Source organism: Shewanella sp. 1CM18E, from assembly GCF_023161665.1.
In the GTDB taxonomy this organism is placed as follows: Bacteria; Pseudomonadota; Gammaproteobacteria; order Enterobacterales; family Shewanellaceae; genus Shewanella.
The window spans coordinates 87,182-144,852 of sequence record NZ_JALNTW010000004.1 but is presented as its reverse complement, the minus strand read 5'-3'; the positions used below and the strand labels follow the sequence as shown (position 1 = coordinate 144,852).

The window sequence follows — 57,671 nt, the reverse complement described above, 5'->3', positions numbered from 1 at the left end:
ATGGTTCTGTAATGCGTTGCAAGGTGGCTCTGTCCATCCCTGCGCCTTGGTCGGTAACAATCAAGCAAATATGCTTGCCTTCGACTGTGGTAGTAATATTGATGTGCTCATTGCACTCATAACAATCGGCATCTTGTCTGATGGCGTGGCAGGCGTTTTGAATCAGATTAATCAACACTTGGTGCAACTGCTGCGCATCGCCCATTACTATTGGTGCAGGTGACATTAACTCAGTAGTGACGTTAAAAATCTTGGTTTGGTTGGCTGTTAAACGCAGTGACACTTCAACCACATCATTAAGACAGGTGGGTTGATAATCATTAGTCAGCGTTGGCCGCGCGTAGTGTTTTAAGTCATTCACAATACGGCTAATGCGCTCTGCGCCCTCATTAATAGACTGGCTGCTTAAGTCCAGTTCATCCATGGCTGAATCAGGCGCCATACCGGCAATGGTCCAAAATGGATTTTGCTTTTGATACTGACTACTGGCCTCTGACAGATCCCGCAGTGCATCGCTAATAAAGGCGATGGAATGGATAATAATGCCAGTTGGGTTATTGATCTCATGGGCAACACCTGCCGATAGCTCCCCCAGCGAGGCTAGGCGGCTAGCTTCATCGTTAGCTTGGCGCAGTCTGTGCTGCTCGGTGGTTTGTTCCAGCAAAATAACCACTTGTTTATCAATAATCGGGTGTAGCTGCATTTGCCAATATTGATTATCGATCTGCATATCTGTGGTTTGTGATTTTTGCGCACTCAATGCATCGCTCAATGCTTGTTTTAGCTCAAAAGCTTGGCCGTCGATGTAGTGAAAATCAGGGTTAGTTAGCAGATCATTATTATTGTCATTACTCCACAGGCATTCTCCGTCTTGATTGAATAAGGTTACGCCATGGGGAATACCATCAAGTACCGACTGAAACTGCTTTGATAGCTTAGAGATCGCCTGCTCAGCCCTTTTGCGCTGTGCCAGTTCAATCTTTAATGATTTAGAGCGTTTACGCAGACTTAAGCTAATATAACCAGTTAATAGCATGCCGATGGCTGAGAATAAGCTGACAAAAATCGCCAGAGATAACATGCGTTTTTGAGCTGAGTTAAGGTCGACCTTTTCGCGGCCTGTACCAAACCACTTATTGACTAAACGGTCATATTCGCCAGAAAGTTTTAGCTGGCGTAGGGCATCGTTTATCTGCGCCATTAAAGGCGCATTGTTATAGTTGCTAACAAAGTTAAATGCGCCGTAAATTAACGGATCACTCGAACTTCTAATTGATGGGTACAATGGCATTAAACGCCGAGCAACAAAGTTTTCGGCAATAACAACATCCACTTCGCCTTTAATAAGCAACTGAAAGCCGGTTTCGTACAGATCCACATCGACTCGGGTAAAGTCTTGCTGTTTGCCTGAGATATACACATCAACAAACGCGCCTTTTTTAATGGCGACACGTTTACCCACCAAATCGGCCCAGCCATTGATAAATGACTTACCTTGCAAAGTATAGGCTTTGGCGTGGGTGGCATAGATAGGATCAGACTGGCTCAAAGCGCGGTCAATGGTGATCGGGCTAACCACGGCAATGACATCGATAGGCGAGTATGGGTCGTGTACATCGGTTAGCAGCTGCTGAAAGCTTTTACGGCGGATAACGATGCGCTTATTAGTAAGCTGACCGATACGGTCCATCAACTCCAGGTTAAAGCCTTGGTCAACACCATTATTACGCCACTCTAAAGGCGCGGTTTTGGAATGAACACCAAACACAATACTGTGCTGTTGCAGCGGTGTTTCAGCCTGAGCAAAAAATGCCAAGCAACACAGGTAAAGGCTGCAAACTAAGTTAACAAATATTTTCATAAAAGAATCTTAGCATGAGCTTATACAAGATAACTGTGCGGGATTTCTCGCTTTTTAAGGCTTATTTGGGGCTTTTAATGTCACTGTAATTATTGGTTTTTCTCGTTTTTAGAATTGCTAAATGCCGTTCTGGGCGTATTTGTGATCAAGCTAACTTTAGATTATGCATTTTTGCATAACGGCTTATCAGGTTATGCATGTTTGCATGAGCGGTTTTGCAAGCTGTGATCGAGTGTTCAGTTTCAATGGTGATTCAACCGATGTAGTTGCTGGTATTGAGCAATAGGCAGAAAATTACCTCGAATTGAGTAGTTAAGACAACGCTAACGATTGTCGAATATAACGTGATAGCTTTTTTCAGCTGCTGCAGGGCGGTGATAAAAGGCGAGGAAATGAGATGAAAAACTTTAAAAAAGCAGTGTGTATTGCAACGCTTCTAGGCTCAGCAGGCTTAATGTCTAACGCTATGGCGGCTGATAACTTGGCAGATTTTCATGGTGAAAACCAAGAGTGTGATAGTTGCCACATGCCAGACGGTGAGCTATCAAACGACAGCTTAACTTACGAGAACGCACAATGTGTATCTTGTCATGGCACACTAGCTGAAGTTGCTGAAGAAACTAAGCATGAGCATTACAATGCCCATGAATCTCATTTCCCTGGCGATGTGGCTTGTACTTCTTGTCACAGCGCTCACGAAAAATCGATGGTTTACTGTGACTCTTGCCACAGCTTCGACTTTGACATGCCATACACTAAAAAGTGGGAACGTCATGAGCCAAGCATCGATGAACTATTAAAAGACCAATCAGATCGTCAAGCTGCTCTAGCAGCTGAGCCACGTGACACAGTTGACGTAGTGGTTGTTGGTTCTGGTGGTGCAGGTTTCTCTGCAGCAGTATCTGCGCACGACCATGGCGCTAAAGTTATTCTTATTGAAAAAGAGCCAGTAATTGGTGGTAACGCTAAGCTAGCAGCTGGCGGCATGAACGCTGCTTGGACTGATCAGCAAAAAGCAAAAGACATTAAAGACAGCGTTGAGTCTATGTACAAAGACACCATGAAAGGTGGTCGTGACTTGAACGAGCCAGAACTAGTTGAAGTATTAACTTCACACTCTAAAGGTTCTGTAGATTGGTTAACTGCAATGGGCGCAGACCTTAACGACGTAGGTCGTATGGGTGGTGCTTCTGCTAACCGTTCACACCGTCCAACAGGTGGTGCTGGTGTTGGTGCTCACGTAATTCAAGTGCTTTACGATAACGCTGTTAAGCGCGATATCGATATGCGTATGAACACGCGTGGTATCGAAATCATCAAAGATGACAAAGGTAACGTTAAAGGCCTACTAGTTAAAGGCATGTACAAAGGTTACTACTGGATCAAAGCTGACGCAGTTATCCTAGCAACAGGTGGTTTTGCTAAGAACAACGAGCGTGTATCAAAACTTGATCCTAAGCTAAAAGGCTTTATCTCTACTAACCAACCAGGTGCAACAGGTGACGGTCTAGACGTAGCAGCAAATGCTGGCGCGGCGATGAAGGATCTAGAATACATCCAAGCTCACCCAACGCTGTCTGTTAAAGGTGGTGTGATGGTCACTGAAGCGGTACGTGGTAACGGTGCAATCTTGATTAACCGTGAAGGTAAGCGTTTCGTAAACGAAATCACGACTCGTGACAAAGCATCTGCGGCTATCTTGAACCAAACTGGTAAGTCAGCGTTCCTAGTATTTGATGACTCAGTACGTAAGTCGCTAAGCAAGATTGATAAGTACATCGGTCTAGGTGTAGTACCAAGTGCAGACTCGCTAGTTAAACTAGGTGAAATGACTGGTATTGATGGTAAGAACTTAACTGAAGCTGTTGCGCGCTACAACAGCCTAGTGAAGAGCGGTAAGGATGCAGACTTTGGTCGTCCAAACCTACCTCGTGCCCTTAACGAAGGTAACTACTACGCAATCGAAGTGACTCCTGGTGTACACCACACTATGGGCGGCGTGAAGATTGACTCTAAAGCTGAAATCATGAACGCTAAGAAGCAAGTTATCCCTGGCCTATACGGTGCTGGTGAAGTAACTGGTGGTGTTCACGGTGCTAACCGCCTAGGTGGTAACGCTATCTCTGATATCGTCACCTTCGGTAGAATGGCTGGTGAGAACGCAGCTGAGTACTCGAAAAAGAATTAGTCTAAGAAAAATTAATCTTAGATTGTTAGTCGGGGTTGGGATTTTAGTTAAGTTTCAGCCTTCGATTGAGCCTTAGCCTAAAAGCAAAAGCCTTCATCTTATAGATGGAGGCTTTTTTGTATTTGTAGCTTAAGAGGCAATTGCAGTGGTGCTGAACAGCGAGTATGTTTGCGCTATTGGTTAAACAAAAATACTGGTGTATAGATTGGAGTTTGAATATACAAGAGATGGTCTCAGACAGGTGTTAGATCAACATCAGTATCTAGTCATTATTGATGTAGAACATACGTGTACTGAAGATGGTTCTATTCCCGTAAATGAAAGAGAGATAATAGAAATTGGTGCCGTGTTACTTACAACTAATTCTCTATCGGTCGTTAATGACTTCAGCGGACTCGTGCGTCCGGTAAGGCATCCGCAGTTGAGTTCATTTTGTGCAAACCTCACTGGAATCTCACAATCGTTATTAGCAAAACAAGATGTTTTTAGCCATGTTTTTAAGCAATTTCAAGCTTGGCTACCGGCAGATAATGACTATATTTTTTGTTCTTGGGGATCCTATGATTTGATTCAGATAAACATAGATTGTGATTTTCACCAACTTCAAGGGTATAAGCCTGCTACTGTAGTTAACTTAAAGAAAGCTTTTTCTAAAACTCAAAGGGTTAAGCCACAGGTTGGGCTTAAGAAAGCCTTAGAACTATCTGGCAATAGTATGGAAGGAGCTCATCATCGAGGATTAATTGATGCGCAAAATACAATAAAGCTTCTGCCATTTATTTTTGGTGAACATAGCTTAGTTGAACATGGCTTAGATAAGCATAACTTAGTTGAGTTGTAAGTTCTGCTTAGTCTTATTACTCGTAAATTCACTACCTTAACGGCCACTATGGTTTAACCCCCGCCCAGTAATCATTAGTTGATATTAAAATACTGATTATCAATATTTTGCAGAATTAGTTTAGCCAACTCTTAAATTGTTTTAGTTAATGCTCTGGCCTATCTTTTATGTGCTTGGTGACCAATCAACGGCACTACTTTTAATTGAAAGGATATGGTTATGAATTACGAGGGCTACACAACATTTACGGCAAAAAAAGACGACGCTATTTTGTATGTGACTTTTGATTTTGGCACAGTGAATGTGCAAGGGCAGGAGATGCTGGCAGATCTTAACGGTTTGGCGCTACGTCTAGAGCGTGATAGCAGCGTTAAAGTAGTCGTATTCCAGTCTGCAAATCCTGAAATTTGGGTATGTCACTACGACACAAATCTTTTAAAAGACATGTCTACCGAAGCTGTGTCTCGTGACGAGGCTAAGCTGCTTGATCTACAAAGTGTGTTAGAGCGCATTAGCAAGTTACCTCAAGCTACAATTGCTAAGCTCGAAGGTTTTGCCCGCGGCGGTGGTCATGAATTTGCCCTAGCTTGTGATATGCGTTTTGCGGCTCGCGGTAAGTTTAAGTTTATGCAAATGGAAGTAGGTATGGGGATACTACCTTGTGGCGGCGGTGCATCGCGCATGGCGCGTCAAGTTGGCTTAGGTCGTGCGCTAGAGATTATTTTAAGTGCTCGCGATTTTACTGCTGATGAGGCTGAAGCGTACGGCACGATTAACAAAGCGCTAGAACCAGATGAAATAGGCCCTTATGTTGATGCGTTAGCGCAGCGCATTGCTAAGTTTCCAGCTGAGTCGATAAATGCTTGTAAGCAAATGGTTTACGAGTCAATTGATAAGCCTATTGATGAAGCGCTAAAAGCAGAAGCATATTGGTTATATCAAGCAACCAGTAAAACTCCAGCGGTTAAGCGTTTTCAAATTGCCGATGAACAAGGTTTGCAACTCGATATTGAAAATCAGCGTAACTGGGAGCAACTGGTTATGAACGTGCAAGATATTAAATAATAAGCTGTTAAGCCCTATTTAATTAGGTTTTACTGCACGACTATAGAGCGTAACGTCCTTTCGGATGTTGCGCTTTTTTATTGCCAGTATTACTTGAAGATAGTCTTATTTTTACTTGGTATTTTGTCTGAGTGAAAATATAGAGAGGCTGATTTTTATGTTCATTAATGAGCCCACTTTCATGGCTGTTCTCATTAATTTCATTATCATTATTCTCATTCTTGTTATCGCGATTATTCTAGCTATTACCCTAACGATTAGTGTGACTCATACTGGTTAATTAAGTCGCTACAAAGTTATGGCTTAATCTTGTTTGTGGTTTTGAAAATACTGATGCAGCTCAAACAAACGAAAAATTACTAAAAATATTTTTATTTTTTTTGCGTTGTTTAGCGGTTGTTTTTTAAGTAAAAAAATTACTGTTTTTCAAGAAGGAAAGCTAAAAGTAGTTGTTTTTACTTTAAGTTTAGTAATTTTTGTTCATTCATGAAATTGTTCGTCTTTAAAAATATTAATGTTGTTACCCCTTTGTTTTTGTATTTTGCAATCTTTTTATCCCTATGTATTTTAAGGCTAAAAGTCATGCCTTACCTCTGTTTACTTGTTCTGTTTTAAGGATAATCCACTTTAAATTGCTTCGGTAATAACCAAAGCTAATTTTATTCAATTTAAAGCGTGATTTTGCGCAGATTAAGGCGTTTTTTTGTATTAAAAGTACAACTGGTTGCTTGGCAGTTTTGGCTGATTTGTGAGTATTAGGAGCACTAGTAATCTTATTCCTAGCTGCTGTAAGCTCCGGATTCTTGATCTTAAATGATGGTTTTAAGCATGGGGTTTTTACTGCTTAGAGTCGTCAATAATACCAAAAATAATACTTATACCTTATAAGGACGAGAATGATGAAAATCCTGAGCGCAACTGCAGCTGCAGTCACTCTAGCAATGTGTTCGTTTGCTGCAACAGCTGCAGACTTCAAGCCTGCTGTTGCTTTTGATACCACGGGTAAGTTCGATAAGTCTTTCAACCAAGCTGTTTACCAAAATGGTGTATTGAAGTTTAACGAAAGCGCAGGTGTTGAGGTGCGTGAATTCGTACCTTCAAATGACGCACAGCGTGAACAGGGTCTTGAGCGTTTAGCTCGTCGCGGCTTTAGCCCTATCGTTGTTGTTGGCTTTATGTATGGCTCAGCGCTTGAAAAAGTAGCTAAGAAATACCCTGAAACTGAATTCGTTATTATCGACTCAGTAGTTGATTTGCCAAACGTTAAGTCACTCGTGTTCAAAGAGCACGAAGGTTCATTCCTTGTGGGTGCACTTGCTGCAATGAAGTCTGAAACCAACAAGATTGGTTTTGTTGGCGGTATGGATATTCCGCTAATTCGTAAGTTTGCTTGTGGTTACGAGCAAGGTGCGAAGTTCATGAGCAAAGATGCTGAAGTATTCCAAAACATGACTGGTTCTACTATCGCAGCATGGAACGATCCTGCACGTGGTGCTGAGCTGTCTAAAAGCCAGTTCACTAAAGGCGCTGACGTAGTATTCGCAGCAGCGGGTGGCACTGGTGTGGGTGTTTATCAAGCGGCTAAAGACGAAGGTAAGTACGCGATTGGTGTTGACTCAAACCAAAACTACCTCCACCCAGGCGTCATGCTAACTTCTATGGTTAAGCTAGTGGGCGTGGCTACTTTTGAAGTATTCAAAGATGCACAGAAAGGTGAATTTACTGCTGGTATCGATAGCCGCGGTCTAAAAGAAAACGGTGTTAACTGGGCATTAGACGAGCATAACCGTGCACTAGTGACTCCAGAAATGGAAGCAAAGCTTGCTGATATCACTAAGAAAATCATTGCAGGCGAAATTGTTGTTCATGACTACATGAAAGACAACACTTGTAAATACTAAGCGGTATTAACATAGATAAAGCTCTCTGGTTTTTGACTGGGGAGCTTTGTTGTAAGTGGTAATTTTTAAGAGTTAATTTTCTATTAATTCAATATTTGATCAATGTTTAGTCATCAATGCCTGCTTAGGCATTTGAGATAATTATGACCATGTCTACACACGCAAAAGAAAAATCAAATGAGCGTCCCGTAGCCTTAGAGCTTCGTGGTATCGACAAGAGATTTGGCGCTGTTCACGCCAACAAAGATATCTGCTTAAAAATTCCTGCTGGCACCATTCACGGCATTATCGGTGAGAACGGTGCAGGTAAATCTACCTTGATGAACATCATTTATGGCTTCTACACCGCTGATAAAGGTGAGATTCTAATTGATGGTATCGAGCGTAAGCTAGCTAACTCAAAAGAAGCCATCAGTTATGGCATCGGCATGGTGCATCAGCACTTTATGTTGGTTGATAACTTTACCGTACTTGAGAACGTTATTTTAGGTGCTGAAGAGGGCGGTTTACTTAAACCTAGCCTGAGAAAAGCACGTAAAGAGCTTGAGCGTTTAGCTAAAGAGTACCAACTCGATGTACCACTCGATAGCCTTATTGAAGAACTTTCGGTTGGCCTACAGCAGCGGGTTGAAATCTTAAAAGCGCTATATCGCGGTGCAAAAATCCTGATTCTAGATGAGCCTACTGGCGTGCTGACGCCACAAGAAACTGAGCATCTATTCCATATTTTTGATGCCTTGCGCGCGCAGGGTGTGACGATTTTACTTATCACCCATAAGCTTAAAGAGATCCTGTCGGCGACTGACAATGTGTCGGTAATGCGCCAAGGTGAAATGGTGGCTCACAGAGAAACCGCGCACACCAATAAAGAAGAACTCGCTGAATTAATGGTTGGCCGCAAGGTGCGCCTTAAAGCTGAAAAAAGCGATGCCAATCCAACTGATGTATTGCTTTCAACTCATAACCTTACCTATACCGACTCAATGGGCGTAGACCGTCTTAAAGATGTGTCGATTGAAATTAAGGCCGGTGAAGTCGTTGGTGTTGCTGGTGTCTCTGGTAATGGTCAATCAGAGCTATTAAGCGCACTTGCAGGGCTTATTACGCCAACCCGCGGTTCAATTAAAGTTGGCGATAAGGTGATTGACGCCAATAACCCAACTTGCGCCGATGGTATGCGTAAATTAAAGCTGGGCCATATACCAGAAGATAGATTGGTGATGGGCTTAATCAAGACTTTCAGTGCGGAAGAATCTGCCATTCTTGGTCACCATAACCAGTCACAGTACAACGGTCCTTTATTTAACAAGCCAAAATTCATTACCTCTGAGTGTAAGCGCTTAATGGATGAGTGGGATGTTAGACCGCGTGATCCTAAGCTGAAAAGCTCACTATTCTCTGGTGGTAACCAGCAAAAACTCATTATTGCCCGCGAAGTGGATCAAGACCCAGATATCTTACTGATTGGTCAGCCGACCCGTGGCGTCGATATTGGTGCGATTGAGTTTATTCATAAACGCATTATTGAGCTACGTGAGCAAGGCAAGGGTATTTTGCTGGTGTCTGTTGAGCTAGATGAAGTGATGTCACTTGCTGACAGAATTATAGTGATGTTTGACGGCCATGTGGTTGGTGAGATTGATGCCAGCAAGGCTGATGAGAAAACTTTAGGAATGATGATGGCAAACATACTGCCTGATGAGCTGGCTGCGGATAATGGAGCTCAAATATGAACGACTCTAAAATCCCATCTTGGGTAAACATTTTTGTTTTACCTCTGATTAATATCATGTTTGCTTTTGCGTTTGCCGCTGGCATTTTTATTGCGGTTGACGTTAACCCGATAGAAGCTGCAGGTGTGATGGTACGTGGCGCGCTCGGTTATCAAGAAGGTATTGGTTACACGCTTTACTATGCAACCAACTTTATCTTTACTGGGTTAGCAGTGGCAATGGCATTCTCTGCCGGCCTATTTAATATTGGTGGTGAAGGCCAAGCTTATATGGGCGGCTTAGGTGTCGGACTAGCTTGTTTGGCGCTTGATAGTACCTTGCCTTTCTGGGCATTGCTGCCGATCACCATGCTTGCCAGTATGCTGTTTGGTGCGTTGTTTGCGCTTATTCCTGCGTACTTACAGGCGTACCGTGGTAGCCACATCGTTATTACCACCATCATGTTTAACTTTATCGCGTCAGCGCTAATGGTTTACCTGCTAGTAAACGTGCTTAAGCTTGAAGGCCAAATGGCGCCTGTATCGCGGGTATTTGAAGATAGCGCTGGCTTACCTATGTTCCATGAAATGGCTGCATGGTTTGGCTTCTCTTTCTCACAATCTCCAATGAACCTAAGTTTCTTTATTGCGCTTATCTGCTGTGTACTTGTGTGGGCATTGCTGTGGCGTACGCGTTGGGGTTATGCCATCCGCGCAATGGGTGCGAGCCCAAGTGCGGCTGAATACGGCGGCATTAACTACAAGAAGCTGATCATTGTGGTGATGCTTATCTCTGGTGCGCTATCGGGCATGATGGGCTTGAATGAAGTGCAAGGGTATAGCCAGCAGCTAAAACTCGACTTTGTAGCCGGTTATGGCTTTACCGGTATTGCCGTGTGTTTGATTGGTCGTAGTCATCCTATTGGTATTATTTTGGCGAGTATTCTATTTGGCGTGCTGTATCAAGGCGGCGCTGAGCTGTCGTTTGACTACCCGAATATCGACCGTGAAATGATCCAAGTAGTGCAAGCATTAGTGGTGCTATTTAGTGGTGCATTAGCATTGATGCTAGTTAAACCGACTGAGAAGCTATTTGTGTTTCTTAATCAGAAGAAAGCAGCCATCGGCAACGTTAAGGCGGAGGCATAAATTATGTTTGAGAATATCATTCTAATCTTAGATGCAACCCTACGTGTATCGGCGCCGCTTATCTTAGCTGCATTGGCAGGCTTGTTCTCAGAACGCTCAGGTATCGTTAACATCGCCCTAGAAGGCAAGATGCTTTCTGCCGCCTTTGCAGCAGCGGCAACCGCTACAGTCACAGGCTCTGTGTGGCTTGGTCTGCTGGCGGGTATTGCTGTTTCAGTGATGCTGTCATTGGTGCATGGTTTTGCAACCATTACTCACCGCGGCGACCAAATCGTATCAGGCGTAGCAATCAACATGCTAGCAGTGGGCTTAACCGTTACCCTAGGTCGTTTCTGGTTCGGCTTAGGTGGCCAAACACCAGCGCTAACTGATGACTCACGCTTTACCGCTATCACGCTGCCATTTGCCGATGCATTAGCCGATGTACCGGTTATTGGCATGGTTTATAGTCAGCTAATATCAGGGCACAACTTCTTAGTGTATCTGTCGCTATTTGCAGTACCAGCGGTTTACTGGATTGTTTATAAAACCCGTTTTGGTTTGCGATTACGTGCAGCCGGTGAAAACCCACATGCGGTAGATACCGCGGGTATTTCAGTTGCTTGGATCCGTTACCGCGCACTGATTATTGCTGGTGTGTTAGCGGGTATGGCAGGTGCTTACTTATCGACTGCCCACAGCGCCGGCTTTGTGCCAAACATGAGTGCAGGTAAAGGCTTTATCGCGTTAGCGGCGTTGATTTTCGGTAAGTGGAAGCCTGTACCAGTACTGTTTGGTTGTTTGCTGTTTGGTTTCTTAGACGCGATTGCGATTCGTCTACAAGGTGTAGAGTTACCGTTAGTTGGCGAAATCCCAGTACAAGCGATTGAGGTATTACCTTATATCCTGACGGTATTGCTACTAGCAGGCTTTATTGGCCGCGCAGTAGGACCAAAGGCGATTGGTAAACCTTACGTTAAATCACGCTAGCGATAGCGTGGTTTATCGTTGATTATGCCAATCAAACTTCGCTTGATAAAAGTGATTCAGTTAGACTTCGTCTAACAACTAAAGTCGTGGCGTTGCCACATTGGTAATGCATCAGGCTGCGCCTGACCAAAGTCGTGAGCTTCCAGCTCACACTCGGGCAAGAGGGGGACAACAGCTTCCCCCTCTTGCATCTCCCGAGCCGCCCCTACGAAGTTGTGATTCCTCAGTTATTTTCGACAATCGCTATCGCCTCATATTCGCCATCCATGGCTCACCTAAGGCTATCTCGGCATCCATGCCTCGCTCACGCGATTGACTTCAATAACATCGGCAACTCCGATGGGGAACTGGTGTTTTCTGTTGGCAATGATATGTGTTTTACATCACATAGTATTGTTTTATATTGATTTTTGTTTTGGTGAATTCTTACCAGAGATTAATGTGTAAGCTTCATATTCAGGAGCGAAAATAAATGCAGTACGAACCTATTTTAGTCGTCCTATTATTTGGACTATTAGTTAGTGTATTTTTTGGCATAAAAACATATAGGAAAGCTAAGGAATACGAAAATAAGTATTCGAAAATTATTGATATAGATAAGGAAATTGAAACTAGGTTAAGTACTGCAAATGAAAAAGAGCAGGAAGCTATATCTACTGAAAGTAAAATTTTAAAACAAATAGAAGAGCTTAAGGTTAGCTACAGTGAAAAAAGAAAGATATATGATCAGCTGAAGTTTGAAGCTGCCGTTTATGATGAGGATATAGAATTAGCACAGTTAGGTTTTTATAAGCCTCATTTTGATTATGACACATCAGAGAATTTCAAAGATAAATTATCTGAAATCAAAGCTCTACAGAAACAGATGATTACTGATAAAAATGCTATTACATGCTCTACAGATTGGTCAGTGGATGGAAGTAAGGTTAAAGGTCGAACCATGACAAACCGGAATATTAGGATGACTGCTCGAGCATTCAATAATGAGTGTGACGCGGCTATTAGTAAGGTTTCATGGAGTAACGCAGATAGAATGGAGTTAAGAATCGAAAAAGCTTTTGACGCCATCAATAAGTTGAATGAGTCAAATTCAATTCATATCAACCGTATATATTTGAATCTAAAGCTTGATGAGCTTCGACTAACTCATGAATATCAAGAAAAGAAGCAGAGAGAAAAAGAAGAACAAGCTGAAATTCGCCAACAGATGCGAGAAGAAGCAAAGCTTGAAAAAGAGTTTATGCAAGCGCAAAAAGAAGAAGATAAATACCAAAGTTTGTTAGAGAAGGCAAAACTCGAAGCTGAAAAAGCGACAGGATCTAAACTCGATAAGCTCAATGAGAAAATTGAGGAACTTAATACTCAGTTGCTCAAAGCTCATTTGCAAAGTGAAAGAGCTAAATCGATGGCTGAACAGACTAAAATGGGGCACGTATATGTTATTTCTAATACTGGTTCGTTTGGTGAAAATGTTTATAAAATAGGTATGACTAGACGTTTAGATCCGTTGGATCGCGTTAGAGAGCTAGGCGATGCAAGTGTGCCTTTTTTGTTTGACGTCCATGCAATGATTCACTCAAATGATGCTCCAAGACTAGAAAAAGAGCTACATAAACTGTTTGATGAGCAGCGTTTGAATCTTGTTAATCAAAGGAAAGAGTTTTTTAATGTTTCATTATCTGAGATAGAAAAGGCAGCTCTCTCCATTAGTCCTGATGCAGAGTTTATTGAAACTGCCGAAGCTCGAGAATATCGAGAAACTCTTGCTATTAGAGCTCAAAGAGAAAAGAAATCGTTAAATAATGACGAGTGTTTACCTGAAACCATCTAAAACGATGCTTCTAATTGCTTTCAGGATGACGGCTCAAGTTTGTAACGCTTGTTGTTAGAATAAGTAGCCAAATCCTACATAAAACACCAATTCCCCATCGGAGTTGCCGAGGTCATTGAAGATAAATGTCGTGATTGAGGCATGGATGCCGAGATAGCCTTAGGTGAGCCATGGATGGCGAATATGAGGCGATAGATATTTTCGAAAATGAGTGAGGATCAACAACTTCGTCGGGGGCGTCATGGTGGATGCAAGGAGGATAAGGACGAGCAGTCCTCCTTGCCCGGGTGTGGGATGGAATCCCACGACGTTTATCAAGCGCAGCTTGATTAAGTTGTTAGACGCAGTCTAACTGAAAGACTTGAGTCAGGCGCAGTCTGATAACAACAAGCTCCCTGCGCCAAAAAGTTCGGCGCAAAAAAAAGCACAACCCTAACTAACATAGGATTGTGCTTTTTCTTTAAAACAAGATCAGCAGCTTAGCGACTGAAGCTTACAAAACTGGTTCTTCAGAATAATCCACCTGATGATACTCAAGACAAATATCTACTTCATTGGCAGAGCCTAAAATCACCGCTACACGTTGGTGAATTTCAGTTGGCTGAATATCCATAATGGTTTCATAACCAGTAGACGCTTTACCGCCCGCTTGCTCAACCAAGAATGCCATTGGGTTAGCTTCGTACATTAAACGTAGCTTGTATGGCTTTTCAGGGTTCTTGTTGTCTGTTGGGTAAGTGAAGATACCGCCGCGACAAAGTACGCGGTGTACATCGCCAACCATAGCGGCAATCCAACGCATGTTGAATGACTTTTCACGTGGGCCAATCTTACCTAGCAATAAATCGCTGATGTAAGTCTGCATTGGCGCTTCCCAGAAGCGTTGGTTTGACATGTTAATGGCAAACTCACCGGTGTCTTTGCTAATCGCCATTGCGCCATCTGTTAGCAAGAACTCGTTAGTTTCTGGGTTCAGGGTAAATAGCTGTACGCCTTGACCAGTTGTTAATGCCAACATAGTTGATGGGCCGTATAGCACATAACCCGCTGCGACTTGGTTGCGACCTGCTTGTAAGAAACTATTTTCTGTTAGCTCGCCTGCTGGCGCTGGTAATACTGAGAAGATAGTACCCACTAGTGAGTTAATGTCGATGTTTGAAGAGCCATCTAGCGGGTCAAAACACACTAGGAACTCGCCGTTGGCATCGGCTTCAACCACATAGTCTTCCTCTTCAGAGGCGATGCCGCGCACTGTGCCGTCAGCCTTTAGGGCATCTTTAAGCATATCATTGGTGATGATATCGAGTTTCTTCTGCGTCTCGCCTTGAACGTTTTCTTGTTCTGTTGCGCCTAACACGCCGGCTAGTGCGCCGTGACGAACCGCGTGGCTAATCTCTTTAGAAGTATTAGCTAATGTCAGAATAAGTTTTTCAAGAGTAGGGGAAATTGCTTGTGATGTCAGGTTTTCAGCCAGAGTTTGCATCTTGTTTCCTATACAATTTTACGTGAGTAAATTGAGTTTGAGGTCAGGACAAAAGTGTATTCTTTATTATTGACGCGATGATACCTGAGAACGCTAGTTTTTTCAGCTGTAAAGATTGGCTTTCAACTGCTAAGAGTGATGTCATTTGAGCATAGTTTTTGTTTTGCTAATGATTAAGGCACAATGTAGGCGAATTTTCAGCCGAACTGTCAGTTAACTGATTCAAATTTAACTAAAGACGAGTTCGGGTTTAATCCAGGGAATAATAATGAAAAAAAATTGGATGAGTTTACTGTTAGCCTCTTTGCCTTTAGTGCTTAGCTCTACAGCAGCTCAAGCATCATCACTCCCCGGTGGCACTGAGCCACTCACTATTGAGCGTATGTACGCTTCCCCTGCACTTGCTGGTAGCAGCCCTCGAGGGCTCAAGCTGTCTCCGGATGGCAAGCGTGTTACCTATCTTGCTGGACGTAAAGATAATCAACATTTGTATGACTTATGGCAGATGGATGTGGCAACTGGTGAGCAAAGCCTGCTAATTGATGCCGATAAGCTTGAGACCGGTGAACTGTCGGATGAAGAAAAGGCGCGCCGCGAGCGTCAGCGTATTTATGGTCAAGGGATCATGGAGTACTTTTGGTCTAAAGATGGTGAGGCGATTCTAATCCCTGCTGCGGGCCAGCTGTATTACTACTCGGTTGCAGATAATAAGGTCAAGTTGCTGGCAACCGGAGAAGGCTTTGCTACCGATGCGAGATTGTCACCAAAAGGGCACTTCGTGTCGTTTGTGCGTGAGCAAAACTTGTATGTGTTGGACTTAAAAACACAAAAAGTGATTGCACTGACATCCGATGGCGGCGGCGCGATTAAAAACGCTATGGCTGAGTTTGTTGCCCAAGAAGAGATGGGCAGAATGACTGGCTACTGGTGGGCGCCGGATGAGTCGGCGATTGCCTATACTCGCATCGATGAATCGGGCGTGGAATTAGTTACCCGTAACGAAATTTATGCCGACGGAATTAAGCTGACCGAGCAGCGTTATCCCTATGCTGGCGAGGATAACGTCAAAGTTGAGCTTGGTGTCGTGACGCTGAAAGATAAAAAAGTCGCTTGGGTGGATTTAGGTAAAGATAGCGATATCTACTTGCCACGGGTTAAGTGGCTACCTGACAGCAAACATTTGTCGTATCAATGGCAGAGCCGCGATCAACAAGCGCTTGATCTACGTGTTGTGGCAATTGCTGATGTTAAAAATGATAAAGACTTAGTTAAAGAGCGCAGTGAAGCTTGGGTCAACCTTAATGATGATCTGCACTTTTTAAAGCAGCAAAAGGCCTTTATCTGGGCGTCCGAGCGTGATGGTTTTAATCATCTGTACTTGATTGGTTTAGACGGCAAAGTGATCCGTCAACTCACCTCCGGTGATTGGGCGGTTGATGCGGTTGAGTATATTGATGAAAAAGCCGGTGAAGTTTACTTTACTGGTCGTAAAACCAAAGTCACTGAGAAGCTGCTTTACCGCGTCGCTCTTGAAGGTGGCAAGGTTGAAACCATTAGTCAGCGCAGCGGCATGCATTCAACGGTATTTGCCGATAATAAACCTGTATACCTAGATTACTTTAGTAGTTTATCGCAGCCACCTCAGGTGAGTTTGCATGATCAAAGTGGCAAGCGTCTCGCTTGGGTTGAGCAAAATGAGGTTAAAAAAGGCCATCCGCTTTATGACTACTTTGGCTTGTGGCAAGTCCCTGAGTTTGGTGAGTTAAAAGCCGAAGACGGCCAAATGCTGCAGTATCGACTATTCAAACCTACTAACTTTGATGCTTCTAAAAAGTATCCGGTTGTGGTGCGCGTTTATGGCGGCCCTCATGCACAGCTGGTGGTAAATAGCTGGAGCCATCAAGATTACTTCACTCAGCATCTTTTGCAGCAAGGTTATATTGTTTATCAGCTCGATAACCGTGGCTCAGCCCATCGTGGTACTAAGTTTGAGTATGTGATTTACAAGCAGCTTGGCGAAGTTGAAGTGAATGATCAAAAAGTCGGTGTGGATCACTTGCGCACTCTGCCTTATGTCGATAGCGACAATATTGCTATTTATGGTCATAGCTATGGTGGCTATATGGCATTGATGAGCATCTTTAAAGCACCTGACTACTTTAAAGCGGCGATCTCGGGTGCACCAGTGTCAGACTGGTCTTTGTATGACACTCATTACACAGAGCGTTATATGGGTAACCCAAAAACCAATGCTAAAGGCTATGAGGCCAGCAGTGTGTTGCCGTACGTTGGCGGCTATGAGTCAGGATTGTTGATGTACCACGGTATGGCTGACGATAACGTATTATTTGAAAACAGTACTCGGGTTTACAAGGCGCTGCAGGATGAGGGCAAGCTGTTCCAGATGATCGATTATCCAGGTTCTAAGCACTCTATGCGCGGCGAGAAGGTACGAGTACATTTGTATCGCTCATTGGCAGACTTCTTAGAGCGAGAGCTTAAAGGCAATTAATTGTCTTAGCAGCATTATTAGTTAGCTTGAGATAAAGCTTACTATCAATTTAAAGGCACTTATTCATTAGCTAAGGTTAATGGTAAGTGCTTTTTTATTGCAGCAATCAACAGTAAATATATTGAGACTTGAGTGTTTATATTGCTGATATAGCTAAAGAAAAATTAGATTTAATTGGTTATTATCTTGTTTGGCAATATTTATATTAAATTATTTTAATGGCTTCAATTAACGGCAAATAAGTCCAAAATACCACTTAGTGGGTAGACCGCTATATTTGGATATAGCCATAATTGAGCGCGCTATAATCTGTATTTATTCGGTTAAGGAATACTTTGATTGCAATGAGTGTTATTGCTTTAGTTGTTGGTGAACTGCGTCAATATAGGCAATGTATAGAGCGAAATTGAATTGTGAATAGGATTTTACCGTATGTATTTCGGTAAATTTAATTCAGCCTAACAGGGGCATAATAAGTGGCTTGAGATAAGCGGATATAAAAAAAGCCAGTCATATGACTGGCTTTTTCAGTTGTGTAATATCGGTAATACTACCGATATAGAAGCTTGGAATTAATCTTCCAAGCTACCACAGAAACGGTAACCTTCGCCGTGGATAGTTGCGATGATTTCTGGCGTATCTGGTAAGCTTTCGAAGTGCTTACGGATGCGACGGATAGTTACGTCAACTGTACGGTCATGTGGCTTAAGCTCACGGCCTGTCATCTTCATTAGAAGGTCTGCACGGCTTAAGATCTTGCCTGGGTTCTCAACAAAGTGAAGCATCGCGCGGAATTCACTGCGTGGTAGCTTGTAAGACTCACCTTGTGGGCTAACTAGAGAACGGCTGTTGATTTCAAGGCTCCAACCGTTGAAACGGTAGAACTCAACTGCGCTTTTCTCTTCTGAATCAGTACCAGTGCTATTAACGCGAGTTAATAGGTTACGAGCACGGATAGTTAATTCACGTGGGTTGAATGGCTTAGTGATATAATCATCAGCGCCAATTTCAAGACCTAGGATCTTATCAACTTCGTTATCACGGCCTGTTAGGAAGATTAGACCGATATTATTAATTTCACGAAGTTCACGCGCTAATAAAAGACCGTTTTTACCTGGTAGGTTAATATCCATAACGACCAAGTTAACTTTGTTGTCTTGCATAGCCTTATGCATTTCAGCGCCGTCATTGGCTTCAGTTACCACATATCCTTCTGCTTCAAAAATACTTCTAAGTGTGTTTCTAGTTACTGCTTCATCTTCAACAATCAGAATGTGCGGGTTTTGCATATTAATTACCTAATTTCTGTCAATTATAACCAGGAGCATAAAACTTTTTATACTCCATTTAGCCATGCTGATAATTCACTGATACACGTAGGTGTTTTCAAATCTGGTTCGAAACAGCAACACACTGCATGCGCTAGCAAAGTATGGGTATCTCACATATGGAAAAACGTGAACTGTTTAAACTTCGATTAACAATAGTAGAAAAAAGTTCCTTAGCTACCGTTTTTTATGAAGTTTAAATGTTAAATCAAACATAGTTCACATTTGATACAGCTGTGTGGATTACGCTTCTGTCTGTTTCTAGTATATGTAACAAAATGTGTTCATTACATGTATCAGAGTGAGCTAATCAACTGAGCCTATTGTACTCGTTTTAGGCATTTGTTAACAAATGAAATGTTAACAAAATTACGCGACGATATGATTTAGATCACTATTGGATTTGCATCTTATTGATTATAAATGAAATGGCAAATTTATTATCTGTGATGTGCGTCACGCGACTGGGCAGGGCTAACGAGTTTGCTATAATAATTGCACCTAAATTGGAGAATTTGTTAGCAATGAATAACTCGGTCGACAGCCTCTGGCATTACTATCAACAAACAGAATTCCTATTTACCCAAATCCTATCTACGCAATTATCCTTTGCGATTATCACTGCATATAACCCAAAAGGCGAAGTGCTATCTGCGCCGCAAAACGGTCTGTTAGATCGTAAATTACAACAGGAAATAAACAGATTAGGGCTCCCTTATCGGTCTATGATTGGTGCATCGCAAGACCGCTCTCATATGGAAAAAAGTTGGGCGATAGCCACTGATAAAGCCTCTGCTATTAAGCTAGGCTGCCTGTTTAATCAGAACGCTATCTTTTATGTCGAAGCTGATACTTTGCAATTAGTGCCGTGTTTAATGGCAAAAGAGGAAACCTTACTTGGTGCATTTTCGCCAAGGGTTAATTGGGTATTTGAGCTGCCGGATATTGAGTAAATTTAATTCAATCTAGTTTTCCGTTGACTTGATTGGTTAATTTTTGATATTTTTCAGTCTCTTGTTTTTGTATGCAAAGTAAACATACCTGTATACAAAATAAGTGCAGAAGAGGAGCGCTAACTAGGTAGTAAGTTTGAGGGGCCAAACCCGTTGATAACTTATGAGGGAGATTAGCGCCGAGATATTTAAAGCGATTTGGTTACGCTTGAATGTTGGTCGTACAGGCTGAATCCTGGCGATTGTCACCTATGTTTTATTATGGTGGAGAGCTTCTGGTGACGATCGCTGTTTCCCATCTTTTGGGGTGCATATCATAGCACCAGGCTCTTCGAACGAAGTTAGTTCGGAGCTTATTCATGTTTGTGTTTAATTTAATTAGTAATAATCAACCTTTCGCGTTTCCTGCTGCTCAGGAGAACGCTCTATGTCTTTAGTATCATCGTTAGAAACTACATCTACAGTATCAAACCAATCAGGCTTAACCGTAGCCAAGTTTGGCGGAACCTCGGTCGCTGACTTTGACGCCATGCAGCGATGCGCCGATATTATAATTGCCAATCCGCAAACTCGTGTGGTGGTAGTAAGTGCATCAAGCGGTGTTACCAATCAATTAGTTGCCTTAACGCAAGAAGGCAACAGTAGCGAGCAATCGAAAGCTTTGATAAAGCAAATCGCGTCGATTCAATATCAAATTCTAGATAAGTTGCAAAACCCTGGTGAGATTGCCGCTAAGATTGACCGTACTTTGAGTCATATCGCCACGCTTAGTGAGCGCCTTAAATTAACTCGCAGCAAAGCCGTTATAGATGAATTATTGTCTCAAGGTGAGGCGTGCTCATCAGTATTTTTTGCCGCTGTACTGCGGGAGAAGGGCGCCAGTGCGACTGCATTTGATGTGCGCCAAGTATTACGAACAGATAGTCATCACGGCAAAGCTGAGCCGCAAATTGAGCAAATTGCTGAGCTTGCACAGGCGCAGTTACAGCCTTTACTTGCTTCACAAGTTATCGTTACCCAAGGGTTTGTTGGTGCAGATAGTGAGGGCAATACTACAACACTTGGGCGTGGTGGCAGTGATTACTCTGCAGCCTTGCTAGCTGAAGCATTAAAAGCGGATGCGGTTGAGATTTGGACCGATGTAGCAGGCATTTATACTACTGACCCGAGACTTGCACCTAACGCTAGCCCAATAGCTGAAATTAGCTTTAACGAAGCCGCTGAAATGGCGACCTTTGGCGCTAAGGTGTTACATCCGGCAACTATCTTGCCTGCGGTTAGACAAAAGATTCAAGTGTTTGTTGGATCAAGTTGGGCGCCTGAACAAGGTGGTACTTGGATCCGCCATAAGGTCTCAAGTGAGCCCGTTTATCGCGCAGTAGCACTACGCCGAGATCAAACCTTACTTAATTTGCATAGCCTGCAAATGCTTCACGCTCAAGGCTTCTTGGCTGAGACATTTGCCACGCTAGCAAGGCATAAGATCAGTGTTGATTTGATCACTACCTCAGAGGTGAACGTTGCACTAACCCTAGATAAAACCGGTTCAGATTCAAGTGGTCAAGGCTTACTAAGCGAAGCCTTACTGCAAGAGTTGTCGCAACATTGCCGCGTGCGTGTTGAAGATGGTTTAGCGCTGGTTGCGGTGATTGGTAACAACATTGCTTCTACCGCAGGGGTTTGTCGCCGAGTATTTGAAGTATTAGAAAGTTACAACGTGCGTATGATCTGCCAAGGTGCGAGTCCTCATAATTTATGTATTTTGGTGGATGAAGCTGAAGCTGGAAATGTGATCCGCGCTTTACATGAAAACCTATTTGAAGCTTGATAAAGCGCTATTTATAAGGAACACAAGACTTTATGAAGTTTAGCCAAACGAGCCTCACTGTTGGTGAGTTAGCAACGGGGCAAGCGTTAAGCGTGCCTGTGTTTCATATAGCGGGCAAAGATAGCCATGCACCTAAGGTGTTTATTCAAGCCAATGTGCATGGCGCTGAAGTGCAAGGTAATGCGGTTATTTTTCAGTTGATGAAACAGCTAGAACAAATGGATGTGCAAGGGGAAGTGACTTTGCTTCCTCTGGCTAATCCTTTGGGGATTAATCAAAAAAGTGGCGAGTTTACCCTTGGTCGCTTCGATCCTATAACCGGAGTTAATTGGAACCGCGAGTATCTAGATCATAAAATCGATATTGCTAGCTGGTATCAGCAGCATAGTCATTTAGATGATAAGGCACTTATCGCCGCATATCGTTTACAGCTAATCGAATCATGCAATGTACATCTTAACAGTGAGTGGGGCGTCACCACTGGTAAACGTTTAGCGGTAACGCTGCAATCACTAGCCCATCAAGCCGATATTGTTATCGATCTGCATACCGGCCCTAAATCCTGTAAGCATATGTATTGTCCTGAATACGATGTTGCAGCCGCTTCGCTTTTTTCAATTCCTTACACTTTAGTTATCCCTAACGATTTTGGTGGGGCGATGGACGAAGCTGCCTTTTGCCCTTGGTGGCAATTAACTGAGTTCGCTAATTCACAAGGACGCGGATTGAAGGTGCCTGTGTCGGCATTTACGTTAGAGCTTGGTAGCCAAGAACGTATCGATATGGATGACGCGCTTAGCGACGCCAAAGGGATTTTGGCTTATTTAAGTCAACGTGGTGTGGTTAGTGAGTATGTTCAAGCGGCTGATATGGCCAGGTACGGCTGTTATCTTAAAGATTATAAGAAGTTTCATGCACCTATAGCAGGGATGGTTGAGTACAAAGCAGAGCTCGGCCATATACTTTATTCTGGTGAGACATTAGCAAATGTTCTAAGGCTTGATCGCTTTGGAACTCACGAAGAGCTAACAGAGTTAGTGCTGAATAAAGATTGTATACCCATATTACATTTCGCTTCAGCCTCGGTTTACCAAGGTACAGAGCTATATAAGGTAATGACAAACTTGTTTAACCTTAACCTGTAACCCTGCGTTTACAAAATGATGCTTTTGTGTGTTTTTGGTTTATATATTGTTAAATTTTTTGTTTGCTGGCTTATTTGTGTTGTGTTACTAATGCTTTTGCCTAGGTCATATGTGCTACGAGTTGAAGGTATAGTAGTGCATTTTTCTATTGGAAATGCCTAGGTGATATTTAAGCAGGATAAAACAATAAAAACTTGCATGTATTAAGGAATTGACAAGTGAAAACAAAAATAGCCATAGCAGTATCAACTGCTTTAGTCACGATGTCTGCTAGTGCGCTAGCTACACAGTCTGATTATAATCAACAAATTACTCAAATTAACTCAGAGTCAGCTAGAGCAAATATTGCTGTAGTCGATTCAAAGTCTGCAGCTTACTCGCAAAATCAAGTGGTTAGACAAAATGCGGTCTTTACACCAGAAGCAGATTTAGACTCTGGCGTTTACCGTTATTTCGTTCGCTTAATAGAGAGCCCGGTTGCACTTTATCAAGGCGGTATTGAAGGGTTTCAAGCCACTTCTTTAGAAAAGGTACCTGGTAAAAACGGTAAACTCGACGTTACGAGTTCTGCGGTAAAATCTTACCGTTCATTCCTATCTTCACAGCAAGATAATGTTATTCAAAAAGCTAATGCTGCACTTGGCGAGCTAGACGTTAAACAAAGAACGACACTAGCCTACAACGGTTTAGTCGTTGAAATGACCCAAGAGCAAGCTCTTAAGCTTTCAAAAGTAGCGGGCATTGCTAATATTCAGCGTGAAATATTACGTAAACCAATGACTGATTCAGGTCCTGCTATTATCAAAGCTCCAGCTGTATGGAGTGGTGAAGCAACTGGCACTGAAAGCCAGGGTGAGGGAATGATCGTCGGTATTATTGATACCGGTATTAATAGCGATCACCCATCATTTGCTGACGTTGGCGGCGACGGTTACGACCACTCAAACCCATGGGGTTCAGGTGTTTATTCTGGTAACTGTGCTAGCGATTTCCCTGAGCTTTGTAACGATAAATTGATTGGTGTGCACAGCTGGCCAGCGGTTACCGATCAATACTTAGATTATGATATTGATGTTCCTGCAAACGGTGAAGATCATAACGGACATGGCTCTCATACCGCAGGTACCGCTGCGGGTAACGTACTAATTAACACTAACGTACCAAATGTTGATGGTGAAGATACTGGAGTAGTATTTGAATCAATGTCTGGTGTTGCTCCTCATGCGAATATTGTTTCTTATCAAGTTTGTCTTCCTGGCGAAAATGATGATATTGGCTTTGCAGGATGTTTGCCTTCGTTAACCGTTCTTGCTGTTGAGCATGCAATAGAAAATGGCGTTGATGCGCTTAACTATTCAATTGGTGGTGGTAGCAGCAATCCATGGAATGATGCTGATGCTCTAGCTTTCTTGTCTGCACGTAAAGCTGGTATTCATGTTGCGACTTCTGCAGGTAACTCAGGTCCAGGCCCTGAAACCGTCGGCTCTCCAGGTGATGCTCCGTGGTTAACTACAGTAGCGGCATATACCCACGATCGTGATTTCTCTGAAAAAGACATTGGTGGCTTTACTGGTGGCGATACAGCCGCTCCTGAAGCGCTAACCGGTAAAGCGATGACTGGTGAGTTTACTGGTTCAGTTGTTTACGCTGGTGATTTTGAAAATGCTAATGATCCAGATAATGATCCTGCCCAGTGTTTAGAGCCATTCCCGGCTGATACTTTTGCTGATGATACTATCGTAGTATGTGACCGTGGTGCGATTGCTCGTGTAGATAAAGGTCGCAATGTTCTTGCTGGCGGTGCTTCTGCTCTAGTGTTAGCAAACTTGCAAGGTGGAGCTGAAAGTGTTGTTGCCGATGCTCATGTTCTACCAGCAATTCACATTGACGCTGACAAAGGTGATGCCCTTAAAGCTTGGTTAGCAAGTGGCGCTGATCATATGGCGACAATTAGTGGTACTGAAGTGATACAAGACGAAAAGCTTGCGCGTATTGCGGCAGGCTTCACTTCTCGTGGTCCTAACAAATCAGTTCCAGATGTTATTGCACCTTCTATTGCTGCACCTGGTGTGAGCATTTTTGCCGCATATGCTGATGATCAATCTGATGCGTTTAAGCAAAACCCAGATCCAAGTGATTATGGTTTCTTAAGCGGTACCTCTATGGCTAGTCCACATGTTGCGGGTGCACTTACATTGCTTGCCAGCATTCAGCCTGATTGGACGCCTGCTGAAGCACAATCAGCATTGATGCTAACTGCTGATCAAAACACTTTAAAAGATGATGGGGTAACGCCGTCAGATTTCTTTGATATGGGCGCGGGTTACGCGAATGTTGAAGCTGCTGCAAAAACTGGCCTAGTGATGGATGAGAGCTATGTTGATTATGTGAAAGCTGACCCAGCATTAGGCGGTCAACCTTCGCAGATTAACTTGCCGACTATTGCTAATGCAAAATGTGTTGGTGAATGCACTTGGACACGTACAGTTAAAGCAACCAAAGATGGTTCGTGGACAGCTAGCACTATGGGCGTGACAGATGGTTTAGTGCTATCGGTTATGCCAGAGTCTTTTGATTTAAAAGCTGGTGAAACTCAAGAGATAACCGTAACTGCAGATATTTCTGCGGCAAGTGTTGGCTGGAACTTTGCCAATATCAAACTTATGGCAGAAGGTATGCCAGAGGTTAAATTGCCTGTTGCTGTTAAAGGGGGCTCTAATAACCTACCAGCGAGTTTAGATATTACTGCTGGTAGAACAAGCGGAAGTATCACTTATAGTGGTTTTGTCTCTACAGAGCTTACTGATATTAAGGCTGGTGTATATGATAAATCTACAGATCTAGTCGCGCCTATCACTTTAAATGTGCCTGAAGATGGCTTGGATTATGCGCAGTTTAATTTCCCTGCATTAGCAAACGTTGTTATTTCTATTTCTTCAGAAACAGCACCAGATGTTGATTTACGTATTCTAGATGGGACTTTCACTAGAATTGGTAGTAGTGCTGGTCCTGATTCAAACGAATCGGTAGCTTTTACTAATCTACCAGCAGGTACTTACTATTTAGTTGTTGATGGTTATACAGCATCTGCTCCTGGTGCTACTGACGAAGTGACTATGAGAATATCGTCAATTTTGCCAACTGATGAATCATTAAGTGATGACGTTACTGTTGCTGTTGATGAATCAGAAGGTGAGTTTAGCCTAACGTTCGATTGGGATACTGATAAAAACACTTCAGGCATCGTAATTTTGACTTCAGGTGACCAAAGCAATGAAGTTCAAGTACCTCTGAATATCACTCGTAAGAATGATGTTACTCACTTCCATAGCCTGACAGACGCTATGACAGCAGGTGTTGCAAGTCGTGTAGGATTTAATGTTGCGCCAAACTTTAGCGATGAAGACAAAGAGTATTCATTCTCTGCGCAAATGTCTGCAGGCCATAAAGTTGCCAACATTTCTAATGGTGGTGTGCAAGAAGGCAATACGATTAACTGGACTGTCGTTCAGGAAGCTTCGTCTGGCGAAGCTATGGTTGTTGGCTTTGACTTAATACCTACTAAAGCAGGTTCGGCTTATGCGATGAAGCTTACCAATGAGCTTGGTGACGACATGGTAGAAGAAACTGTTAAGTTTGGTGTAACTGAAGTTGCACCTGTTGCAATGGCAAGTGCTCCTGATTGGGTAACAGAAGGTTTGACTGTGAATATCAGTGGCGCTGCATCTTATGACGGTAATGATGATGAATTGTCTTACGAGTGGTTGCAGACTGGTGGTGCGACTGTTTTGTTTGATAAATCAGCTGAATCATTTAGCTTTAATGCTCCAAGTGTCGGTAGTCAAGGTGATACATTATCATTTGAACTGACAGTTACTGATACAAATGGTAATTCAGACACAACAAATGCAGTTGTTTCAGTATCAGAAGCTGCAGAGCTTGATAAGGGCGGGGCAATCGGTTGGATTGGTTTGCTACTCCTGCCTGTTGTTTGGATGCGTCGTAAGCTGAAAGCTTAATATTTAGATGTATAATCAAAAGGCTAACAAATGTTAGCCTTTTTTATTTTTGTCATATCTATTTTGGAGCGAATGCAAAGCCGCTTACCTAAGGCTTAACCGCCCGTACAATCGGGTTTTGTAAGCTAATCAAGGTTTCTGTTGATTGAATTTCATCAATTGACTGAATACGGTTAATCAATACATGCTGCAGTCCATCAATGGATTGGCACATTACCTTTACAAATACACTGTAGTTACCTGTGGTGTAATAGGCTTCAACTACTTCTTCTAGTGCGTTTAACTTAGAGATTGCAGCTGGGTAGTCACCAGCACTTTTTAAGTTAATACCAATAAAACAACATACATCGTAACCGAGTGCCTTAGGGTTAACGGTGATCTGTGCACCAGTAATAATGCCGGCTTGTTTCATCTTCTCTACGCGAACATGGATAGTACCCGCACTAACACCAAAGCGTTTGGCTAGCTCGGCAAAAGGCGTTCTCGCCTCTTTCATTAAGGCTGATAGAATTTGGTTATCGAGAGAATCTCTTTGAAATGGGGCTTCCATAATAAATATGCCGTTTGCTTATTGGTTAGGTAAGTAATTTACGTATTTTATGCACAATATTCTACTGATTTATCAAATAACGTGGCTATAAAGTACTGTGGCTAACTTATTTGGTGAAACGAGCTTTAAAGTTCGGAGAAGTTAGAGCGGATTACAAATACAAAAGCACCAAAATAGTTGCTGGTGCTTTTGTTTATCTTAATTATATAAATGGGGTTATTGCTCACCTTCGGCGTGCATAAATGGTGCATCACAACTAAAGGTCATTGGCTCTTTAGTGTAAGGGTGGCTAATCGTTAGTGACTGTGCGTGCAGTAATAGTCTAGGTGCTAAACGCTTAGCTAATGGATCGGCATAAAAGTTATCACCCAAAATCGGATGCCCTAATGCCATCATATGTACCCGCAGTTGATGAGAGCGACCAGTAATAGGTGTGAGCTTAACTAAAGTCGAGCGTTTACCGTAGCTAATCACTTCATAGTGAGTTTCTGAGGCTTTACCTATCTTATGGTCGACTTTTTGCTTCGGGCGATTTGGCCAGTCACAAATTAGCGGTAAGTTCACCGTTCCATGAGATTGTTTTACATGACCTGCGACTCGCGCGTAGTAGGTTTTTTGGGTTTCTCTATCTCTAAATTGGCGTTTTAGCTCAGATTCAGCACTGCGGATTAACGCCACCACGATAACCCCTGAGGTTGCCATGTCTAAGCGGTGGACGATTTTGGCATGTGGGAACTCTGCGAGCACTCGAGTATAAGTACTGTCTGCGTGCGCCGGATCTCGTCCTGGTACAGATAAAAGACCCGATGGCTTATTGACCACCATGATATCTTTATCTTGATGGAGGATTTCAAGCCAAGGCGAAGTCGGCGGAGAGTAGACAAAATCAGTCATGAGGCAACCTTATTAAAAATGCGCGGCAAAGATACCTCTTAGGCGCTTATGCATGCAAGCAGATTTGCCGATAAATCTAACGTTAGTTAACGCTGTGCCGCAGAGGTTATGAAAAGCTATTGCCGTTAACGTGCATTATTGCAAAAGTCCACACCACGAAGGCGAGTGCAGAGTGGATTAGGGCGTAAAATGACTGATCGAGTCGTCCCATACTTCTGGCATCCCAAATGAGCATGCCATGTAAAAAGATAACAATTGGGAATAGGGTTAGTAGCGGGTAAAGACTTAGTACACTTGCATCACCAAATATAAGTCGGCTTATTAGCGCCCAGACCACCATTAAGCCAGTGATTATCGGCGGAAGTGCGACTCGATATTGCTCTGGGTATGGAAACATACTAGGCCTCTATTTTATGCTGAGTGAGTACTACATCATCTAATAGGCTTTATTCCTTTGGCTTTTGCGCGATAAGCTGCGCTTTATAACTTGCCGAAGGTAATTCGCCGAATAGATCTTCAGCGTAATGCAGGCAGTCCCAGTTAGCAAATATTGCTTTTAATTCACCCGTTTTCAGTAAAAAGTTTGGGTTTCGTGGTCTGCCTATTTCAGCTTGTTGTTCGGTAAACGTTTCGTAAATAATGTAGCCACCGGGCTTAATCGCTTCAATAATTTGAGGGAAGAGCGTGCGGTGTAGGTAATTAAATACCAATACTATGTCATATTGATTTTTAGCTAGTTCTGAGGCGCTACCATCTTCTAAGTTCCATTCAAGCAACTCTGTGTTTGCAGGTGCTAAGTTGCTTAGTTCAAGTCGCGATAAATCTTGATCCAGATAAGTCACCGCACAGCCATTATTAGTGAACCATGCGCCGTTACGCCCACTACCACAAGCAAGATCTAATACTCTAAAGCTACTTGGGATCTTGTCTAACAGTTTATCAAACTGAGTAATGAGCTCTGCATTATTCATGTTTTAGCCTTTTACTTCTTTTTTGGTTTTAATGCTACGCCCATGCACCACTGAAAAGTGGCGTAAACCCGAAGGTCCATGAGATACGATGACTGAGAGTAACACGATAGTGACCAATAGCTCGGGCTTATAGTTAGCAAGCGGGATAAATAGCAACAATAGGCCAATTTTAACTAATGTGAGTACACCTTTTAGTTGGATAAGCCAGCGCCAGTCGCGGACAATTTCCCACACCATTAAGACAGAGCCCGTAGCCATGGCCATAATCCAGTAGGTTAGCCATTGCTCTTGAGGCACATTCAGTAAAATACCACCGCCAGCCCCAGTGATCCCTAAGATGTGAATCGCTCGAAGAGCGGTTTTTGAAAGGCGATGCACTATAAATTGTTTTTCTGTTAGTTCTTTTCTAGCCATTTTGAAGATTCTTGGGCGATGACGTGTTGATAAATTTTATCAGGTATTTACTAATTAAAAAGTGCTCAGTGATCACAAGCTCCAACAGCAACTGACTGAGGAGGTTAAAAAAAGCTCGTTTAATTACTACTCATTTGATTTCGCGTAATTTTGTGAAGCAGATATCTATACCTCTTAATAGATACTGTTATGCTAATAAACATATGCTTACTCCTTGCCGTAATTGGTATTTTCATGCTCAACCAATTGCTGCACTGACTTAAATAATCTTGAGAACGTATCCTTTCTCTATACAGATTTATTTAATAATTAAGCTGAAAAGCGAGCTGTCAGGAGCTCGCTTTTTATTTTGTCAAAAATCAATCGCTAGCAAACTGGCACAGATTGACCCTCATCAAGACAAATCCCCTCATATCGCATAGACTGTTCAAGTTTTCTTCCTCTTTTAGCTAAGGTATCTACTATGAAAATAGGCTTTTTTAGCGCCAAGCATTACGACATGCAGCATTTTGACCGTACCAACTCTGCGTTCGGCGCCGCTATTGAGTATTTTGATTACCGCTTGTGTATGCAAACCGTCAAGTTGGCAGAAGGCTTTGAGGTGGTTTGTGCGTTCGTTAATGACTCCCTGTGTGAAGAGGTGTTGGTTGAACTAGCTGCTGGTGGCACTAAGATTATTGCTATGCGCTGCGCGGGCTTTAATAATGTTGATTTGGCAGCCGCCGCTCGCCTAGGTATTAAAGTGGTAAATGTGCCTGCTTATTCTCCTGAGTCGGTTGCAGAGCATACCGTTGCATTAATGCTTACCTTGAACCGTAAAATCCATAAAGCTTACCAACGCACCCGCGATGCTAACTTTTCCCTTGAGGGCCTAGTAGGTTTTAACATGCACGGTCGCACTGTAGGTGTTATCGGTACTGGTAAAATCGGTTTAGCCACGATTAAAGTGCTGCAAGGTTTTGGCTGCACGGTTGTGGCTCACGACCCTTATCCTAATCAGGCGGTAATCGATTTAGGCGTCGAGTATTTATCACTCGAGCAGCTTTATCCTATTTGCGATGTGATAAGTTTGCATTGTCCGCTGACAGCAGATAATCATCATTTATTAAGTGAAACGAGCTTTAGCCAGATGAAACCTGGGGTTATGGTGATCAACACTAGCCGTGGCGGACTGCTAAACGCACTTGATGCAATGGAAGCGCTTAAAACCGGTCAATTAGGCTCATTAGGCTTAGACGTTTATGAAAACGAAAAAGAGCTGTTTTTTGAAGATAAGTCGAGTGAAATCATTCAAGACGATGTGTTTAGACGCTTATCAGCTTGTCACAATGTTATTTTTACTGGTCACCAAGCTTTCTTAACTGAAGAAGCGTTAGGTGCGATAGCCCATACAACATTAAGTAATGTTAAACAGCTTCTTGCGGGAGAAGCGTGCCCTAACCAATTGTAAAGATATCTGTTAGTTGGCAGCATGTATCGAATGCACGTTGGCAACATTATTTAAGATAGTGTTAGCAAATGCTAAATTGATTCATAATAGACTGCATAATTCCTCTAGGTTTGAGCGGAACCCCTCGAGCTCGTAGCAGCCTAAATATAAAAAAGCGACTAAGGAAAGCCGATGATCATTACTCAAGAAGTCCATGATATTGATACTGCGACAGGGCCTATGCGCGCCTACCTCTATCGCCCAGATAGTGAAGGCCAGTTTGCGACGATTATTTTCTATTCTGAGATTTTTCAGCAAACCGCACCAATCGCTCGCGCCGCTGCCATATTAGCAGGTCACGGTTTTGTGGTGTTAGTGCCAGAAGTCTTTCATGAACTAAACCCAATAGGCACAGTGCTTGAGTATGATGATGTGGGTAAAGATAAAGGTAATGCTGATAAGTTTACTAAACCGTTAGAGCATCACGATTCAGATACCGAAGCGTTAGTCGATTTTGCTCGAAGTATGAGCTTTTGTAGTAGCAATATCGGTAGTATGGGAGTCTGTATTGGCGGCCATTTAGCCTATCGTGCAGCGTTAAACCCTGATATCCAAGGGGCATTTTGTTTATACCCAACCGATATTCACTCAAATACCTTACCCTGCGATAAAGGCAATGACTCATTAACTCGTACAGGTGATATTGCTGCTGAGTTAGTGATGGTATTTGGTAAGCAAGATCCTCACGTATCCAGTGAAGGGCGCAAAGTTATTTATAACAAACTTGAGGCGACAGAGCGTAAGTTCAACTGGCTGGAAGTGAACGCACAGCATGCCTTTATGCGTGATGAAGGCGATAGATACGATCCTGCGTTAGCGCTGCAAATGTATTTGCAAGCGGTGGCGTTTTTTCAGCGAACCTTAAAGTAGTTTCTACTGGTTTCTGAAACAAAAGGGGCGAGTCATTATTGACTCGCCCCTTTTTTGTATGCTGCGGGCTATCAACCTTGCTGGTAAGCCGCTAGCTCTGCAGTGCTAACACGTGCAATAAAGGCATTATCTAGGTAGAAATCAACGTGGTCGTTATCTTTAACACCTGACATCACTTGCTGGCTGCCGTCTTCATAAACAAGCGTCATAGCTAAAGTGTTTTCGTCAGTTGCTACCATTGAAGCGCTAGTCAACTTAACGTTCTTTAATGGTGCAGTGGTTAGATCGCCATCAATATGCTGGTTTACTTTGAAAATAGCTTCAACTGGCATATCAACTACAGCAGGAGAACGGCCAGTAATAGGGTTAGTACCAGTCCAGAATTCAATGCTGTTAATAATAAATAGATCGCCTGTTGCTGCGAAACCATAGATAGGGCTTAGTAGCATGAATAGGCCTGCACGACCGTAACGGTTATCAACTGCGCTTAAGTTAGCTTTAGTTACCATGGCGCTTAGACCCATTTGGCCCATACAACCGGTTAATTGAGTGCTTAATACTGCAGTTAGTGCGATAGCTGAGATTGTCTTTTTCATTGATCTATTTGAGTGAATTGAGATTGGCGCAGATTGTATGTAACACCAAAAAATGAAACGTGAACCGAGTCACAAATCCAGGTTGGGTATTTGTTGGGTTTGTATCGGCGACTGCTTGCTGTGTGGTGGCTTTGTAGCGTTTGCTTCCCACTTTGGCTTACTGTGTCTTTAAGTGGGTTGATGTGTTCATCTTGTTGTGCGGTGCGGGTTGATACTTGCGCTAATGCTGAGGTGTTAGCCATTTTACTCTAGGGATAATTAACGCATAATAGCGCCCCAATTACCGGAGAGCGTATGTCAGATTATCAAGTTTTACATCAAACCCAAGATGAATATGGTCCACTTATCGTACTAGAAGATAAAGAAACACGGATCTTAGCTTTTGGTGAAAACGATGAGCAAAGTAAGTTGCTCAAGGCAACGCCCCATATTCCACAGCACACCTATGTGCAAGCCATGTTATTGGTGCTGCTTTATAGCCAGCCTAAAAGTGCAATTGTGTTGGGCCTAGGTGGTGGCGGACTGATCCATGCGCTACGCCACTTTGATGCTGGTATTAAGTTAACCGCGGTAGAACTAAGAAGCGAAGTGATTGAATTGGCTAAGCGCTACTTTCAGTTGCCGCTCAGTAAAAAGCTAAAAGTAATCCATCAAGATGCAAAGCAGTTTTTAGCAGCTGCAGATCATAAGCGGGTCGATGTGGTATTTACTGATATTTATAGCGCAGAAGGTGTTGATGCTGCGCAAGTATCAGAAGCATTTATCGCTCAGTGCGCCGCGTTGATTAAAGCAGATGGTTATTTGGTATTAAATTGCTGGAAAGAGCACAGCCAAAACCGCGAGTTACTCAGCTACCTTAATATGCATTTCGCTGAAGTGCGTGCATGCTTAACTGGCAGCGGTAACTGGGTTGTGTTTGCTGGCAAGGTTAAGCGAGATATTAGTGCAAGTGCGCTTAAAACCAAGGCGCAGTCGCTATCGCAACAACTTGATTTCCAATTGGCACGTTCACTCACACGCTTTGATGTGTGGGAGTAATACTCGTCAATCCTTATGCTTACTAGCTTATTCGAGCTAGTAAGCTGTTTTAAAGCTCACTCTATACTTCATCCCGTTTTCGCTGCGATTGATTAACTTTTTTCTATTCACAGTATTTATAAATACTTAGCTATGAATTGCTGTTTATCTACACTAATGCAAGTGTTGCTTTCTCTGCATATCATTGAGTTGTTAATCCTATTCGGATTTTTAGATTAGGATGATAGCTTTTACTCGTTACCACAAATCATTTTTCTCGGCTACTATGCTTCCATCGAAAACGAACTGGCTTTTAGGGACTCATCATCACTCAGCCCAGTTTGTTGAATTTAAAGAAAGTATTTTTATTTTTTATTATTAAAATGGAGCATTACATGCATCAGTCAATCATCAACTCTACAATCAAGCCATTTTCAGCAACTGCTTTCCACAACGGTGACTTCCACCCAGTGACAGAGCAAGACTTACTAGGTAAGTGGTCAGTTGTTTTCTTCTACCCTGCTGACTTTACGTTTGTATGTCCTACTGAATTAGGCGACATGGCTGACCATTACGAGAAGCTACAGTCTATGGGCGTTGAAGTTTACTCAGTATCAACTGACACTCACTTCACTCACAAAGCATGGCACGCAAGCTCTGACACTATCAACAAGATCCAGTACCCAATGATTGGTGACCCAACTGGTACTATCACACGCAACTTCGGTGTGATGATTGAAGAAGATGGTCTAGCACTACGCGGCACATTTGTTATCAACCCAGAAGGTGAAATCAAAGTTGCTGAAGTACATGACCTAGGTATTGGTCGTAGCGCAGCAGAGCTAGTTCGTAAAATTCAAGCAGCTCAGTATGTAGCAACTCACGACGGTGAAGTTTGCCCAGCAGCATGGCAGCCAGGTGAAGAAACACTTGCTCCATCAATCGACCTAGTTGGTAAGATTTAATCGCAAAAAGTTAAGGTAAGCCTGATGGCAGCGCGTTAGTAAGCTCCACCTCTTACTAACGCAACAAGCAACCATTAGTCGGTTTCATCTCCTTAATTATATTGTTCAGCCTTGCTTCCCCCCTGAGGTTGAGGCTGAACAGTTTTTATTATTAATACTTAACAGCAGCTACACCTTTTATTTTCTTTATCACTTTTTATTTTTGTTATCTCTAGGCGCTGCTTGCGATATCTGCTGCCTCTAGAACGAGTATTGAACAACAGAATCAGATTATTTAGGAGTCATCATGTTAGATGCAAACGTAAAGAACCAACTGAATACTTATTTGCAAAACCTCAAGCATCCAGTTGAGCTGGTTGTGTCGGCTGATGACAGCAAAAAAGCCCAAGAGCTTAAGTCGCTTGCCGCAGATATTGATAGTCTGTCTTCACTAATATCAGTAACAGAGCAAGTGGGTGAGCGTACGCCATCAATGGCAGTGGTTAACCCTGCATTAGGTTCACAAATTACTTTTGCTGGTCTGCCTATGGGGCATGAGTTCACGTCTCTAGTGCTTGCACTGCTGCATAGTGGTGGTCACCCTATTAAGCTTGATAGCGATGTTATTGAGCAGATCCGTCAACTGCCGGGTGAATATCGTTTTGAAACTTATGTGTCGCTAAGCTGTCAGACTTGCCCAGAAGTGGTACAAGCGCTGAATATGATGGCGGCAATTAATCCAAACATTACTAATGTAATGATTGACGGCTCATTGTTCCAAGATGAAGTCAATGAACGCAACATTATGGCTGTGCCATCCGTGTACCTTAATGGTGAGCAATTCTCAATGGGCGCAATCAGCACAGTTGAGATATTGAACAAGTTAGATGTTAATGCCGCAGGCAGAAAAGCTGAGCAGCTGAATCAAAAAGAGGCATTTGATGTATTAGTGGTTGGCGGTGGCCCAGCTGGTGCATCGGCAGCAATTTACGCAGCACGAAAAGGTTTACGCACCGGTATTGTGGCTGACAAGTTTGGTGGTCAAGTTGCTGAAACTGTTGGTATTGAGAACTTTATCTCAGTCAAAGCGACCGAAGGACCAAAATTGGTGGCGAATCTTGAAGCGCACGTACATGAATATGACGTCGACATCATGGATAACCAACGCGCATTAAGTTTAAAGTCTGGCGAGCTATTTGAATTAAAGCTTGAAAGCGGCGCAGTGCTGCGTAGTAAAACTGTCTTGTTAACGACCGGTGCTCGCTGGCGTGAAATGAACGTTCCGGGTGAGCAAGAGTATCGCGGTAGTGGTGTGGCATATTGCCCACATTGCGACGGCCCACTATTTAAAGGTAAGCGTGTCGCGGTGATCGGTGGTGGTAACTCGGGTATTGAAGCGGCAATCGACTTGGCCAATATCGTTGAGCACGTTACCGTACTCGAGTTTGATAAGTCATTGCGCGCTGATGAGGTTTTACAGCGTAAAGCTAAATCAATGGGTAATATTGAGATTATTACCCAGGCTATGACCACAGAAGTGACTGGTGATGGTAAGCGCGTAAACGGCTTAAATTATACTGACCGCGCAACGGGTGAGAGTCATCATGTTGAGCTTGCAGGGATCTTTGTGCAAATCGGCTTAGTGCCAAACTCTGAGTGGTTAAAAGACACTATCGATATGACGGCTCGCGGTGAAATCATTGTTGACGCTAAAGGTGAAACCTCATTACCCGGTGTGTTTGCAGCAGGTGATGTAACGAACTCGGCTTATAAGCAGATTATTATTGCCATGGGCAGCGGCGCAACAGCATCACTTGGCGCATTTGATTATCTTATTCGCCAAAATGTTGACGATTTAGACACCAGCAGTGTTGCAGCCTAAAGTGATTAATCGTTAGTATTAAAGCCAGCAAGACGCTGGCTTTTTTTATACGAGTCAAAGACAAAAATGGAAGTGGTAAAATGGCTCTGAATTCACACCGGTATCAAGCGCAATTAAAACGTGAAACTTTCACAATTTTAAAACGTGGCATTTTATGGGCAAGCTATGTCAGTTTGGCCATGCTATGTGTTGTGCTAGCAAATACTTACTACTTTGATAGGCATTATTATGATGCAGGAGCATTGCTTATCAAATTGGTGCCACTAGCAGCTGTATTAGGCTTGTGCTTGTATACAGTAAAAAGCAAAGGCCTATTTAAAGTTACAGTCACACAAACTTATGTTTACTTAGGTCTGTTGGTGAGCTCATGGAGCCTAGTGCTGGTGTCGCTAGCTTTTCTATCTAAGCAAAACATGCCTGGTGTGGAGTCTTTAGCAGATATTTTAGTGCTGGTGTTTGCTCTCGCCTTATTCCCTCATCGCAATATCATGGTGAGCGTTATTTTGCCTTTTCTTGCGTTTAGTGCGGTTTATCACTCACTACAATTTTCAGAAGCTATTGTTTACCCACTAACTAAGTTTTTGTGTTTCTTAATGGTTATTCTATCTGGACAGAAAATTATTGCTGGTTGGTTCTTTAAAGCAATAATACGCAATGTCGAAAAGAAAAAGCTATTAAGTCAGTTTAAGCGTTTGGCGTTAATTGATGGTTTAACAAACATTAGCAACCGACGTCATTTTGATGATGTGTTACTTCAAGAAAGCAAAGCCGCTGCCCGCAATCGGCAGCCATTGAGTATTATTTTATTAGACATTGACTATTTTAAACCGCTAAACGACACCTTAGGTCACCAAGTTGGTGATGAATACTTGGTAAAAGTCGCTGAATTATTAAATCAAGCTCTTGAGCGCCCAAGGGATTTAGTGGCTAGATATGGCGGTGAAGAGTTTGTGATGGTACTACCTAATACCGACTTGCGTGGCGCAAACTGCGTCGCAGCAAAAGTTCAGCAGATGTTGCGCGAAGAGAAGCTAAGCCATCCGAGTTCGGCTGTGGCTAAATACATCACTGTCTCTCAGGGCATAGCATTATGGCAAGCACCAGAGGTAGCGAGTAGCTTGTTAGAAAGGGCTGATAGCATGCTTTATCAAGCTAAAGCGAATGGCAGAGACGGCTTTGTTTCACAAACAGAGCCAGTCTCAAATAAGCAAGCGGTTTAAGCTGTGGTATTGATATTGTGACCCGTATTGCCAACAGGCGCTGGGGCCGCTTCAGGCAACGCTGCATTAATTAATTGCAGCGCAATATCACCTTCGATTTTTTGTTGGTCTTTTGCAAGTTGTGCCACTTTAATGCCAACCTCACCATGACTCATATTCGGTTGTAGATTCGCACTAGAAATAGTTACAGCCATATTCAACTCAATTAATTAGGAATGTCATGTAGTTATCGGCTGTATGCTCAATGACTTAAGTTTATTCCTGTTACAGAGTGTATCTGCTTAAAGAAGGTTTGAGGAAGCGCTCCTAGGACCTAGGACCTAGGTCCTAGGCAAAGCAAAGAGCTGTGAAGGTTTAGGCGTTAGGTTTTTATTATAGAAAACTAAGGCCTTAGCTAAGGTGTTATCTAAGGCCTTAGTTTGCTGGGTTATGACTTTTTCGCGTTAACCTTTTCTAGGCTCTTACGCACTAGCGTGATGAGCACTGTGAGCATAATAGAGCTAAAGATTAGGCCTATTGCTAACGCCACATTTTGCAGTGCTGTTGGGTCAAGGGCTAACATGCCGCCTAAGCCCATCATCATAATGCCAGACATTAGTTTAAGGGTTTGGCCCTCTTTTTCAGTAAGCTTACGCTTACCAAGTGACACACTGAAAGCAATCACAATTGCTGCAAGTGGGATGACATACACTACGTTATACATCACAAGGTACATGTAGCGTTCAAATGTTTCTAAGTCATGCATAGATAGCACGCTGGTATAGATCATTGGGAATCCCGCAGTACACAGCAGCTCATAGGCATTCGCTAATATTGATAACACCACAGTACCGGCAATCATGGCTGTCATGCTGCTGGCGCTGGTTAATTTGCCCATACGCTTAATCAAACCTGTGCGGTTTTCGGCTGACATCGACAAGGTGACTTCGCCTTTGGTAAAGAAATAGTCTTTAATATTCACCGCGCCAGCAATCAAGGCGAGCATACCTGCGCCGAGAATAATCCAGCCGCCATCGCTACCTGCGCCCAGTAATTGGAAGATATTCAGCCAAGCACTCATAAAGATGAAGTAGATAAACCCGGAGAAGAATACAAAGATCCCGCCAACAATCAGCATGCGGGCGCGACTCTTGGCGTTAACCATTATCGACAGCAAAAACAGTAATACAAAGAAAGCGCAAGGGTTAAAAGCATCAACACCGGCAAGGACTACAGTAAGTAACGGTAATGACATTTGTTCTGGATGCACTACACCAACAAGTGGTAGCTCGACAGGTTGAACATCAGAGCTGGCTAGCTCATTGCTGTTATCTAAGCCTAAATCACAAGTACCATCGCCACCTTCTTGGCTATCACTTTCACTACAAGTGCCAAATAAACCGCCTGTTGCTGGGGCGGTCGCAGTATATTGGCCCTCTTTTTCTGGCGCTAATTTACCGCCTAACGATACATAATATGACTTTAAGCGCTGCACTAAGAACTCACCGGTAACGGCTTGGCTGCTGTAGCCGACGACCGCTTTTTCACCGCTAGCGAAGTAAGGTACCGAGCGTGCTTCAGTCCCTGTTTGCTTAGCGATCTCTTGCCATATAGCCATGGTATCGGCAGCAGTAATCATATGATCTTCCACTTCAATCCAAGGATAACGCTCTGGCAAACTATCTATAAATGGATGAGCTTCAGCGCAATGTGGGCAGGTTTTAGACCAAAAGAAATAAAGCTTAACTTTTAACTCACCTTGAGCATTGGTGTAGTGCCACATGCTAGTTTCGCTATTGGCACTGGTGATATTGGTGTTAGCAAAGCTTGGCAGTGATAGGCTAAGGCTAGCAAGTACGAGACTGATAAATAGTAAAATGGATTTGGCCATGGGATCTCCAGGACAATTTAGGCAGGTTTAAACCGTTTTGTTGCTGACATTCTACTTTAGTGACGGAAGCTTTAATGGTGAAATGTTTCATTTTTGCTAATGAAATCCCGAATATATTACTTTTGGGAACTAGAACGAATTTCATGCAATGAGATTAAACTTATTGCTATATTTATAACGACTTGATTATAAAAGTTTGATTGAGTTATTGCTTATATTGTTTGTGTGTAGAGGGCGATGGAAGCTGATTTGTTGTGGAACTGTTGTCAGACCCAAGCAGCTTGGAGTCTGATTCAACTCGGTCTTTTCATTGCTAGCGTTAGCTATAGATTTTTAATCATCCTTGCTAGCAACTTGGATTGCTGATTGTTCAGGTTCGTCTGAGCACCAAGTAATTGAAACGCTGCGATCAACATTATTGCTGGCTGTAAGTATTCGGGTGATCACCGGCGCTGAATATTCTGTTTTATTGAGATAACTTTTTACTCGCTCAATACGTCTTTCCGCGAGCCACTTATTGTATTGCTGAGCTTCTGCTGTCAGTTGTTTCGGGTCGACTTTAAACTCAAGCAATAAGTAGCCTTGGTTTGATGAAGATGATTTGCTAAATGAGTCGAGCTGCGAGGCATATTGACCTGCAAAATATGAGCTGTTTTTGGCGTAAGGAATATCGAAAACATGACTAGCGTTATCGCACTGTGCAAATGCACTTCCTGATAAAAACATCAAAACAGCTGCGAGTGATTTCATTTTGCACATCCTTGATTACATCAGAATCTTTTTAGAAAAGCTTCTACAGTTGGCTATTGCAGAAATTTAAAAATTGTTCGCAACTTAAGCTATTGGTAACAAAATTGCAATGTTCTTTATATTCATTACTTTAACTAAGCACATTAGTTAGCTAGTTGGCATGCTAGTGCCATATTTTAGACGGCGAGTAATTATTAATATCGACAAGTATTTGCATGCAAGGTGACAAAATGTTGACTTTTTGAGCATTGGTTTTATAAATATTTTTAATACAAGCATTTATTAATGAACAACTGTTTGGGCTCTTTTGCTAATAGGTGGATTACCGCTTAATCGATCGTTTGTTGCGATTGGTGCGTAATAAAAGGTAACAAGTGCTGCTAATTAAGTGTTGTGTGTCGTTGGCAGGCATTTAGGCTGTACGTGCAAGGTTTAGTTGTCGAAATATAAAAATGGCTGTATTTACAGCTAATCATTGATTTATCTGTTAGTTTCGTCATGAGAGTGGGCTGACATTGCTGGATCGAGATATTTTGTAGGTTATTGATTTTGAATAGCTGTTTAAGGAGTTTAAATGGATGCGGTCGATCTTGTCATTATAGGCGGAGGCATTAATGGTGCAGGCATTGCTCAGTGTGCATCTGCAGCGGGGTACAGTGTGCTTTTACTTGAAAAGAGCACTATTGCCGCGCAAACCTCAGCGAATTCGAGCAAGCTTATCCATGGCGGATTGCGTTATCTTGAATCAGGCCAATTACCACTGGTAAGAAAGTCACTTGCCGAGCGCAAAGCCTTGCTGCAATTAGCGCCCTCTTTAGTTAATCCTATTCCGTTTTATATTCCAGTTTATGAAAACAGCCGCCGTAGTCCTTGGACGATTCGAGCCGGACTGAGTTTGTACGCGCTGCTAAGTGAATTTGATGCGCTTGGGCAGTTTAAATCTATCCCATCAGTACATTGGTCGAAGATCAAAGGCTTAAAATTACAAGGTTTAAAAGCCCTGTATCAATATTGGGATGCGCAAACTGACGATAAGCTACTAACCGAAGCGGTGATTAAAAATGCTCGCTCACTCGGTGCCCAGGTCATTGAACACGCAAAGTGCACCACTATTGAGCAACACAAAGGGCACTGTAAAGTGGGCTATCAGTTGGTGGAAGCTGGTGGCAATAATGCGGTAACCGAAACGGTGCAAGTAGAAGCTCTGGCGGTAATTAATGCTGCAGGCCCTTGGGTGAACGAGGTGCTGGCATGTGTGAAACCACAAATCGCAGCAGAAGCCATTGAGTGGGTGCAAGGTAGCCATTTGTTGCTAGATATTCCTGCTAATGACGGCATTTTATATCTAGAGTCTTGTTTCGATCAGCGGGTGATTTTTGTGATGCCATGGAATGGCCAAACGTTAGTCGGCACCACTGAAACCGTACTGGAACAATTGTCAGGTAAACCACAGATCACCGACGCTGAAACTGATTATTTACTCGGGATTTACCAGCATTACTTTAGTGAATTTGGTGATGTAGAAGCGTTAAAATCGCGGGTGATAGACAGTTTTTGCGGAGTAAGAGTATTACCTAAACAGACTGGTAATGCTTTTGACCGCCCAAGAGACACTTTGCAAAAAAGCCAAGCGAGCCACCCAAATTTACTGAGCCTTTATGGCGGAAAACTTACCACTTATCGCACCACAGCAACTGAGGTGATTGACTGGATTGAACAGACAATTGGAGACAGGCAGGCCTTGGCGGACTTTGATAAGTTGCAGCTTGAGTAACTGAAGAAGTAGGGCGCTACTTTTTAATCTCAGTTATCCATAAATGGGTTAAATTGTTGAATTTTGTAACTGAAAGTTTGGTTTCATTAAACTGTAACTTTAGTGTCATACTGTGCTGCAATTAATGAGTTTACCAGCACTGTTTAGGGTGCTTATATATGGATGGTTATGTTTCAAATATTCCTGCGTTTTTTCTCCCTTGGTCTCGTTTCCTTTGGTGGCCCCGCTGCGCACATTGGCTACTTTAGACAAACCTTTGTACAAGAACTTAATTGGCTAGACGATAAACACTACGGCAGTCTCGTGGCGTTAAGTCAGTTTATGCCTGGACCTGGTTCTAGTCAGGTAGGCTTTGCGATTGGTTATCATCGCGGTGGCTTATTAGGTGGCATTGCGGCATTTTTAGGTTTTACCCTGCCTTCGTTTATCCTGCTGTTTTTACTAGCGGTAACCAGTAGTCAGTGGCTAGATTACTCATTTACCCAAGGCATTATTCATGGTCTAAAGCTATTAGCTGTTGTAGTGGTAGCGGATGCAATATGGATTATGTTTAAGCAGTTTTGTCAGCGTAAACAAGCCAAAATATTAATGGTGCTTAGCTGTGTGATTATCTTGTTGCAGCCATCCATGTTGATGCAGTTTAGTTTGTTAATTGCGGCGGCTTTGGTTGGGCGAAAATATCTTGCTAGTAATGCAGATGAGTTAAATCAACAGCCTCAGCAGCCGGTTAAGCTCAATTTCTTTTGGCTTAGTTTATTTGCAGGTTTACTGATAGCGTCATTGGTGGCAATCAGTTTATCAACTCAAAGCGGCATCACTAACCTTACCCAACTGTTTAGCCAGTTTTACCAAGTGGGAAGCATGGTATTTGGCGGTGGACACGTAGTGTTACCACTGTTGCAGCAAAGCGTTGGTGATAGCATTAGCAACGATCAGTTTTTAACTGGTTATGCTTTAGCCCAAGCTGTGCCCGGGCCTATGTTTGCCTTGGCGGCTTTTTTAGGGGCCGAGATCTGGATTGAACAGCCGCTGATTGGCGCGCTGGTCGCCACTTTGGCTATATTCTTGCCGGGTTTTTTATTGATGCTGGTGGCGCTTAAAAGCTGGCATGCAATAAGCGCTAAGCCGCAAGTGACGGGGGCGATAGCCGGCGTTAATGCCTGTGTGGTGGGCTTTTTGTTAGCGGCGCTGTATACGCCTATCTTTAGCAGTGCAGTGCTGTCGTCACTTGATATGGCGTTAGTAGTGTTAGGCTTTGGTTTATTTAAAATCTTTAAGCCAAATATCTTTATCTTAGTTGCTGTCTTTGGTGTAACTGGTGCCTTAATCGGTGCGTTTACAGGCTAAATCCCAATGAAATGAAAAGGCCGTTAGATCATGCTCTAACGGCCTTTTTTATGCGAGCTTGAAGTTCATTTTATACCAGTAAGACAGCTTCTTGCTGGGCTACAACCTTTTCAGCTTTAACGGCACACACCTTAAACTCAGGGATTTTAGCCACAGGATCTAGCACGTTGTTGGTCAGCTTGTTGGCCGCTGATTCAGCAAAGTGGAACGGCAGGAATAACACTCCAGCTTGAGCACGCTTAGTCACAAAGGCTTTAATCTCAATTTCACCGCGACGGGTGCTAAGTTTGAGCATATCGCCGTTATTGATCTCGAGCTTTTCAGCGTCAAATACTGAGATCATTACTTTGGCTTCACCAAGTTGGTTAAGCCCCTCTGTTTTACGGGTCATGGTGCCGGTGTGGAATTGCTCCAGCAAGCGACCCGTTGAAAGGATTAATGGATACTCATTACATGGCATCTCTGCAGGCAGGCGATAGTGCACTGCGCGCATTTTGCCTTTACCGTGAGTAAATTGGCTAGCGTGCAAAATAGGCGTACCTGGGTGGCCTTCCGCTGGGCATGGCCATTGCAGACCTTGGCGACCGTTTTCGGTTTCGCTATTGATAACAGCCCAAGTAATACCACGATATTGCGGTGTGACATCGGTGATTTCATGCCAAATTTGCTTCTCTGTTTGATAGCCCCAATTTTCACCCATTTGGCTAGCAATAAGCTGGATGATCTCCCAGTCATTTTTAGCTAAACCTGGCGGCGTAACAGCAGGCAGTAGCTGCTGCACACGGCGCTCGGTATTAGTGAAGTGCCCGAGCTTTTCAGCAAAGGCTGCGGCAGGTAACACCACGTCAGCCAGTTCCGCAGTCTCTGTTAAGAAGATATCTTGCACTACCACAAACTCTGCGGCAGCTAAGCCTTGCAAAACATGCTTTTGGTCTGGGTCACTTAGCACTGGGTTTTCACCCATTACATATAAGCCTTTGAGCTCACCATGGCTTAGCGCATGCATCATTTCGGTGGCTGAAAAGCCAATGTCAGCACAAAGATCTTCTTTGCCCCAAGCTTCACGGAAACGCATTTGTACTAGCGGATCGTCAAGCTTTTGGTAACCAGTAAAGTAGTTTGGTAGTGCGCCCATATCACAAGCGCCTTGCACGTTGCTCTGACCACGTAGCGGGTTTATGCCAGCGCCTTTAACACCAATGTTGCCGCACAATAGCTGCAGGTTAGAAATTGCCGTTACGTTGTCGTGACCAGAGGTGTGTTGCGTTACACCCATTGCATAATAAACCGCAGTTTTTTCTGCAGTACCGATAAGCTTGGCCATCTTAATGATGTCACTGGCGCTGACGCCTGTGATGAGTTCTGCATTTTTAGGGCTGTAATCTGGGCTCATGACCTCGTCATACAGCTGACTAAAACCTTCAACGCGAGCTTGAATGTAATCTAAATCATGCCAATCATTTTTAATGATCTGCTGCATAATCGCGTTGATTAACATCACATCAGAGCCTGGACGCTGAGCCACATACAGCTCGGCTTTATCGGCAATTGATACCCGCTTAGGGTCGGCAACAATTAATCGTGCGCCGTGCTCTTTGATTGCTTGCTTGATACGCGAGGCAATAATGGGGTGAGCGCTTTCGGTATCTGAACCAAGAATAAAGATAAGGTCGCTATCTTTAATGCTTGGAATATCGTTAGTCATCGCGCCGCTACCTAAGCTTTCGCGCAGGGCGGTAACGGTTGATGCGTGGCAAAGGCGCGCACAGTGGTCAACGTTGTTGTTGCCCAGCACACTACGGAAGAACTTTTGGAAAACATAGTTATCTTCGTTAGTGGCTTTAGCCGACGATAAACCTGCAATCGATTTGTTACCGTATACTTGCTTGATTTGTGCAAAACGCTGAGCAACAACTGCAATAGCTTCATCCCAACTCGCAGGTACTAATTCGCCGTTTTTACGAATAAGCGGTGTAGTTAGGCGTTTATCACTGCCAACAAAGTCAAAGCCAAAGCGACCTTTAACACATAGCATTCCCTCATTCACTGGTGATGATGTATCACCGCTGACATGGCGAATTTTGTTTTTTTGCTCATCCACATGCAGATTGATACGACAACCAATACCGCAATAGGTACAGATACTTGATACCGTTTTCAGTGGCGCTTTTTGCGCAGCTGTTAAGCCTTGGGTTTTGTCACGTGAATCAACCAGTGCACCGGTTGGGCATACTTGCACACAGTTACCACATTGCACACAGTCGCTATCATTCATGCTGGCGCTAAAGCCAACACGTGGTGCTTTGCGCTCATCACCAGTAATTGAGCCGGAACAAGACGTTGGCAGTGCGTGGTAGTGAGCTTTAGCAAACGAAATCGCGTTATGACCGCTGGCGCCTTTACAGGTTTCCACACAAGCACCGCAGCTAATGCAGCGGTTAGCATCGAAAGTGATAAATGGTGCGCTGTTATCAACACTAAATTGCTGTGCCTGACTAATATCAAGCTCGCTGGCTTTGACTTTATATTCGGTGGCGTAATCACGCAGCTTACAATCGGTGTTGGCTTGGCAAGCACATTCAAGGCAGCGTGCGGCTTCTTTCATTGCTTCATCCGCGGCAAAGCCAAGCTCAACTTCACTAAAGTTTAATGCTCGCTGCAATTTATCAAGCTCAGGCATGACGCTACGGGCTTGTACTTTAGAATCTGGGTAAAGGTTGTCGGCTTTAATCGATTTTAAGCTGCTTGTTTTCTTCGCTTTAGTCGAGTTAAACGGCTGCTTAACTAGCTCACAAGTTAGGCCTTGGCTCAGCAGCTTTTCAATGGCATCAGCTGCCTTGCGGCCATCAGCAACGGCAGCGACAGCAGTGGCAGGACCGGTGCGAGAATCACCAATCACAAACAGTTTATCAAGGCCGGCAGACTGACCTGCTGACATAGTGTGTTCACAACCTTCAAAGGTATTCCAGCGAGTTAACGCTACTTCACCGGTGGCAAGCTGGCTCTGTGGGTGATCCAAGAAATCCATATCTGGCGTTTGTGATACTGCTGGAATGACGGTATCAAACGCTTCAGTAAAGGTTTCACCAGTTGGTGTAGGGCTGCGACGACCAGAGCTGTCGGGCTCACCAAGTGCCATTACTTCAAAAGTAACCATAGCCACGCGACCGTTGCCATCGCTGTGGTTTTCAATCGGATTAGTTAGGAAGTGGAATTTAATCCCTTCTTGTTCCGCTTCGTGAATTTCATAAGGTTCTGCAGGCATTTCATCGCGAGTACGGCGATAGATTAATGTCACATCTGCGCCATCGCGCTTGGCTGTACGGGCACAATCGATTGCGGTGTTACCGCCACCAATAACGGCGACTTTTTTGCCTGTGCTGTACAGCTTCTCTGTGCAGTAATCTCGCAGGTAATCCACACCTAAATAGCAACCTTCAAGCTCAATACCTGGGTAGTTCATCGGCACAGCTTTTTGCGCGCCAATCGCTAAACAAACGGCATCAAAGTCTGTGATTAAACCATTTAAGTGAATATCGCGGCCAAGGCGGGTATCTGTGGTAATGTTGAGGCCATTTTTACACAGCAGCTCAATCTCTTTATCGAGAATCGCTTTAGGCAAACGATACTCTGGAATGCCGTAACGCAACCAGCCGCCCGCTTGTGGCATAGACTCGAAAATGGTGACGTCGTGACCATTGTTAGACAGGTAATAACCCGCCGAAATACCCGCAGGGCCACTGCCGATAATTGCGACTTTCTTACCGGTTGCAGGTGCTTTTGGCGGTACGTATGGGTTTTCGCCCTCTAAATCTAAATCGGCGGCATGACGCTTTAATTGGCGAATAGCCACTGGCTCGTCAACTAGACCACGGCGACATTCTGTTTCACAAAAAGCAGGGCAGACACGGCCAATAGAGAGTGGCAAAGGTAAGGTCTGCTTGATGACTTTTACGGCTTCAGTGTGGTCGCCTTGGGCAATATGGTACAGGTAAGACTGCACATCAACGCCAGCGGGGCAGGCTGTTTGGCAAGGGGCTTCGCAGTCTGCAAAGTGATCTGACAAAATGTTGTGCAACGCGGCTTTGCGCTGCTTACTTAACGCCGCTGACTGGGTAATGACTTCAATATTTTGCGCGGTAATATCCCCGATGCGCGTGTCGCAGGCGCGCACATTGGTAATATTGTTGTCGCAATCAATAAGCTCTACATGACAAAGATTACAGTGCTGTTTGCTATCGTGCACTAACGAGCTAGCAGGGGTTTTACATAAATTCGGTATGGCGATATCGGCATTAAGCGCAACATCTAATAGTGTGTCTTGTTGATTAGCTAAAAGGGTTTTGCCATCAATTATTATTTGTTTCATCGCATGGGCCTTTAATTATAGGGTCGCAGCTTGATTGTGTGCGTTGAATCGCTTTACAAAGCGACTTGGCAACATCAGCATTCGCAGAAAATGGACTAGGCGAAATCGTATTGCTTGGAGTATACCTGTGGCCTTTTTCTACACTGATAACACGGTTTAAATTTGCGCTGAAATTGCTGACCTGCTCACAGGTATGACAGGAAGTGTGCGCATGGCTGGCTGCCGCTGGTCTGATGTGAGATCGACTTATCGTTTTTGCTGGTTTCGTCTTCTAGCTTGCTAGCACGCGAGTTTTTAAGCGTTATGGGGACAAATAGGCTGGGTAGATTCAGCTAATTCAGTTTGCAAAATATGCCTTTTCAGATCACTAACACCAAGGTAGGAGGTTTGCATTTGAATGGTGTCAGGCTAAGTGTGGTCAAGATCACAACTTGGCTGGCTTGCGAGTTGAACTGCTGCACTAAAATGGCAATGTTTGTTGAAAGTGGGTGGGTCTACATTTTCTGCTTATTAGCTTTAAGGTATGTTTTTAGGGCTTAAGCTAATATTGTTGAATAAATTTGCTATTTTGTGGTCTTTTGCGGCTAGGTTTCATTCGAAGCATGGGTTAAAATAACGGGTTTTCTATTTGTAGTAATTTACTCGTAAAGAGTCGAGCAGTAGAAATTTAACCACTATTGCTTAGCAATGACCGCTTAGCCAAATAAGAAGTTGATTAAATCATGTTTGAAGTAAATCCAGTAAAATTCAAAATCAAGGAGCTCGCTGACCGTACCGACCTTCTTCGGGGGTATCTTTGACTACGATGCTAAAAGTGAGCGTCTAGAAGAAGTGAGCCGAGAGCTTGAAAGCTCAGAAGTTTGGAACGATCCAGATAACGCCCAAGCCTTAGGCAAAGAGCGTGCAGCACTTGAAGCGGTAGTTAAGACTATCGACGATATGGACAGTGGCCTAGAAGATATCGAGGGATTACTCGAGCTTGCCGTTGAAGAAGACGATGAAGAAACCTTCAATGACGCCACCGCTGAATTACAAGGCTTAGAGAAACGCCTAGAGGAACTTGAGTTCCGTCGTATGTTCTCTAAACCACATGATGCATCAGATTGTTATTTAGATATTCAATCAGGTTCTGGCGGCACTGAAGCTCAAGACTGGGCTAACATGGTACTGCGTATGTTTTTACGTTGGGGCGAAGCTCACGACTATAAACCAGAATTGATTGAAGTGACTGCAGGTGATGTTGCTGGTATTAAAGGCGCCACCGTTAAATTTACTGGCGAATATGCCTTTGGTTCGTTGCGTACTGAAACCGGTGTACACCGTTTAGTGCGTAAGTCGCCATTTGACTCGTCAGGTAAGCGTCACACCTCTTTCTGTTCGGTATTCGTTTACCCAGAAATTGATGATTCGATTGAGATTGATATCAATCCATCGGACTTAAGAATTGACACCTACCGCGCATCTGGTGCGGGTGGTCAGCACGTAAACAAGACTGAGTCGGCAATCCGTATTACCCATTTACCGACCAACACTGTAGTGCAATGTCAGAACGACCGTTCACAGCATAAAAACCGTGACTCGGCGATGAAACAATTAAAAGCAAAACTGTATGAGCTAGAAATGCTTAAGCAGAATGCTGATAAGCAAGCCGCCGAAGATGCCAAGTCAGATATTGGCTGGGGCAGCCAGATCCGTTCATACGTGCTAGATGATGCGCGTATTAAAGATCTACGTACCGGCGTTGAAAACCGAAATACCCAGAGCGTGTTAGATGGCGATCTGGACAAGTTTATTGAAGCTAGCCTGAAATCTGGCCTTTAACGAGAGAAGAAGATGACTGAACAAATCCAAGACGAGAACAAGTTAATTGCAGAACGTCGTGCTAAATTAGAGCACATCCGTACGAACTGCCCTGCAAACGGTCACCCGAACAACTTCGATCGAAAACACAAAGCGGCAGACATTCAAGCTGAATTTGGTAACAACACCAAAGAAGAGCTTGAAGGCATGGGCATTGAGCGTTCAATCGCCGGCCGTGTAATGGCTAAGCGTGGTCCATTCTTGGTTATCCAAGATGTGAGCGGTCGTATCCAAGCATACGCTGGTAAAGACGTTCAAAAAGATCTTAAAGAGAAATTCCAAGGTCTAGATATCGGTGACATCATCGGTGTGACGGGTCAGCTACACCTTTCAGGTAAAGGCGACCTATACGTGAACATGGAGCAGTACCAGTTGCTAACTAAAGCACTGCGTCCGCTACCAGAAAAGTTCCACGGCCTAACAGACCAAGAAACGCGTTACCGTCAGCGTTACGTTGACCTTATCGTTAACGAAGACTCACGTGCAGCATTCGTTATGCGCTCTAAAGTGGTTACTGCTATCCGTAACTTCATGGTTAAGAAAGAGTTCATGGAAGTTGAAACCCCAATGATGCACAGCATCCCAGGTGGCGCTTCAGCACGTCCATTCGTGACTCACCACAATGCACTAGATATCGAAATGTATCTACGTATTGCACCTGAGCTATACCTTAAGCGTCTAGTTGTTGGTGGTTTTGAGCGAGTATTTGAAATCAACCGTAACTTCCGTAACGAAGGTCTGTCGCCACGTCATAACCCAGAATTCACTATGATGGAATTCTACATGGCGTACGCTGACTTTAACGATCTAATGGATCTAACTGAAGAGATGCTAAGCTCTATTGCTACTGAGCTTTGTGGTTCTCCACTACTTCCATACGGTGAGCACACTGTTGATTTTGGTGGCCCATACGCGCGTCTAAGCATGTTAGATGCAATTAAGAAGTACAACCCAGACAACGCTACCATCCAGTCTATGACTTACGAAGAAGTTAAAGACGTTGAGTTTATGCGTGACTTGGCTAAGAGCCTAGGCATGACAGTTGAGAAGTTCTGGACTTGTGGTCAACTACTTGAAGAGATCTTCGGTGAGACAGCTGAGCCACAGTTGATGCAACCTACGTTCATCACTGGTTACCCAGCGGATATTTCTCCACTAGCACGTCGTAACGACGACAATCACTTCATCACAGACCGTTTCGAGTTCTTCATCGGCGGCCGTGAAGTGGCTAACGGTTTCTCTGAGCTTAACGATGCTGAAGATCAAGACAGCCGTTTCAAGGCTCAGGTTGATGCTAAAGACGCAGGTGATGACGAAGCAATGTTCTACGATGCAGACTACATCACTGCACTAGAGCACGGCTTACCACCTACTGCTGGTCAAGGTATTGGTATTGACCGTCTAGTGATGCTATTCACTAACACGCACACTATCCGTGACGTGATCTTGTTCCCAGCAATGCGCCCACAAGCGAACTAATTTGCAGGGCTGATACAGCTAAACAGTATCGCCAATAAAATAAAAACCAGCCACTCGGCTGGTTTTTTGTTTTCAGTCCTAAACCAGCTTATGAGTAAATAAGCTTTAATTACCGGCAATTGGTAGCAATAAAGCGATCATTCATCAGTATGGGATACTATTTGTATTAATTTGGAAACAGTCGTGATTTTATTTGATATTTATCAATATAATTAGACTGATACCCTTGTATTTTAACCGGCTTCCAACCTTGTTTCTCTTGCACTTTCAATATGATTTCGGTGTGTGTTCGATTACAAATTAATTGTTTGCTATTGCAAATAAAAGCTCTCGACTAAGTCATTCATTCGTGACAGTGATATGGATGCCTATGTTTTGTGCTTTTTAATGGGTTCTTATAGCAATGTTGTAATTTTGAACTTTATTTTTAAAGTGAAAAACACTAGTGTGTAAAAGAATTTTAGGCTCTTTTGTTGGCTGCTAATACTGAATCAAGTACCCATAACAAAAGCTACTTTTAGTAATAAAATGATTTAATAGGATATCGAGTGATTAATATTGAAATAACGCAAACACAACGGGATGACTGGCAGCTATCTATCGATACGCTGGCACGAATAGCCCAGTGTGGGGCCGCGTTATTTCAAATCAATGAAGTCGACCAGTTTGTCATGCTTAGCCAAGCTAATTTTGCTGAGGCAGCGCTTACTTCATTAAATAGCCAAGTCAGTCGAGACTATTTATATAGCCTAAATGAACGTCCTATTCAGCAAGCTGTAAATGATTATATTAATCGGACTAAGTTGGCTGATACATTAGAGCATCAGGCTTGTGTATTCCCCATTAATTGGCCATCTGGTAGCTTATTTGGTTATCTTGCTATTGGCGAGGCTGCAAGTACTTCTCTGCAAATTCAAGCTGAAGTCGCGCGTTCAACATCAAGTTTTAATTTTACTGCTGCTCAGCTGCAGCTATCAGAAGCTAATAGCGCTGACATAAGTCGTATCCTAAAAATGTCAGCTGATAGCCTTGAGCAGGATTTAACCCGTCTTTATCGTGAATTTAAACGTGAATACAACTCTAGTCGCTGCGCTTCTCATCAATTGATAGACGTCAATTTACAGACTTTTATCGACTGTATGAGAGAGCATGTGTGGATTAAAGATGCTTCTGGCCGCTACATGTTGGTCAACAAGAGTGTTGAGCAAGCGTGGAGTCTCCCTCGAGAGCAGATCATTAACTTTACCGACGATGAGCTTTTTGAACCTAGATTGGCTAAGCATTTTATTGCTAGCGATATAGCGTCAATTAACAAAGGTATAGAGGTGTCGGCAGGTGAGTGTGAAGGCTTGGATATTGGCGATGTGGAATCATGGCTAGAAACCACTAAAGTGCCCGTAATGGACGATGATGGCGAACTGACTGGGGTTATCGGGATTTCACGCAATATTTCATCTCATAAAGCTGCGAAAGATCAGCTGGAATTGGCCTCTCGAGTATTTGAAAACTCGGTCGAAGGGGTGATAATTACCGATGTGGACGGCACTATTGTTGATGCTCACGGTGCCTTTAGGCATATAACGGGTTTCGAGAAAGAAGAAATTTTAGGGCAAAACCCGCGAATATTTAACTCCGGCAGACACGATAAAGCCTTTTTTAGTGAATTATGGTCAGCACTACTCACCAAAGGTAAGTGGCACGGTGAGATTTGGAATCGACGTAAAAGTGGGGCAACTTTTCCACTGATATTAAATATTAGTGCGGTGTACGATGATGAAAACCAAATCCGCTTTTTTGTGGCGGTGTTTTCTGATATTTCAGCGCTAAAACAAAATGAGGAAAAGTTAGCCGAAGTTGCATGCCATGATCCATTAACTAAATTGCCTAACCGAATGGGACTTAATGCCCGCTTAAAGCAAGAGTTAAAACAGGCTGCTCATAACCAAAATCGTTTAGGTTTGGTTTACATCGACGTTGACCTATTCAAGCAGATTAATGAAAGTTTTGGCCACCCAGTTGGTGATGAAGTTTTACTAGAACTTAGCAATCGTTTTAGCTTGGGACTCGATAAATTTGCCACCATCGCCCGTCTCGGGAGTGATGAGTTTGCAGTCATCTTATCTAATATTGAAAACAGCGATATGTTGCTGTTAAGTGTTAACAAGCTCAGAAAGATGTTTGACCAACCGTTTATGTTAGGTAGCCATGGGCAAGCTAGATTAACCGCAAGTATGGGAGTAGCCATTTATCCTGAAGATGGCCAAGACCCGAGTACATTGCTTGTTAACGCTGAAGTGGCAATGCATCGTGCTAAGCATGATGGCCGCAATAACTACGCATTTTACACTGAGTCATTAACTCAAGAGTCAGTGGCAAAGTTGAAGCTACAAAGTGCGCTACATGACGCGCTAGAATTAAATGCACTTCATTTGGTGTATCAGCCAAAACTTAGTTTTAAAACGGGTAATGTAGTCGGTTTTGAGGCATTACTGCGTTGGACAGATCCTGTGCTAGGCAGCATTTCGCCTGCAGTTTTTATCCCGTTAGCCGAGAAAGTTGGTCTTATTCAAGATATTGGGCGTTGGGTATTGCGTAAAGCCTGTGAGCAGGGCGTGCGTTGGCAAAATCTTGGATTAAGTTTTGGGCGTATTGCTGTCAATGTGGCGGGGCAACAGCTACAACGTAGCTCTTTTGTCGATGAAGTCGCTGAAATTTTAGAGCAAACAGGCCTATCTGCAAGCTGTCTAGAATTGGAAGTTACTGAGAGCTGTATGATGTCAGATCCATTAGTAGTGAGCCAAGATTTAGCAAAATTGGGACAGATGGGAGTTGAGCTTTCTATCGATGACTTTGGTACAGGTTATTCCTCGCTTAGCTATCTTAAAAAATTACCAATCCATAAGCTTAAAATTGACCAGTCTTTTGTAGCGGGCTTGCCATCTGATACCCATAACACTGCGATTGCTAAAGCGATTATTGCAATGGGGCATGCTCTAAACTTGCAAGTTGTAGCCGAAGGCGTTGAAACTCAAGAACAGGTAGACTTTTTAACCGCAAATAGCTGTGATGATGCTCAAGGTTATTTTTATAGTCCGCCACAACCAGCCGAAAATCTAACTGACTTTTTATTTAAGCACTGATTTTCATTATTAGTGATGGCGAGTTAATTTCTTTATATTCAGTAGTGTTAGCCACTACCTGTTTACTCCGTTGGCAACGATTAATGAGCTTAATCGTTGCCAATATCAAATGCCTCTATCGCGACTACATCACCTGGCTGCATTAATCCAAGCTTGATATGGTCGATTCTCACTCTTACGAGTCTAAGCGTTGGCAGCCCCACCGCAGCGGTCATCTTTCTGATTTGGCGGTTTTTTCCTTCACGAATAGTAATAGATAGCCAGCTAGTTGGGCCATGGCGGGGATCGCGGATCTTCTTGCCTCTTGCTGGCAAGTTTGGTTCAGGTATGAGTAATTCAACCTTGCAAGGTAAGGTTTGATATTTTGTGCCGTTAACTCCAATCTCAACACCTTGTTGTAACAGCTTTAACTGTTCAGGACTGACTTCACCATCAACCTGAACATAATATTCCTTTTCAATGTCTTTACTGCGAATTAGGTGGCTTTGCATACCATCAGTCGTTAACAGTAATAAGCCTTCTGAGTCGTGGTCGAGCCGGCCAATTGCCATGGTTTTATCTGGGAAATCACAGAGCTGTGCTAACACTGGCTTGCTTTTACGAGTTTCTGGCACGAACTGGCTAAGAAAGCCATAGGGCTTATAAATCACGAAGTGGCTATGTAGCGTGCTAGTAATTTGCAGTTCAGGCATGTAAGACTCTTGAGTAATGACGGCGAAGGTAACAGTTGAGCATTATAACCTTAATATTGCGGGGTTAAGCTAATCGCTTAGTACTTGGTATGAATAGCGACTCACAGTGGCTAATTAATAGCTAATGACAGCGTTGTCATTTAAGGTTATAGTTATGTTAACTAATTAATGGCTGCTGTGAATTTATGCGACTAAGACTAATTCATAGCGGTAGTAACGAGTTTACCGACTAGATATGCCTAAATATCACTCGGTTGGTTTATCTGTTTGGTGGCATCACAAATATTGGATCAAATTTATGCAAATCGTAATATTAAAAGACAGTGCGTCAGTCGCTGAGTACGGCGCAAATATTTTTATTAAGCAGCTGCAAAAAAAGGCTGATTCAGTATTAGGTTTAGCAACAGGCTCTACGCCTGTATCGCTTTACCAAGGATTAATCGCAGCCAACAAAGCAAAGCAGATCTCTTTTGCCAGCGTTAAGACTTTTAACTTAGATGAATATCTAGGTCTAGAGGGTACGCATCCGCAAAGTTATCGCTACTTTATGAATGAGCAGCTATTTGATCATATCGATATTGATAAGTCACAAACGTTTGTGCCACCAGGTGACGCCGAAAATCCAATTGAAGCCTGCCAAGGTTACGAAGAGAAAATTAAGGCTGCTGGTGGGATCGATATTCAATTACTTGGTATTGGACGTAACGGTCACATTGGCTTTAACGAGCCTTCATCAGGTTTGATGTCACGCACTCGAGTTAAAACGTTAACGAAGGCGACCATTGATGATAATGCGCGTTTTTTTGCAGTCGACGAATACCAACCGCATCTTTCTATCACCATGGGCATTGGCACTATTTTAGATGCGAAAAAAGTGGTGTTATTAGCAACTGGTGAAAACAAAGCTGATGCGATTAAAGCGACAGTGGAAGGCGCGTTAACTGCTGCCTGCCCTGCATCGGCTCTGCAACTGCATCAAGATGCTGTGTTAGTGATTGACGAAGCCGCAGCCTCAAAGTTAGCTGATTGTGATTTCTATAAGCATATTGAAGCTGAGAATCAAAAGCTGATGGCAAAGCTGGGTCTGTAAGGCTTATATAAAGATATTTAGAAAAGCTCTCTATGATATCGAATTGATTATTTAGCTTTGGCTTTTGAATTTTTAGGAGATATAGCGAAGGTTCTTAATCTGATCGCCTTTTTACAACTTTGTATAATTAAAGCAGAGTCATATCGATACCTTAAAGGACAAGCATTAGCTTGTCCTTTTTTATACCCCAAAAACTGATAAATGAGTATCCAATATTCATAAGGCGCTTACATAGCGCCTTTTTTGATCTTATTTATGACGTTTTGCCGCACATGTCACATAACTAGTTAGACCTGGATCGCAAAATAAACTCTTTGAAATCGATATAGCTATACAGTTGTGTATTTTGGTGTGTATTATTCACCCATCGAAACGAAATAACGTTTCTAAAAAATTTTATGGATATATAAAAAAGGGTGATAACTATGAAAAAGTCTTTGATTGCAATAACTGTTTTGTCGGCGCTATCGACGTCAGCTATGGCAAACGAATGCAATACTATTATTGAAGGAAGCCTCTTTGAATGTGTAGACGGAGACGGTCAATGGGCGTACTTGGATAAGTTAGGCCAAAATATTTCATTTGGTGATGAAAACGATATCGTTGTTGATGTTTATAAGAATGAAGATGGAACTGTAACTGTACAACGTCAAGATGAAAATGGTGATTGGAATGAAGTAACTCTTAGCGAAGAAGAAGCTCGAGCATCAATAAAGGTTATTGCTAAAGATCGAGGAATCGAAGCTCCTATCGGCGTTCCAAATCATGGTCTTAATTTAAAGAAAGGATTAGATCCACGTGATAAAAAGGGCTACAACAAGCTCAATGAGCGGGCTCAAAACTCTGAGCGTGTGCAAGAGTTTCATGACATTATGGAAAGCTCTGGTGAATATAAAGGTGCAACAGGTGCAGAGCGAACAGCAGCTTTAGAATCACTTCTTACTGACTTGCAAAACGATTTATCTAATATGTCTAAGGCGGATCAGGCTAAGGCGTTAGCTGCATTAAACAATATTACGGTGTCTCAGAAGTATGATTCAGTTTTAGACCAAGTTGTAAATAGTTGGGGGTTAGGTACACAGGAACAAAAAGAGAGTTTCAATGAGTGGAATGCTCTTTCAAGTGAAGAAAAGAAAATCCTTTTGGCTGAGAGAGTTGGATATGTTAAGCCAATCGATGCCATTATCGACCCTATTATTGATGAACCTCAAAATGGTACAGAGTTTAAACAAAAAGTTGATGGTTTAGTCGGTGAAGGTACTGTTGATAAATATGTTGAAGCCGAAGATAAAACTATAGCTGCGGCAGATATTCTAGCTACCGAAGGTTCAGAGGCATTGATGGATATTATGATTCCAAATCCTTCCGCTGGAACTTCTGGAGAAGCAAAACAGATCAGTTTATATGATTACCTCGATAGTGTTGCCAAGTCTGATCCTGATACATTTGAACCACGTATGGATAGTGGTGAAATTGTGTTACGCAATGCAGGCCTGAATCTTAAAGAAGCTGGTGATAATCTAGTTGCTCAAAGCAAGGCTGCTAAAGTTGAAGTTGAAAAAGCAATTATTGCAACGAATGAAGATATTCAGCGTGTAGAAACGACATTGTATAAGACTCATGATGCAATGGAGTTGATGAATAAAAAAGTAGAAGCGAATACCGCAGC

At 43.1% G+C, this 57,671-nt stretch carries 41 protein-coding genes and 1 riboswitch (1 of these 42 cut by a window edge); of the genes, 26 read left to right on the top strand and 15 right to left on the bottom strand.

Features of this window, described 5'->3' with window-relative positions:
* Positions 1-1,861: the 5' portion of an ATP-binding protein gene (locus tag MSG37_RS07920; RefSeq protein WP_248470048.1), read on the bottom strand. It extends 149 nt beyond the left edge of the window; the window shows 1,861 of its 2,010 coding nt (coding positions 1-1,861); it begins with the start codon at positions 1,859-1,861; its stop codon lies beyond the left edge, outside the window.
* Between the two features lie 397 nt (positions 1,862-2,258).
* Here MSG37_RS07920 and MSG37_RS07915 point away from each other — a divergent pair, with 397 nt between their 5' ends.
* The 8 genes from MSG37_RS07915 to MSG37_RS07880 all read left to right on the top strand — a co-directional run bounded on the left by MSG37_RS07915 (position 2,259) and on the right by MSG37_RS07880 (position 13,516).
* The gene (locus MSG37_RS07915) at positions 2,259-4,049 is read left to right on the top strand and encodes a flavocytochrome c (protein ID WP_275974316.1); all 1,791 of its coding nucleotides are present in this window, start codon (positions 2,259-2,261) and stop codon (positions 4,047-4,049) included.
* A 205-nt stretch (positions 4,050-4,254) separates the two neighbouring features.
* A complete protein-coding gene (locus MSG37_RS07910; RefSeq protein ID WP_248470047.1) occupies positions 4,255-4,890 on the top strand; it encodes a 3'-5' exonuclease in 636 nt (211 codons plus the stop codon).
* 219 nt (positions 4,891-5,109) lie between these two features.
* Positions 5,110-5,955 carry an enoyl-CoA hydratase/isomerase family protein gene (locus MSG37_RS07905; protein ID WP_248470046.1) on the top strand — a complete coding sequence of 282 codons (846 nt, stop codon included), beginning with the start codon at positions 5,110-5,112 and terminating at the stop codon, positions 5,953-5,955.
* Positions 5,956-6,851: 896 nt separating this feature from the next.
* Entirely contained in the window at positions 6,852-7,856 is a 1,005-nt protein-coding gene (locus MSG37_RS07900) for a BMP family ABC transporter substrate-binding protein (protein WP_248470045.1), read from the top strand.
* Between the two features lie 143 nt (positions 7,857-7,999).
* Positions 8,000-9,589: an ABC transporter ATP-binding protein gene (locus MSG37_RS07895; RefSeq protein ID WP_248470044.1), complete on the top strand. Its 1,590-nt coding sequence runs from the start codon at positions 8,000-8,002 to the stop codon at positions 9,587-9,589.
* On the top strand, positions 9,586-10,716 hold the full coding sequence (locus MSG37_RS07890; RefSeq protein ID WP_248470043.1) for an ABC transporter permease: 1,131 nt from the start codon (positions 9,586-9,588) through the stop codon (positions 10,714-10,716). The genes MSG37_RS07895 and MSG37_RS07890 overlap by 4 nt, the downstream gene beginning before the upstream one ends.
* Before the next feature lie 3 nt (positions 10,717-10,719).
* Positions 10,720-11,685, top strand: a complete 966-nt coding sequence (locus tag MSG37_RS07885; RefSeq protein WP_248470042.1) for an ABC transporter permease — start codon at positions 10,720-10,722, stop codon at positions 11,683-11,685.
* 472 nt (positions 11,686-12,157) lie between these two features.
* Positions 12,158-13,516 (top strand): DUF4041 domain-containing protein, encoded by a 1,359-nt coding sequence (locus tag MSG37_RS07880; protein ID WP_248470041.1) that lies wholly within the window; start codon positions 12,158-12,160, stop codon positions 13,514-13,516.
* A gap of 493 nt (positions 13,517-14,009) precedes the next feature.
* Here MSG37_RS07880 and MSG37_RS07875 read toward each other — a convergent pair whose 3' ends face one another.
* Positions 14,010-14,999, bottom strand: coding sequence for a class 1 fructose-bisphosphatase (locus MSG37_RS07875; protein WP_248470040.1), 990 nt, complete (start codon positions 14,997-14,999; stop codon positions 14,010-14,012).
* A 268-nt stretch (positions 15,000-15,267) separates the two neighbouring features.
* Between MSG37_RS07875 and MSG37_RS07870 the strand changes: the two genes are divergently transcribed.
* On the top strand, positions 15,268-17,511 hold the full coding sequence (locus MSG37_RS07870) for a S9 family peptidase (protein ID WP_248470039.1): 2,244 nt from the start codon (positions 15,268-15,270) through the stop codon (positions 17,509-17,511).
* Positions 17,512-18,083: 572 nt separating this feature from the next.
* Here the strand turns inward: MSG37_RS07870 and arcA are convergent.
* Positions 18,084-18,800, bottom strand: coding sequence for a two-component system response regulator ArcA (gene arcA / locus MSG37_RS07865; RefSeq protein ID WP_012153996.1), 717 nt, complete (start codon positions 18,798-18,800; stop codon positions 18,084-18,086).
* A gap of 563 nt (positions 18,801-19,363) precedes the next feature.
* On the opposite strand from arcA, the gene MSG37_RS07860 reads away from it, so the two are divergent.
* The 4 genes from MSG37_RS07860 to MSG37_RS07845 all read left to right on the top strand — a co-directional run bounded on the left by MSG37_RS07860 (position 19,364) and on the right by MSG37_RS07845 (position 26,784).
* On the top strand, positions 19,364-19,792 hold the full coding sequence (locus MSG37_RS07860) for a DUF3293 domain-containing protein (protein WP_248470038.1): 429 nt from the start codon (positions 19,364-19,366) through the stop codon (positions 19,790-19,792).
* Between the two features lie 101 nt (positions 19,793-19,893).
* A riboswitch (Lysine riboswitch) is annotated at positions 19,894-20,075 on the top strand.
* Between the two features lie 144 nt (positions 20,076-20,219).
* Positions 20,220-21,620 carry a lysine-sensitive aspartokinase 3 gene (gene lysC / locus MSG37_RS07855; RefSeq protein ID WP_248470037.1) on the top strand — a complete coding sequence of 467 codons (1,401 nt, stop codon included), beginning with the start codon at positions 20,220-20,222 and terminating at the stop codon, positions 21,618-21,620.
* 32 nt (positions 21,621-21,652) lie between these two features.
* Positions 21,653-22,765 (top strand): succinylglutamate desuccinylase/aspartoacylase family protein, encoded by a 1,113-nt coding sequence (locus MSG37_RS07850; RefSeq protein ID WP_248470036.1) that lies wholly within the window; start codon positions 21,653-21,655, stop codon positions 22,763-22,765.
* Between the two features lie 218 nt (positions 22,766-22,983).
* The gene (locus MSG37_RS07845; protein WP_248470035.1) at positions 22,984-26,784 is read left to right on the top strand and encodes a S8 family serine peptidase; all 3,801 of its coding nucleotides are present in this window, start codon (positions 22,984-22,986) and stop codon (positions 26,782-26,784) included.
* A gap of 88 nt (positions 26,785-26,872) precedes the next feature.
* Here the strand turns inward: MSG37_RS07845 and asnC are convergent, their stop codons facing one another.
* The 5 genes from asnC to MSG37_RS07820 all read right to left on the bottom strand — a co-directional run bounded on the left by asnC (position 26,873) and on the right by MSG37_RS07820 (position 29,613).
* Positions 26,873-27,334: a transcriptional regulator AsnC gene (gene asnC, locus MSG37_RS07840; protein ID WP_012275918.1), complete on the bottom strand. Its 462-nt coding sequence runs from the start codon at positions 27,332-27,334 to the stop codon at positions 26,873-26,875.
* Positions 27,335-27,550: 216 nt separating this feature from the next.
* Positions 27,551-28,228 carry a bifunctional tRNA pseudouridine(32) synthase/23S rRNA pseudouridine(746) synthase RluA gene (gene rluA / locus MSG37_RS07835; protein WP_248470034.1) on the bottom strand — a complete coding sequence of 226 codons (678 nt, stop codon included), beginning with the start codon at positions 28,226-28,228 and terminating at the stop codon, positions 27,551-27,553.
* Between the two features lie 106 nt (positions 28,229-28,334).
* Positions 28,335-28,625: a hypothetical protein gene (locus MSG37_RS07830; protein ID WP_248470033.1), complete on the bottom strand. Its 291-nt coding sequence runs from the start codon at positions 28,623-28,625 to the stop codon at positions 28,335-28,337.
* A 49-nt stretch (positions 28,626-28,674) separates the two neighbouring features.
* Positions 28,675-29,199 carry a methyltransferase domain-containing protein gene (locus MSG37_RS07825; protein ID WP_248470032.1) on the bottom strand — a complete coding sequence of 175 codons (525 nt, stop codon included), beginning with the start codon at positions 29,197-29,199 and terminating at the stop codon, positions 28,675-28,677.
* Between the two features lie 3 nt (positions 29,200-29,202).
* The gene (locus tag MSG37_RS07820) at positions 29,203-29,613 is read right to left on the bottom strand and encodes a hypothetical protein (protein ID WP_248470030.1); all 411 of its coding nucleotides are present in this window, start codon (positions 29,611-29,613) and stop codon (positions 29,203-29,205) included.
* Positions 29,614-30,076: 463 nt separating this feature from the next.
* On the opposite strand from MSG37_RS07820, the gene MSG37_RS07815 reads away from it, so the two are divergent.
* The gene (locus tag MSG37_RS07815) at positions 30,077-31,063 is read left to right on the top strand and encodes a 2-hydroxyacid dehydrogenase (RefSeq protein WP_248470029.1); all 987 of its coding nucleotides are present in this window, start codon (positions 30,077-30,079) and stop codon (positions 31,061-31,063) included.
* A 171-nt stretch (positions 31,064-31,234) separates the two neighbouring features.
* Complete coding sequence (locus tag MSG37_RS07810; RefSeq protein WP_248470028.1) at positions 31,235-31,972, top strand: dienelactone hydrolase family protein; 738 nt, start codon at positions 31,235-31,237, stop codon at positions 31,970-31,972.
* Between the two features lie 71 nt (positions 31,973-32,043).
* On the opposite strand, the gene MSG37_RS07805 is transcribed toward MSG37_RS07810, so the two are convergent.
* Complete coding sequence (locus MSG37_RS07805) at positions 32,044-32,568, bottom strand: DUF3332 domain-containing protein (RefSeq protein WP_248470027.1); 525 nt, start codon at positions 32,566-32,568, stop codon at positions 32,044-32,046.
* Positions 32,565-32,810, bottom strand: coding sequence for a hypothetical protein (locus tag MSG37_RS07800; RefSeq protein ID WP_248470026.1), 246 nt, complete (start codon positions 32,808-32,810; stop codon positions 32,565-32,567). Before MSG37_RS07800 ends, MSG37_RS07805 begins: the two co-directional genes overlap by 4 nt.
* Positions 32,811-32,862: 52 nt before the next feature.
* Between MSG37_RS07800 and MSG37_RS07795 the strand changes: the two genes are divergently transcribed.
* From MSG37_RS07795 to MSG37_RS07780, 4 genes are all read left to right on the top strand, one after another.
* Entirely contained in the window at positions 32,863-33,606 is a 744-nt protein-coding gene (locus MSG37_RS07795; RefSeq protein ID WP_248470025.1) for a fused MFS/spermidine synthase, read from the top strand.
* A gap of 374 nt (positions 33,607-33,980) precedes the next feature.
* Positions 33,981-34,550, top strand: coding sequence for an alkyl hydroperoxide reductase subunit C (gene ahpC, locus MSG37_RS07790; RefSeq protein WP_248470023.1), 570 nt, complete (start codon positions 33,981-33,983; stop codon positions 34,548-34,550).
* A 286-nt stretch (positions 34,551-34,836) separates the two neighbouring features.
* On the top strand, positions 34,837-36,411 hold the full coding sequence (gene ahpF, locus MSG37_RS07785) for an alkyl hydroperoxide reductase subunit F (protein ID WP_248470022.1): 1,575 nt from the start codon (positions 34,837-34,839) through the stop codon (positions 36,409-36,411).
* Positions 36,412-36,491: 80 nt separating this feature from the next.
* The gene (locus MSG37_RS07780) at positions 36,492-37,631 is read left to right on the top strand and encodes a GGDEF domain-containing protein (RefSeq protein ID WP_248470021.1); all 1,140 of its coding nucleotides are present in this window, start codon (positions 36,492-36,494) and stop codon (positions 37,629-37,631) included.
* Here the strand turns inward: MSG37_RS07780 and MSG37_RS07775 are convergent.
* From MSG37_RS07775 to MSG37_RS07765, 3 genes are all read right to left on the bottom strand, one after another.
* Positions 37,628-37,825 (bottom strand): cytoplasmic protein, encoded by a 198-nt coding sequence (locus tag MSG37_RS07775; RefSeq protein WP_248470020.1) that lies wholly within the window; start codon positions 37,823-37,825, stop codon positions 37,628-37,630. The two genes, MSG37_RS07780 and MSG37_RS07775, sit on opposite strands and share 4 nt — an antisense overlap.
* A 233-nt stretch (positions 37,826-38,058) precedes the next feature.
* Positions 38,059-39,501, bottom strand: a complete 1,443-nt coding sequence (locus MSG37_RS07770; RefSeq protein ID WP_248470019.1) for a thioredoxin family protein — start codon at positions 39,499-39,501, stop codon at positions 38,059-38,061.
* Between the two features lie 333 nt (positions 39,502-39,834).
* A complete protein-coding gene (locus tag MSG37_RS07765) occupies positions 39,835-40,251 on the bottom strand; it encodes a hypothetical protein (protein ID WP_248470018.1) in 417 nt (138 codons plus the stop codon).
* A gap of 574 nt (positions 40,252-40,825) precedes the next feature.
* On the opposite strand from MSG37_RS07765, the gene MSG37_RS07760 reads away from it, so the two are divergent.
* Positions 40,826-42,025, top strand: a complete 1,200-nt coding sequence (locus tag MSG37_RS07760) for an FAD-dependent oxidoreductase (protein ID WP_248470017.1) — start codon at positions 40,826-40,828, stop codon at positions 42,023-42,025.
* Positions 42,026-42,193: 168 nt separating this feature from the next.
* The gene (gene chrA, locus MSG37_RS07755; RefSeq protein WP_248470015.1) at positions 42,194-43,372 is read left to right on the top strand and encodes a chromate efflux transporter; all 1,179 of its coding nucleotides are present in this window, start codon (positions 42,194-42,196) and stop codon (positions 43,370-43,372) included.
* Positions 43,373-43,442: 70 nt separating this feature from the next.
* Here the strand turns inward: chrA and fdhF are convergent, their stop codons facing one another.
* Positions 43,443-47,741: a formate dehydrogenase subunit alpha gene (gene fdhF / locus MSG37_RS07750; RefSeq protein WP_248470014.1), complete on the bottom strand. Its 4,299-nt coding sequence runs from the start codon at positions 47,739-47,741 to the stop codon at positions 43,443-43,445.
* A 722-nt stretch (positions 47,742-48,463) separates the two neighbouring features.
* Here fdhF and prfB point away from each other — a divergent pair.
* From prfB to MSG37_RS07735, 3 genes are all read left to right on the top strand, one after another.
* Positions 48,464-49,562, top strand: a protein-coding gene (gene prfB / locus MSG37_RS07745) for a peptide chain release factor 2 (RefSeq protein ID WP_248470013.1) whose coding sequence is annotated in 2 segments (ribosomal slippage) — positions 48,464-48,538 and positions 48,540-49,562 — 1,098 coding nt in all. Because the reading frame shifts where the segments join, the coding sequence is not laid out codon by codon here.
* Positions 49,563-49,574: 12 nt separating this feature from the next.
* Positions 49,575-51,080, top strand: coding sequence for a lysine--tRNA ligase (lysS, locus tag MSG37_RS07740; RefSeq protein WP_248470012.1), 1,506 nt, complete (start codon positions 49,575-49,577; stop codon positions 51,078-51,080).
* A gap of 548 nt (positions 51,081-51,628) precedes the next feature.
* Complete coding sequence (locus MSG37_RS07735) at positions 51,629-54,220, top strand: bifunctional diguanylate cyclase/phosphodiesterase (RefSeq protein ID WP_248470011.1); 2,592 nt, start codon at positions 51,629-51,631, stop codon at positions 54,218-54,220.
* An 89-nt stretch (positions 54,221-54,309) separates the two neighbouring features.
* Here MSG37_RS07735 and MSG37_RS07730 read toward each other — a convergent pair whose 3' ends face one another.
* Positions 54,310-54,912, bottom strand: coding sequence for a pseudouridine synthase (locus tag MSG37_RS07730; RefSeq protein ID WP_248470010.1), 603 nt, complete (start codon positions 54,910-54,912; stop codon positions 54,310-54,312).
* Positions 54,913-55,210: 298 nt separating this feature from the next.
* Here MSG37_RS07730 and nagB point away from each other — a divergent pair, with 298 nt between their 5' ends.
* Together nagB and MSG37_RS07720 are read left to right on the top strand one after the other, a co-directional pair.
* Positions 55,211-56,002, top strand: coding sequence for a glucosamine-6-phosphate deaminase (gene nagB / locus MSG37_RS07725; RefSeq protein WP_248470007.1), 792 nt, complete (start codon positions 55,211-55,213; stop codon positions 56,000-56,002).
* A 425-nt stretch (positions 56,003-56,427) separates the two neighbouring features.
* The coding region (locus MSG37_RS07720) for a hypothetical protein (RefSeq protein ID WP_248470006.1) at positions 56,428-57,671 on the top strand (1,244 nt) is incomplete at its 3' end.

Excerpts from the sequence above, each read along its gene's own strand:
- MSG37_RS07795 (WP_248470025.1), top strand. The coding sequence starts at position 32,863 with ATGTCAGATTATCAAGTTTTACATCAAACCCAAGATGAATATGGTCCA.
- MSG37_RS07900 (WP_248470045.1), top strand. The coding sequence starts at position 6,852 with ATGATGAAAATCCTGAGCGCAACTGCAGCTGCAGTCACTCTAGCAATG.
- ahpC (WP_248470023.1), top strand. The coding sequence starts at position 33,981 with ATGCATCAGTCAATCATCAACTCTACAATCAAGCCATTTTCAGCAACT.
- MSG37_RS07730 (WP_248470010.1), bottom strand. The coding sequence starts at position 54,912 with ATGCCTGAACTGCAAATTACTAGCACGCTACATAGCCACTTCGTGATT.
- MSG37_RS07800 (WP_248470026.1), bottom strand. The coding sequence starts at position 32,810 with ATGGCTAACACCTCAGCATTAGCGCAAGTATCAACCCGCACCGCACAA.
- MSG37_RS07765 (WP_248470018.1), bottom strand. The coding sequence starts at position 40,251 with ATGAAATCACTCGCAGCTGTTTTGATGTTTTTATCAGGAAGTGCATTT.
- MSG37_RS07875 (WP_248470040.1), bottom strand. The coding sequence starts at position 14,999 with ATGCAAACTCTGGCTGAAAACCTGACATCACAAGCAATTTCCCCTACT.
- asnC (WP_012275918.1), bottom strand. The coding sequence starts at position 27,334 with ATGGAAGCCCCATTTCAAAGAGATTCTCTCGATAACCAAATTCTATCA.
- arcA (WP_012153996.1), bottom strand. The coding sequence starts at position 18,800 with ATGCAAAACCCGCACATTCTGATTGTTGAAGATGAAGCAGTAACTAGA.
- MSG37_RS07915 (WP_275974316.1), top strand. The coding sequence starts at position 2,259 with ATGAAAAACTTTAAAAAAGCAGTGTGTATTGCAACGCTTCTAGGCTCA.
- MSG37_RS07825 (WP_248470032.1), bottom strand. The coding sequence starts at position 29,199 with ATGAATAATGCAGAGCTCATTACTCAGTTTGATAAACTGTTAGACAAG.
- MSG37_RS07770 (WP_248470019.1), bottom strand. The coding sequence starts at position 39,501 with ATGGCCAAATCCATTTTACTATTTATCAGTCTCGTACTTGCTAGCCTT.
- chrA (WP_248470015.1), top strand. The coding sequence starts at position 42,194 with ATGTTTCAAATATTCCTGCGTTTTTTCTCCCTTGGTCTCGTTTCCTTT.
- MSG37_RS07780 (WP_248470021.1), top strand. The coding sequence starts at position 36,492 with ATGGCTCTGAATTCACACCGGTATCAAGCGCAATTAAAACGTGAAACT.
- nagB (WP_248470007.1), top strand. The coding sequence starts at position 55,211 with ATGCAAATCGTAATATTAAAAGACAGTGCGTCAGTCGCTGAGTACGGC.
- MSG37_RS07880 (WP_248470041.1), top strand. The coding sequence starts at position 12,158 with ATGCAGTACGAACCTATTTTAGTCGTCCTATTATTTGGACTATTAGTT.
- lysS (WP_248470012.1), top strand. The coding sequence starts at position 49,575 with ATGACTGAACAAATCCAAGACGAGAACAAGTTAATTGCAGAACGTCGT.
- fdhF (WP_248470014.1), bottom strand. The coding sequence starts at position 47,741 with ATGAAACAAATAATAATTGATGGCAAAACCCTTTTAGCTAATCAACAA.
- MSG37_RS07810 (WP_248470028.1), top strand. The coding sequence starts at position 31,235 with ATGATCATTACTCAAGAAGTCCATGATATTGATACTGCGACAGGGCCT.
- MSG37_RS07895 (WP_248470044.1), top strand. The coding sequence starts at position 8,000 with ATGACCATGTCTACACACGCAAAAGAAAAATCAAATGAGCGTCCCGTA.
- MSG37_RS07760 (WP_248470017.1), top strand. The coding sequence starts at position 40,826 with ATGGATGCGGTCGATCTTGTCATTATAGGCGGAGGCATTAATGGTGCA.
- MSG37_RS07775 (WP_248470020.1), bottom strand. The coding sequence starts at position 37,825 with ATGGCTGTAACTATTTCTAGTGCGAATCTACAACCGAATATGAGTCAT.
- MSG37_RS07850 (WP_248470036.1), top strand. The coding sequence starts at position 21,653 with ATGAAGTTTAGCCAAACGAGCCTCACTGTTGGTGAGTTAGCAACGGGG.
- rluA (WP_248470034.1), bottom strand. The coding sequence starts at position 28,228 with ATGACTGATTTTGTCTACTCTCCGCCGACTTCGCCTTGGCTTGAAATC.
- MSG37_RS07860 (WP_248470038.1), top strand. The coding sequence starts at position 19,364 with ATGAATAACTCGGTCGACAGCCTCTGGCATTACTATCAACAAACAGAA.
- MSG37_RS07815 (WP_248470029.1), top strand. The coding sequence starts at position 30,077 with ATGAAAATAGGCTTTTTTAGCGCCAAGCATTACGACATGCAGCATTTT.
- MSG37_RS07890 (WP_248470043.1), top strand. The coding sequence starts at position 9,586 with ATGAACGACTCTAAAATCCCATCTTGGGTAAACATTTTTGTTTTACCT.
- MSG37_RS07830 (WP_248470033.1), bottom strand. The coding sequence starts at position 28,625 with ATGTTTCCATACCCAGAGCAATATCGAGTCGCACTTCCGCCGATAATC.
- MSG37_RS07870 (WP_248470039.1), top strand. The coding sequence starts at position 15,268 with ATGAAAAAAAATTGGATGAGTTTACTGTTAGCCTCTTTGCCTTTAGTG.
- MSG37_RS07885 (WP_248470042.1), top strand. The coding sequence starts at position 10,720 with ATGTTTGAGAATATCATTCTAATCTTAGATGCAACCCTACGTGTATCG.
- MSG37_RS07820 (WP_248470030.1), bottom strand. The coding sequence starts at position 29,613 with ATGGCTAGAAAAGAACTAACAGAAAAACAATTTATAGTGCATCGCCTT.
- ahpF (WP_248470022.1), top strand. The coding sequence starts at position 34,837 with ATGTTAGATGCAAACGTAAAGAACCAACTGAATACTTATTTGCAAAAC.
- MSG37_RS07905 (WP_248470046.1), top strand. The coding sequence starts at position 5,110 with ATGAATTACGAGGGCTACACAACATTTACGGCAAAAAAAGACGACGCT.
- MSG37_RS07805 (WP_248470027.1), bottom strand. The coding sequence starts at position 32,568 with ATGAAAAAGACAATCTCAGCTATCGCACTAACTGCAGTATTAAGCACT.
- lysC (WP_248470037.1), top strand. The coding sequence starts at position 20,220 with ATGTCTTTAGTATCATCGTTAGAAACTACATCTACAGTATCAAACCAA.